This is a genomic window from Microlunatus ginsengisoli, from assembly GCF_039537205.1.
Classification (GTDB): Bacteria; Actinomycetota; Actinomycetes; order Propionibacteriales; family Propionibacteriaceae; genus Microlunatus; species Microlunatus ginsengisoli.
In genome coordinates this window covers 1-57,671 of sequence record NZ_BAABAB010000050.1, presented here as the reverse complement: position 1 = coordinate 57,671, position 57,671 = coordinate 1, and the positions used below count along the sequence as shown (strand labels likewise).

The following is a 57,671-nucleotide window of genomic DNA, read 5'->3' as shown; positions in this document are numbered from 1 at the left end:
TCGGCGTGCTGCTGCGCTGCCTGCAGGTGTTCGTGGTCGAGCTGCCGGCCGAGCGGCCGGTGGTCGCCTGGTCGGCCGGTGCGATGGCGCTGACCGATCGCGTGGTGCTCTACAACGATCGCGGTCCCAGCGGCATGGTCGGTTCGGAGGTCTGGGACCGAGGTCTCGGCCGGGCGCCGCGGATCGTCGCCCTGCCGCACGCTCGGCGCCGGCTGCGGATGGACGACCCCAGCGTGCTCCAGGTGCTGGTCCGCCGCTTCGCCGACGCCAGCTGTCTGCTGCTGGACGACGGTGCCCGGGTCGATCTGGGCCCGGACGGCTCGCTGCCGTCGGACGTACGCGTGATCGGACGCGACGGCCGGGTGTCCGGGCTGGCGGAGGCGGAACAGGCGGAAGCGGGATGACCGCGGCCGTGCACGGACCGACGTACAAGCGGCGGCGCAAGCTCGCGATCAACCGGCTGATGGATCGCCGGCCGTTGGACTCCGCCGCGATCGACCGGTTCATCGAACGCCATGGCGCGCCGATCGTCGAGGGTGACCGCGCGACCTTCCTGTGGCGCGGCGAGGCCGACGAGGTGATGGTCCGGCACCGGGTGGTCGGCCTGCGCGATCCGCTGCCGCTGCGCCGGATCCGCGACACCGACCTGTGGTACGTGACGATCGAGATGCCCGAAAAATCCCGGGTGGAATACCAGTTCGAGCTGGTCTGGGGCGATCACCACGAGGGCTATGTCAACGACCCGCTGAACCCGAAGGTCGCCCACGGGCCGTTCGGCGCCAGCTCGGCGCTGGCGGCGACGGGCTACCAGGTGCCGGAGTGGTGCCGGCCCGACCCGGAGACGCGCCCCGGCGAGCTGAGCGAGCAGGTGATCAAGAGCAAGGCGCTGCGCCGCGACGTCGGTTTCGGGCTGTATCTGCCGGCCCGGTTCCGCAGCGTCGTGCGCTATCCGTTGCTGATCGTGCACGACGGCCGCGACTACCTCGACTTCGCCGCGTTCAAGACCGTGCTGGACAACCTGATCCACCGGGGTGAGATCGCCGAGATGGTGGTCGCCTTCGTACCGCCGGGCGGCAACCGGCTGAAGGAGTACGCCAACCACGCGCCGCACGCCCGGTTCATCGCCCGCGAGCTGATGCCGTACCTCACCGACAACCTGCCGCTGGTGCCGACCCCGGACGGCCGGACCCTGATGGGGTCGAGCTTCGGCGGTGTCGCGGCGGTGTCCACCGCGGCCCGCTATCCGGGTGCCTTCGGTTCGTTGTTCCTGGAGTCGGCGTCGCTCGTCTTCACCGACATCGGCGACAATCACGGGGGCGGTGCGGTGTTCGACCCGGTGGTGAAGTTCGTCAACGCCTACCGCGCCCGGCCGCGCCGGATCGTCGAGCGGATGTTCATCACCTGCGGGATGTACGAGCCGTTGATCGCGCCGAACCGGTCGATGGTCACCACGTTCCGCGAGGCCGGGATCGAGGTGCGCTACGTCGAGGCGCGGGACGGGCACAACTGGGAGAACTGGCGGGACCGGCTGCGCGACGGGCTGACCTGGCTGCATCCGGGCGAGGCGAAGTTCGTGTACGAGTGAGCCGGCTCGGGTCGGAGTCGGAATCGGAGTCGGCGGGATCTGCGGGAGGCCGGGATGAGTGACTGGAAAGCGGTGGAGCGCTGGGAGTCCGATCGGATGCACCAGCCGATCAGCCTGGCCCGGTGGGGCCACTACGGGGTGCCGGTGCTGGTCTTCCCGACCGCCGGCGGCGACGCGGAGGAGATCGAGCGGCACAAGCTGGTCGAACACGTTTGGCCGTTCGTCGAGCAGGGCCGGGTCAAGATCTATTCCTGTGACAGCATCGCCGGAAAGGCCATGACGGCGAACGACGGCTCGCTGGACTACCGCTGCTGGTTGTTCAACGCGTTCCAGCAGGCGATCGCGTACGAAGTCGTGCCGGCCATCCACGCCGACTCCGCCGGACCGCAGGACGTGATCGTCGCCGGTGCCTCCATCGGTGCCTTCAACTCGCTGGCGCTGATCTGCCGCTGGCCGCAGCTGTTCCGGTCGGCGATCTGTATGAGCGGCACGTTCGACATCGAGAAGTTCATCGGTGGCTTCACCGACGAGTTGTACTTCGCCTCCCCGCTACGGTTCCTGCCCGGGCTGGACGGGCCCGACCTCGACCGGCTCCGGCAGCGGTTCGTCTTCATCCCGTCCGGCTCCGGTCGCTGGGAGGACATCGGCGAGTCCTGGCGGGCCGGGAACGCGCTCGGCGCCAAGGGCGTGCCGAACCGGGTGGACGACTGGGGCCCCGACTACGACCACGACTGGCCGACCTGGTGGCAGATGCTGCCGACGTACCTGGACCAGGCGCTGTAACCGGGCTCCGGCGGGATCAGCGGCTGCGTCGTCCCGGATAGACGATGGACTTCAGGCTGTCGGGATGGGTATCGGACTCCAGCGCCTCGTCGGCATGGTCGAGATCGAACTGCCCGGTGACCAGGGAGTCGAGGTCCACCTGTCCGCTAGCGACCAGGTGGATGGCGGCCGGCCAGGTGTCGGTGTAGCGGAAGATGCCGGTGACCGTGATCTCCAGGTTCTGGATGTGTTCCACCGGCAGCGTCATCTCCGGCGACCCGAGCCCGACCAAGACCGCCGTGCCCGCGGGACGGACGGCCTTGATCCCGTCGCTCACCGCGCGCGGCGAGCCGCTCGCGTCGACGAAGGCGTTGACGTCGAGACCTGCCTCCGCGACGTTCACCTGGGTCGGGTCGATGACCCTGGTGGCGCCGAAGCGCAGCGCACGCTCGCGCCGCTCGGCGACCAGGTCGGTGACGATGATCTCGGCCGCACCGAATGCGCGGGCGGTCTGGGCACAGATGATCCCGATCGGGCCGGCCCCGGCGATCAGGATGGACGAACCGGGTGCCACACCCGCCTTCCGCATGGTGGTGATCGCCACCGAGAGCGGTTCCAGCAGGGCGGCGGCCTCGTCGGTGAGCGAGTCCGGCACGTGGTGGGCGAACTCGGTGCGGATCACGGCGTAGCGGGCGAAGGCGCCGTCGATCGGCGGGGTGGCGTAGAACTCCATGTTCGGACACAGGTTGTAACGGCCGGCTCGGCACTCGCGGCAGCGGCGGCAGTTCTTCTGCGGCTCGATCGCGACTCGCTCGCCGATCCGCGACGGCGGCACGTCCGAGCCGACGGCGACGATCGTGCCGGAGCACTCGTGGCCGAGGATCAGCGGGCCGTCGACGACGAAGTCGCCGATCCGGCCGTGCCGGTAGTAGTGGGTGTCGGAGCCGCACACGCCGACGGCGGCGATCTCGACGAGGACCTCGTCGGCGTCGACCGGCGGGACCGGGACTTCTTCGATCGCGAGGGCCTTCACGCCGCTCAGCACGCTGGCGGTCATGGTCTCGGGCAGGGAGTTCTCGGGCACGGTGGTCGTCATCTGACTGCCTTTCAGCTGCGTCGTCCGTCTCGATCATGGTCGGCGGCGCGGTCGGCCCGCGGTCGTCGCAAGCACGATCTTGACACTTCCCGATGACAGCGACCCGAGCGGGCGGCACGACCTACTGGCCGCCGAGTGCCCCGACGGCGCGGGCGACCACGATCAGGCTGACGAACAGCGCGGCCGAGGCCTCCAGGCCCATCAACAGCTTGGCGCGGCTGCTGAGCGGCATCGTGTCGGTCGGGCTGAACGCGCTGGAGTTGGTCAGCGACAGGTAGAGGTAGTCGACGAAGACCGGGATCCAGCCACTGCGCTCGCTCGCGGTCGTCGCGACCTCGACGACGGTGTCGGCGTTCTCGTCGTGGGAGAAGCGGAAGTCGGCTGGCGGCAGGTCGGTGCGCCGCTTCACCCGTCGCGCCACCGGGCCGCCGCGATCGAGCTCCCAGAACAGCAGGGCGAACCCGATCACGTTGGTCAGCCAGACTTGGATCGCGGCGACGAGGAGCGATCCGCCGGACGGATTGCCCACGCTCAGCTGGAAGACCAGCATGCCGAGGGCGACCAGATTGGCGACGATCACCACGGCGGCCAGCAGTGCGGACGCGGCGCGGGACCAACGGGTTTGGCGCGCCATCCGGCGCGGATTGGCGACCACGACCGCGACCAGCAGGGCGAGCTCGATCGCCGGGATCACGACCCGAGGTGCGAACAGCAGCGACTCGGGCAACAGTGCGTAGGCCGTCGCCGCGACCAGCACGGCGATCGCCGGGGGCAGCCGGTTCTCCCCGCGCGCGCTGCGCCGGTGCCCGAGTTCGGTGTCCAGGTCGGAGTCCGGCATCGCTCAGCGCCAGCGTGACCAGGCGGCCTGTTTGGTGGTCCCGGTGATCTCGGCGACCTGGCTCCACGAGCCCTGCTCGGCGACCCGACGGGCGGCCTCGCCGAGCGCCGCGCCGACCTCACCGCTGAGGGCGACCAGGGCCCCGAACGACGCGGTGGTGCCGCGTCCGGACAGCTCGGCGATCGCCGCCCGGACGAGATCGGCCAGGGCCTGGTCGTCGAGAGTCGTCAGGTCATCAAAAGCAGCCGCCACGGTGCACCATTCTCAGTCCTCCCGCAGGACCACGTCCACGGTGTCGTCGGCGGAGTCGAAAGTTCGGACCCAGGTCGTTCCGGGCCAGCGGTAGGTCAGCGTCGCGTCGTCGACCCGGTAGTCCGCGGTGTAGAGCGTTCCGAAGCCGGCCGCGTACTCGGTGTTGTGCAGGGGCGAACGCAGCAGGCCGTCGGCCAACCCGTCCGCCTCGGCACCGCCGTCGAGCAGCCGATCGAGCCGATCCAGCCGCTCGACGCTGCGGAACCGGGCCGCGTGCCGCGGATCCCCGGGGCGGCGCCAGCGGTGGTTCGTGGCCGCCGGCTGGGGACGTCCCTCCGGGTCCTGCTCCGGCCCGACCCGCACCGTCCGGACCGCGCCGGTGCGGTCGATCATCGTCAGGTTGTACGCCATGGCGATCGGCAGCCGTTGCAACGCCCGTTCCGCCTCGCCGACCCGTCCGCAGGTCTCCAGCAGGTAGCGCAGCACCAGCGGAATCCCGAAGCCCGGGCCGACCGCCTGATCGCCGCCGAAGGTGAGCGACACGGCGAGCCCGGACCCGTTCATCCCGTCCAGCAGGCCCCAGAGGCAGTCTCCGGTGCCGATCACGGGCTGCAGGTAGTCGGTGGAGATCGAGACGCACTCGAACAGCTCCGGTGCGTAGTCGTAGTTGCGCAGCAGGGCCGGTCCCGGCGATCGGGTCGCGACCTGGCTGCAACCCGCCGGCAGGAAGGCCGGCAGGTTCCAGTGGGTCAGCATCGCCGCCGCGTCGAGGTCGTACGTCGTCTGCTCGGCCAGCCGGGCCCAGGTCGGCAGCAGCTCGGGCATGTACCGGGCCAGCGCGCGACCCGCGTCCGGCGGCGTCGGCCGGGCCGCCCGGCCTTCGGAGAAGTACCAGCGCCGGTACGCGGGCCAGGTCGCCTCGAACAGCCCGCGCCAGCGGGGACCGGGCTGCGGCTCGCGGATCCCGTAGATGGTCATCGGATATTGCGTCATGCGTCAAGGTTTACTTGACGAAGTGGCGATCGTCAAGTCAAGCTTGACGCATGGAGTGGGACCGGTGGCGATCGGTTCCGCCGCGGGGGCGCTCCAGCGGGAACGCATCTGGCCGGCTTCCCCGACGCCAGGTCGGCGCCGGCCGGTCGTCGCGCCGTACGCCTCGCGACGTCGCGCGTCCAAGGGCGACTTCGCGCGCCTCCGACGGTGCGCGAGGTCGCGGTTGAGTGCGCGAAGTGGGGCGGTGCGGCTGGGCGGGGTGCGGAGTCGGGCCCCGAGTGGGCGGCGGGTTCGGCGTCGGCCGGCCACAGCCGGCGTACGGGAGTCGTCGAGCCGTCTCGCCTCGCGACTTCGCGCGTCCAAGGGCGACTTCGCGCGCCTCCGACGGTGCGCGAGGTCGCGGTTGAGTGCGCGAAGTGGGGCGGTGCGGCTGGGTGGGGTGCGGAGTCGGGTCGGGCGCGCCAGGGGGCGGTGGCGCCGGGTCGGGTGCGGAGTCGGGTCGGGCGGCGCCAGAGGGCGGTGCGGCTGGGTGGGGAAGGGGCGGCTGGGGCGGGTACGGCGACGGGCACGGCATCATGGCGGCGTGACCGGGATCCTCGACGGGTTGCTCGTCGCCGACTTCAGCCGGGTGCTGGCCGGCCCGTACGCAACGATGACGCTGGCCGACCTCGGCGCGACCGTGGTCAAGATCGAGCGGCCGGGGTCGGGCGACGACACCCGGCACTGGGGCCCGCCGTGGACCGAGCGGACCAGCTCCTACTTCGAGTCGGTCAACCGGAACAAACTCAGCGTGGCGCTCGACCTGAGCGATGCCGGCGATCGTGCGGCCGCGATCGAGCTCGCGTCCCGCGCCGACGTGCTGGTGGAGAACTTCCGCAGCGGCTCGCTGGCCGCTCGGGGGCTGGGCTACGACCAGCTGGTGGCGGTCAATCCTCGCCTCGTCTATTGCTCGATCACCGGCTTCGGGTCCGACGGTGGCGCCGACCTGCCGGGCTACGACTTCCTGGTCCAGGCCGTCGGCGGGCTGATGAGCATCACCGGCGACCCGGCCGGTGAGCCGACCAAGGCAGGGGTCGCCCTGGTGGACGTGCTGACCGGCAAGGACGCGACCATCGCGATCCTCACCGCGCTGACCGAGCGGGAGCGGTCCGGGCGCGGCCAGCTGGTGGAGGTGAACCTGCTGTCCTCGCTGCTCGGTTCGCTGGTCAACCAGGCGCAGTCCTACCTCACCACCGGCCAACCACCCCGACGGCTGGGCAACGCTCACCCCTCGATCGCCCCGTACGAGACGCTGCACTGCGCCGACGGCGCGGTCGCCGTCGCCTGCGGCAACGACGGCCAGTTCGCCCGGCTGGCGACCGTGCTGGGCCGGCCGGCGCTGGCCACGGACGCCCGCTTCGCCCGCAACGCGGACCGGGTGGCGAACCGGCCCGCGCTGGTCGCCGAGCTCGAGCACCTGCTCCGCGACGGCACGACCATGGAGTGGGTCGATCGGCTCACCGGCGCCGGCGTCCCGGCCGGGGCGGTAGGCGACATCGGCTCCGCGTTCGAGCTCGCGTCGCGGATCGGTCTCCGGCCGAGGGTGCCGACCGGCGAGGGCGAGGTGGACCAGGTCCGCAACCCGGTCCGGTACTCCCGAACGCCGGTCGAGCGCTATCACCGGCCACCCGGCCTGGGCGAGCACACCGAGATGCTGGCCGAGCTGCTCGCCGGTCGCCCGCTCGGCGGCCGCCCGGTGGCCGACCCGGACTGATCAGGCGGTGGCCGCCAGCGAGTGCGCCTCCACATGCGTCACCGGAATGCCGAGCCCGCGGGCCCGGTCCACCACATCGAACCGCTGCCAGACCGACTCCGACGCCGGGAGCGTGACGATCACGATCTGGTCGGGTTTGAACTGCTCGGACGCGGTCTGCAGCGCGCGGAGCGGGCGGTAGTCACCCAGCTCGCCGGTCGCGTCGAGACCGCAGTCTGCGAGCGAGCGGAGCGTCGCGTCCAATCTGGCCTGCGCGGCCTCCCGGGTCGCGTCGGCGACCGACACGGCACCGTGCGTTGCGGCGACCCCGGTCTCGACCGCGCTGGCCGGGACGCAGACCAGGTAGCTGGCCTTGCCGTCGGCGTCGATCCGGCGCAGCTCCGCGATCAACTCGTCGGAGTGCAGGGTCTCGTTGGCCAGCACCAGCACCCGCTTGGCGTCACCGGTCGGCGCCGGGCCGGCCGGAGCCGCGGGCAGCCGGGCGAGCCGGGCCCGGTTGACGAAGAACAAGATCAGGCAGACCGCCCAGGACAGCAGGCTCAGCACCAGCTGGATCCGGACCTCGGGGTTGAACCACATCTGGGCGAGCACACCGAGGATGGCCAGTGCGGTGATCGCCGACAGCACCGGGAACAGCCACATCTTGACCTTGAGCTGGGAGGAGTCGCCTCGATAGCGCAGGACCATCTGGGAGATCGCGATCAGGAGGTAGACGAACAAGATGATCGCGCCGGAGGAGTTGAGCAGGAAGGAGAAGACGCCGTCGGGGGAGATCGCGGCGGCGATCACGCAGAGGAAGCCGACGATGGACGACGTCAGGATCGCGACCATCGGCACGCCTCGGCCGTTCACCGAGACCATCGCCGCCGGCGCCTCGCGCCGGGCGGCCAGCACGAACAGCATCCGGGACGCGGTGTAGAGCCCGGAGTTGAGGCAGGACAGCACGGCGGTCAGCACCACGGCGTTCATCACGTCGGCCGCGAACGGGATCCCCATGGCGGTGAACGCCGAGACGTACGGCGAGGCGGCCAGGTCCTCGGAGTTCCAGGGCAGGATCACCGCGAGCAGGAAGATCGATCCGACGAAGAAGATCGAGATCCGCACGATGACCGAGTTGGCTGCCTTGGCGACGGCCCGTTCGGGGTCTTGTGACTCGGCGGCCGCGATCGTGGCGATCTCCGCGCCGACCATCGAGAAGATCACGGTGACCACGCCGGCGGTGATGGCCGAGCCGCCCAGCGGGAGGAACCCGCCGTTCGACCACAGGTTGCTGAAGTCCATCTGCTTGTTCGGCCAGATGCCCAGCACGAACAGGCCGCCGGTGACCAGGAAGATGATGATCGCGGCGACCTTGATCCCGGCGAACCAGAACTCGAACTCGCCGAAGGAGGACACCGAGATCAGGTTCGTCCCGGTCATCAGCAGCATCAAGATCAGGCTGAGCAGCCAGGTCGGCACCCCGTGCAGCCAGTAGTTCAGCACCTTGGCACCGGCCACCGCCTCGAAGCCGACGACGATCACCCAGAAGTACCAGTAGAGCCAGCCGACCGAGAATCCCGCCCAGTTGCCGAGCGCCTTGCGGGCGTAGTCGGCGAACGAGCCGGTGGACGGGTTTGCCACGGCCATCTCGGCGAGCATCCGCATCACCATGATGATCAAGACCCCGCAGAGCGCGTACGTGATGAACGCGCCCGGTCCGGTGGCCTTGATCACCTGTCCCGATCCGACGAACAGGCCGGCGCCGATCACGCCGCCCATCGCGATCATGGACAGCTGCCGCTGGCTGAGGTTCTTCTTCAGATCGCCGCCGCCGGACATGTCAGGCCCTCCGGGCCGGTCGAGCGGAAAGCGGGATGGTGGCGCAACCGTGCATGTCGGCTCCCTTCGCGAGCGAGCCCATCGGGGTGGGCGTCGCCGTCGATGTTTCGGAGCGTAGCCATCGGCCGCGGAGCCGTCCAGAGTCACGGGCGCTGGGTGTGGCCCGAGTGCCACCCGGCATGGGCACGGGCGCGCCTCGCCGCCGGTCGCGACCACTAGGATTCCTGGCATGCCCAAGCCGCCCCCGGATCGCGTGCCCGGGACCAGCGGCAGCACCTGGCTGGACGCGCCGCACAGCGAGTGGGCGGTCTGGCACCTGGACGAGCTCGCCCCGACCGTGCCGGTGTCGCGAGCCGAGGTTCCGCGTGCGCTTCCGGCGGGATCGCGGCCGTCCGGATCGATGCCGGTGGACGAGATCCGGCTGACCCGTTATGACGGATCGGAGGGTTCGGCCCGCGACGTGCTGGACGACACCGACACCGACGCGTTCCTGGTCGTGCACGACGGCGCGCTCGTGCACGAGGAGTACGGCCACATCGGCGCCGAGTCCGGCCGGCACGCGGTGCTGTCCATCACCAAGTCCGTGGTCAGCTGCGTCGCCGCGATCCTGGCCGAGCGGGGCGAGCTGGATCTGTCGGCGCCGGTGCGGACGTACGTGCCGGAGCTGGCGGAGTCCGGTTACGCCGACGCCACGGCTCGCAACCTGCTGGACATGCGCAGCGGGGTCCGGTTCGTCGAGCACTACACCGATCCGGACTCCGACATCAACGAGCTCGACCGCCGGCTGGTCGACGTCGGCCTGCGCGGCTATCTGCCGACCCTGGTCCAGGACCGCCCGCACGGCGGCGACTTCTGGTATCGCTCGAGCGAGACCGACGTGCTCGGCTGGGTGTGCGAGACCGCAGCCGGGACGCCGATGCAGCGACTGATGTCGGACCTGGTCTGGCAGCCGATCGGGGCGGAGTACGACGCGTACCTCTCCTGCGACGCGACCGGGATGGCGATCCACGACGGCGGTCTCGCTGCCAGCCCGCGCGACCTGGCCCGGTTCGGACTGATGCTGCTCGACGGCGGCACCGTCCCCGACCCGGCCGCGGGCCCGGATGCGACCCGCACGGTCGTGCCGCCACGGTGGCTCCGGGACAGCTGGGGCGTGGACTCCGACATCCGCTCGGCCTTCGCCGCCTCGGGCACCGAGCTGGCCTATCCCGGCGGCTGGTATCGCAACCAGTTCTGGTTCCGGCCCAGTCCGAACGGCGACGTGCTGCTCTGCCGCGGGATCCACGGTCAGCTGATCTATGTCGGTCGCCGGACCCGGACGGTGTGCGTGAAGGTGTCGCACTGGCCGATGCCGGTCGCGAACGAGCGGACCCAGGACACGCTGCGGATGTGCGACGCGGTTGCCGGCATGCTGGCGTCCGGGGGGCGGCACGGCACCGATCGCGCCGAGCACGGTCCCCCCGGCGTTGCGGCCGGGACCGGTCGGGGTGGACCATCGACCCGACACCACACGTCGAGAATGTTCTGATCACGTACGTGTTCCGATCACCGAAGTTCCCGACCGAGAGAGGACCTCACGCATGAACTTCGCACGGCAACTGAACGGGATCCCGGAGATCCGGACCTATTTCCGGACGAACACTCAGCCCATCTACTTCTTCGGGCCGACCGCGTTCAACCTGCTGGGCATAGATCGATGGGTGCGGAACTTCCGCTACGTGGTCTACTACGACTCCTGGGACGGGCACCACCCGCGGGTCTTCACCCCGAAGAACAAGCCGTACGTCGAGTTCGAGTCCAGCGAGCACATCAACAACTACCTGCTCCGCGACCCCGAGGTGCAGGCCTATCTCAAGGCGCGCGGCGGCCGTCCCAAGATCGCGATGGTCTTCTTCGACGAGGAGACCGAGGAGTTGTGCTCCGAGCTCGGCTACGACCTCATCCTGCCGCCGGACTCGCTGCGCCGGCGCCTCGACTCCAAGATCGTCACCACCCAGCTGGGCAACGAGGCCGGCGCCCCGTCGGTGCCGAACGTGCTCGGCCGGGCCGACAACTGGGCCGCGCTGAGCGAGCTGGCCGAGAGCAACGGGCTGGGCCTCGACCTGGTCGTCCAGACCCCGTACGGCGACTCCGGCAAGACCACGTTCTTCATCGCCTCCGAGGCCGACTGGGACGCCAACGCCGAGGACATGGTCGGCCAAGAGCTCAAGGTGATGAAGCGGATCGACAACAAGGCCGCCGCCGTCGAGGCCTGCATCACCCGGCACGGCACCATCGTCGGCCCGTTCATGACCGACCTGACCGGCTATCCGGAGCTGACGCCGTACAAGGGCGGCTGGTGCGGCAACGACCTGTTCCCGGAGGCGTTGTCGCCGAAGCAGCGGGCGACCGCGATCCAGCACGTCCGCGCGCTCGGCGACCGGCTGGCGCAGGAGGGCTACAAGGGCTTCCTCGAGATCGACGTGCTGATCGACCTGGCCACCGACGAGGTCTATCTCGGCGAGCTGAATCCCCGGATCTCCGGTGCGTCGTCGATGACGAACGTGACGGCGGGTGCCTACGCGGACGTACCGCTGTTCTTGTTCCACCTGCTGGAGTTCTCCGACGTGGAATACACCGTCGACGTCGAGGAGATCAACGACCGCTGGCGCGAGCTCGCCGCAGTCGACGTCTGGTCGCAGCTGATCATGAAGGAACCGCACGAGGGCGTGGAGATCATCGACGCGGCGCCGCGCACCGGCACCTGGCGGCTGCACGAGGACGGCAGCTTCGTCTTCGCCAACGCCAGCTACGACTGGCACGACATCACCACCGAGGACGAGGCATTCTTCCTCCGGGTGTACGCGGCCGGCGACTATCGCTTCAAGGGCGCCGATCTCGGCATCTTGGTGACCAAGGGCCGGATGCAGACCAGCGACGGCCTGACGGCCAAGTGCCGGACGTTCATCGAAGCGATCCGGGCACAGTACGCGACGTCGCCCATTCCGGACCCGCCGGCGACGATGCCGATCGCGTACGTGAAGTAGCGACTCGCCGCCGGCGGCGGGGGAGCGCGGGGTACCCGCGCCAGCTATCGGTGCGGGTGAGCGGGAGCGACGCTCACCTGGTAGCTGAAGTGACCGCGGAGGAAGCGGATGCCGTACGCCGGGAACAACAGATCGCCGTACAGGCCGCCGTCGATGGTGACCGTGTGCTTGCCGGGTGGCAGTGGGCCGACGAAGGCGCCGAGGGTGATCATGTGGCGGCCGCCACCGTCGAGCAGCGGCGGAGTGCGCACCGGACCGGCCACGTACCGAGGTCCGATCGGGGTGGCCACACCGTCGACATCGATCCGGTAGCCCTTGGCGCCCAGTTGCGCCGGGTCGAAGAAGTACGACGCTGCCTCGGCCTGGCTGCGCGGGAGCGTGCCGAGCACCGGCGGCGAGTCGTCCGCGTTCTGCAACGGCACGAAGAACTGCGTTCCGGCCGGGACGGAGAAGGTGTTGGTGCCGCTGAACGCCCAACCGTCGCCGCTGGTGTCGACCTGCGCGGTGGCCGGGTCGAAGTACAAGATCTGGAACGGGGTGCGCGGGTAGTAGGCCTGGTCGTTGCCGCTCGTCGTGAACAGGGCCAGCCGGCGCGTCATCTCGCTCAGTGAGTAGCCGCACGGCCGCGCGTCCGGCGGCAGCACTGTCGCGCCGCGCTGGTGCGCGGACGCCGGTCCGGGCGCGACCAGCATCGCCATCAGCGCGACGATCGACGCGGCCCGGACCGCGATCCTGACCAGGAATGCACGAGACATCGCAGCTCACCTTTCGTTGCACGGTACGGCCGGTCTCCGATGCTGCGCCGGTCGCGAAGGGTTCGGGCGTGGTCAGTGAATCACCGGCGATCGGCCGGGCACACCGGAAGAACCTCCAGGTTCGGTGATCGTGGGCCCGAACCCGGACATCCGACGGAGGCGGCGGCCGGTCGCGGGCCCCTAGCGTCGGTGGCGACGGCGGGAACCGTCGCGAACGCGGAAGGGGTCCAGATGAAAAGGCTTCGCCGGATCGTTCTCGCGCTCGCTGCCGCGGGTGGCATCGTCGCCACCACTGCCCTGCCCGCAGCCGCCGGACTCAGCTTCACCAACCACTGCGAACCGAGGGGACACGCGTGATGAAACCGAACAAGACCGCCCTGATCGGCGCGCGAGCGCGCCGGATCCTCCTCATCCTGCTGACCAGCACCGGGATCGTGGCCGCCACCGCATGGACCGCCGAGGCCGGCCGGGAGCTCAACCACTGCGAGCAGCAGCTACCGCGCTAGCCCACGGCGGAGCCAGATCGTGCAACCCGACGCTTCCGTTCCGGCCATCGTCTCCCCGCTCAGCCGAACGGCGCGCCTGCGCCGCCGGCTTGGCCGCGGTCGCGCCGCCCTGCGTGCCGGCGACCTGGCGGGCGCGCAACGACGGGCGGAGCAGGTCCGGTGTGCCCTGCCAGCTCCCGGCGAGCGCTCGCCGGTGGCCGGAGACGTCGCCGTCTCCTGCCTGCAGCTCCTCGGCGACATCCGGCGGGACCGCGACGATCTCGACGGTGCCGTGCGGTTGCACCGGCAGAGCCTGCGGATCGCGCCCGACGACGATCGGCGCGCGCGCTGCCTGGCGCAGCTGCGCGTCGGCGACTGTCTGCGGCTGCAGGCGCAGTACGCGGATTCGGAGCGGGAGCTCCGGGCGGCGGTCGACCTCGCCCGCCGGTGCGAGCCACCCGACCCGATGCTGACGGCGGCCACTCTCAACGCACTTGGCATTCTCTGCAAGGACATCCGCCGCTTTCACGACGCGGCTCGGCACTATGGCGAGGCGCTCGCTCTCCTGCGCAGTGCGCTCGGCGCCGATCACCCGCGGCTCGCGTTCGTGTTCCACAACCTCGCCGGGCTCGAGCACGCCCAGGGTCGCTACGCCGCGGCCGAGCCGCTCGCGCGACATGCGATCGCGCTGCGAGAGCGTGGCGACGGCCCGACGTCGCCGGGGGCGGCCGGTGACCTCGCGGTGCTCGGTGCGGTGTTGCTGGGGCTGGGGCGACTGTCGGAGGCCGAGGTCGCGCTGAACCGCTCCCGTCGTCTCTGGACGTCGCTGCGCGGGGTCGATCACTACGAGATGGCCGTGGTGCTGTCGAATCTCGGATCGGTCCTCGACGCCCGGGGAGACCACGACGCCGCCCGATCGCACTGGCGGCAGGCGCGGCGGATCAAGCAGCGGGTGCTCGGTGATCGGCACCCCGAGGTGGTGGCTCTGCGCCACACGGTGCGCAGCGACCGCACGGACGGCTCGACCTCGGCCGGCGCAGTCGCTGTGGGGCGAGCGACGTGATCGGCGCGGCGCTAGGACGTGAACGGCCGGCTTGCGGCGAGCTCTGCCCGCGAGCGGATCCCGAGCTTCGCGTAGACGTGGCTGAGGTGGTAGGCGACCGTCTTGGGGCTCAAGACCAGCAGCTCCGCGATCTCTCGATTGCTCCGGCCCGCCGCCACGAGCCGCGCCACGGCGTTCTCCTGCGGCGTCAGGGCCGACAGCCGACCGGTGTCGTCGGCGCGGGTCCCGGCCTCGACGCCGCAGGCCGCGAGCTCGGACCGCAGGTTCTCCAGGAACGGTGCGGCGCCGAGCGATCTGAACCTCTGCTCCGCCTCGCAGAGATCGGAGATCGCCGCCCGCCGCTCGCCTCGCCGGCGCAGGAACCGGCCGCGGCTGGCGAACACCATGGCGCGCTGGAGCACCTCGCAATCGTCGTCCCCCAGCTCGAGCGCCACGTCATAGGCGGCGCGCGCCGCTGAGAGGTCTCGGCGCTGCACTGCGAGATCGCCGCGCACGCGCGACAGCGCGGCCAGCCGGGATCGACGGCCCAGAGCCTGAGCCGTCGCTGACCACTCGTCGATGACGGCCTCCGCCTCGGCGTCGCGGTGCAGCGCCAGCAACGCATCCGCGAAGTGCACCGGCCAGCAGTACATGCCCGGCTCCTTGCGGAACGGGGTGCCCGCGCTGCGCAGCCGATCGGCCGCGGCCACGACCCGATCCGGCTGCCCGCGGCACGCCGCGAGGTGCGCGGCGGCGTTGGCGGCATAGACACAGTTGAACTCGCCGCCCAGGCGCGCCGCGCCCAGCTCGGCGGCCGCCAACAACGCCTCGGCCTCGGACCACTGGCCACGGCTCGCCGGCACGAGGGCGGCTTGGGCGTGCGCCCACGGCATGATCCAGGACTGATCGGTGTCCTCGGCCAGCGCCAGCACCTGGTCGGCGATCGCTGCGGAGACATCCCAGCGGCCGCGCCGGAACTCCGCGTCGGCCAGGAACAACAAGACCATCATCTTGTTCGGCTCGATGCCGTCCGGTCCGGTCGCCGACAACACTTCGGCGGGAGCCTTCTCCCGCCGGTGGTCCGCGAGATTCGGCCGTAGCCGGATCCGCAGTCTGTCGGCGGCGCCGGCCGGCTCGTCGCCGAGCAGCTCGAGGATGCCGCGCATGCCGACGAGTTCCCGGTAGCCCGCGTCCGCCAGATCGCCGTCGGTCGGCAGCAGCCGCATCGCCTCCGGCGCCCGGCCCTCGAGGGCCATCGCGCCCACCAGGGTGGCAAGCGTCATGGCCTGCCCGCGGCTGTCGAGCAGGCCGCTGTGCAGCGAAGCCTCCGACCACTCGATGGCCTCGACGTTGCGCCCCTGCCAGATGCACATCTGGGCGATCAGCCCGGCCATCCGGTCGCGCTCGAGCGGCTCGAGCTCGCTCGCAGCCGACCACCCGCGGACCGCGACGGCCTCGGCCTCGGCGAAGTCACCGGACTGCCACGCCATCAGGGCCTCGACCTGCGCTCGCCGCGGCGTCGGCGGTAGCCCGGCGATGAGCTCACGGTAGCTGCGGGCGACCGCCAGGTCGCCGGCCACCAGCAGGGCATAGACCCCGCGGATCAGGGCCGAGTCGCGGCGGTCCGCGTCGCTTTCCAGCCGCGCCGCCGCGAGCAACGCGTTGGCCGCCGTTCGCCAGCTGCCGCGGGCGACGTCGGCCCGGGCCAGGTCGAGCAGATCGGCCGCCAGCCGCGGATCCGGGGCAGCCGTGGCCTGGGCGCGGTGGAACAGCGCGTCCGCGCCGGAGGTCGCCTCCGCCGCGGCCAGGTGCAGCGCGGCCAGCTCCGCCGGTCCGCAGTCCTCGAGCAGCGCCGACCGGATCAGCATGTGCTCGAACACGAGCTCGGTCCGCTCCGGCGTGCGGACGAGGCGGAGGAATCCCGACCGGTGGAGCTCGTCCACCGCGCTCAGCGGATCCTCCAGGCGCGCGACGGTTGCCGCCACGCGCAGGTCGGATCGGAAGCCCAGAACCGACGCGGCCAGCGCCAGACCTCTGGCGGCCGCCGACAGCTGCGCCGCCTGCACCGCGATCAGGCGCGCGTATCGCTGCGGCGCCGGCAGCGGTGCTGCCAGCCAGTCCGGGGCATCCATCCGACCGTCCGAGAGCAGCGCCCGGACGTGCAGGGGACTCCCGGCCGTGTGCTCCTGCAGCCGGCGAGCTACCCGATCGCTGATCCGACCACGCCCGAACCGCGCGGCCAGCTCGCGGATCTCCGAGACGCCGAGGCCGCCGAGCTCCAGCCGCGCCCCGCCGGCGTCGACCAGCTTGACCAGTCCGGCCGGAAGCCCTGCAACGCCGTCGGGCCGCACCGCCAAGACGGTGAGCACAGGCTCGTTCTGCAGCCGCCGAACGGCGAAGCTCAGCGCCGCCAGGGACGGTCGATCGGCGAGGTGTGCGTCGTCCACCATCAGCACCACCGGTGGGTGCCGGGTCGTGGCCTGCAGCAGCTCCCCCAGGAGATGCTCGCCGGTCGTCTGCAGATCGCCCGACCGAACGAGCGTTCCGTCTTGGCGCGGCGAGCGGTGACCCGTGCCGGGCCCGGAGCCGTCGAGTGCGGCGAGCAGCTGGTCGAGCACCCCGTACGCGATGCCGGTCTCCTCGGCGTCCCCGGAAACCCGCAGCAGTGCCACCGAGCCGGCTGCCGCCGCGCACTGGTCGAGCAGAGCCGACTTGCCGGCGCCGCCGATGCCTTCGACCAACGCCACCGTCGGCACACCCGATGCCGCGCGGGCGAGCTGCCCGTGCAGGCTCGCCAACTCGTCTCGACGACCAACGAACACCGTGCTCATCCCGACCCACCCCGACGACTCGGCCCGAACGGACGGGGCTGGCCCGAGCGCTCACGCGCGCTCGAACCGGGCACCGGCCCGATGACTCCTCCCACCGGATAATTACCACTCCGGTCCGATTCGGCGGAAGTGGAAGCGCGGATGGCGGCCGCAGTGGCGGGTCGGCGGGCTGGCGGTGGGTGCCGCTCGCTCTCCGGTCCGCCCACCGGCGCCGTCGATCCGCGGCGGGCGCCGCGGCGGTGGTCGTACGCATGGAAGACTTGCCGACTGTCCGAGGTCCAGGGGAGTGATGTCCAGCAGTTCGGTTCGACCCGAGAGAGGGCGATGAACGACCAGCATCCGCGGGTGGTGACGCGCGCGGACGTGGCGCGGCTCGCCGGGGTCAGCACCGCGGTCGTGAGCTATGTCGTCAACGACGGTCCGCGCCCGGTCGCCGCCGATACGGCGGCTCGGGTGCGCGAGGCGATCGAGATGCTGGGCTACCGGCCGAACGCGAGCGCTCGGGCGCTCAAGCTCGGCACCACCGGTGTGCTGGGGCTGGTCGTGCCCGACTCGAGCAACCCGTTCTACGCCGAGCTCGCGCTCGAGGTGGAGCGGTCGGCGACCCGCCGCGGGCTGGCGCTGCTGGTGGCCAGCTCGAACTCCGACCTCGAGCTGGAGTCGCGGCTGATCCAGGACCTGGCCAGCCGCCAGGTCGACGGACTGCTGGTGTCCGCGATCTCGGGTCCGCCACGGATCACGGCCGGTGCCTCCCGGATCCCGGTGCCCTTGACCTATCTGGACGCACAACTGCCGGTCGAGGGCGTCTCCACGGTCAGCTCCGACGGCGAGGCCGGCGCGCGGATGCTGGTCCAGCACCTGCTCCGGGTGCACGGACACAGCACGGTGGCGCTGCTGATGGGCACCGCCAGCACCGGCTGGGTCGACGGCCGGGAACTGGGCTGGCAGCGGACGCTCCGCGAGCACGGGGCGCCGGATGCGCCGCTGGAACGGGCCCCGTTCAGCCGGAAGGGCGGCTACGAGGGTGGGCTGCGGCTGCTGCGCGGTCGCGGCCGGCCGGCCGCGGTGTTCGCGAGCTCGGACCTGCAGGCGATCGGGCTGCTCAGGGCCGCTCACGAGCTGGGCATCGCCGTGCCCGGCGAGCTGGCCGTGGTGGCGTACGACGGGACCGAGGAGTCGGAGTACTGCTGGCCGCCGCTCACCTGCGCGCGGCAGCGGATCGCGGACATCGCCGAGGCGGCGGTGAACGCGGTCCTCGACGGCCGTGCCCCCACTCACCGGGTTTTCGACGTCGACCTGCTGATCCGGCGATCCTGCGGCTGCACCGGCGAGGAGCCGGGCGAGCTCCGGACCCGGCGGGCGCGGCCACGCGACCGGATCGGGCCGCCCCCGACCTGAACGAGTGCTGCGCGGACCGGGTGATCAGGCCGGCGGGATCAGCGCGGTCGAGTCCCCGGCCAACAGGAGCTGCGGGACCTGCACGCACCGAAAGGAACCCGGCGTCGCGGCATCGCGGACGAGGGCGACGACCAGGTCGAACCGGTCCCCGGGCCAGGGCCCGGGCACGTCGCCGCCGGAGATCACCGCGGCGAGCGCGGTGGTCAGGTCCTGGATGTGGTCGTGCTCCCAGCAGACCAGGACGGTCTGGTCGTCCTGGGCCAGCAGCCAGTCGGCGAGATCGGCCTCCTTGCCGACGTCGACGGTGACGGTGATCTGCAGCCCGGACTTCTGGGCAAGCGGAAAGACGGTCTGGTACGTCCGGTGCTCGGGCGGGTTGCCGTGGTTCGGCGCGGCGATCATGGTCGGGTTCCACAGCGGTCCGGTCACCGACGGGGTCGACGGATCGAACAGCTGGGCGAGGCCGCCCGCCCGCTGCCATCCCTGCGGGATCAGCGAGTCCGGATTCTGGTTCCCGTCCAGGTCCACGCCGTACGTCGGCGTGCCGTGCGCACCGCCGGCCGCGTCGCCGGAGTCGGACGGCTTCTCGGCGTGCCGGATGACGAAGATCGCCTCGGGGCCGGTGCCCCATGACGCACCGGCCGCCGGGTGGGAGTGCTCGGTCATCGGGGTGTCCTTCCGCGTGCGGACCGGCGGTGATCATCGGGGGAGCCGGCGGTGATCATCCTGCCGCTCCCGGGCGGCGTCTGGCCAGCAACTGGATCTGCAGCAGCAACCGCGAGTCGGGGTCGTCCAGGCTCATCCCCAGTAGCTGCTCGGCCCGCCGGATCCGATAGCGCAGCGTGTTCGGATGGATGTGCAGATCGGCGGCGGCGCCGCGGACATCGCCGAAGTGCAGCAGATAGTGCTCGACCGTGTCCACCAGGGCTGCGTCGCGGTCGGCGTCGTAGGCGATCAGCGTGGTCAGCCGGGGATCGTCCAGCTCGGCTCGTGATCCGACGAGCTCAGCGATCTCGCCGAGCAGCACCGGCGTCCGCGACTCGGTCAGGGTGGTCACCCGCTCCGGCCCGGCCGGTCGGTCGAGCACCCGATCGACCTCCGCGCGCGCCGCCGGCACCTCGGCCAGGTCCGCCACCGGCGCGGCGACGGCGGCCCGCAGCGGGGCGCCGAAGCGGCTCGTCAGCCGATCCAGCACGGTGCCGACCCAGCGGCCGACATCGCCGGGCCGTGCCCGGGGGAGGAGGACGTACAGCCGCTGGCCGGTGCCGCTGACGAGGGAGTCGCGGGCGTACGCCCCGGCGAGCAGGCGCAGGGCCGCGGTCAGGTCGGCGACCGGTGGCAGGTGCGTGCCGGTCGGTGCGATGCCGACGACGACCGCCGGACCCGCCGTCGGTAGCGCCAGCGCCGACGCCAGCGACGGGACGTCCACGCCGCCGCCACGGATGCCGAGCAGCCGCTGGACCTGGAGCGCCTCCTGGGTCGGTGCGGTCCGGATCCGGTGGATCAGCCGGGCCGCGATCGCCGCCGCGCCCTCCAGCACCGAGGCCACGTCCGGATCGAGCGGTTGGAAGCCCTCCTGCAGCCAGATCGTGCCGAGCGACGCCCGGGCGGTGCGTCCCCGGTGCCGGCCCGGCGCGTTCGCGTCCGGGTCGAGCGGGGAGATGCTCACCACCAGCCGCCGGCGCCAGCCCAGCTCGGGGTCGGCCGGCACCTCGATCACGGCCGAGCCACGCCGCAGCCGGTCGAAGACGCCGAGCTCGCGCAACCGCCGAAGGTGCTCGGCGGGGCCCTCTCGGCCGAGGATGGACAGCATCCGGAGCTCGTCGGCCGCGCCGTCCGTGGCGGAGTACGCCAGCAGCCGCGACTGGTCGTCCTCGATGCTGACCAGTCCCCGGGTCAGAGCGGCGACCCGCTGGGCCAGGCCGTAGAGATCGGACTCCTCGGCGAACGGCTCGCCGGCCGCCGGCTCGAGCTGCCGGCTCGCGGCGCCCTCGATCAGCGAGCGGACGGTGGACAGCACCAGCTCCGCCCGTGCCTGGGCATGCATCGCGCCGACGGCGATGCCGGCCTCGCCGGCCGCCCGGCACAGGTCCTCCGGCGCCTCCTTGGTCACCAGCGCCGCCGGCCGCCGGGACGGGTCGCTGGCCGCCAGCCGGTCCACCCAGCGCAGCGCGACGTCCGCCGGGACACCGGCCAGCACGCAGAGATCGGCCGCCGCATCGCCGGGCTCGGCCACGGCCAGGTCGTCGGCGTCCAGCAGCGCCACCGACCGGATCACGATCTCCGACCCGGCGGGCGCCACCCGGAGCCGGACGACGGTCGAGCCGAGCGAGCCGAGCAGATAGCCGAGCGTGGTTGCGTTCTCCGTGGTCCCGCTCCTTCCGAACGTTGTCCAAACGTACAGCCGGAGTGGTCGAAGTTCAGCGGATCAGACAACGACTCGGGGGTGCCTCCCAGGGTTCACTAGATGACATCCCACCCCGTCGGCCACTCCCAGAAGGATCAGCGTTGGACGCCATCAGCCTCGTACCGCAGCCCGTCAATGAGCCCGTGCACGACTACGCGCCCGGTTCGCCCGAGCGGGCCCGGCTGATCGCCGAGCTGGACCGGCTGGCGAGCACGCCGCTGGACATCCGCCAGGTCATCGGCGGCGAGCATCGGACCGCGGCCGGACCCGTCTACGAGGTCGTCCAGCCGCACAACCACGCGAGCGTGATCGGCCGCTACCACGAGGCCACCACGGCCGACGTGGCCGATGCGATCGAGGCGTCCCAGCTGGCAGCTCCGGCCTGGCGCGAGCTGTCCTACGAGCATCGCGCCAGCGTCTTCCTGAAGGCCGCGGACCTGCTGTCCGGACCGTGGCGTGAGCGGCTCGCCGCCGCCACCATGCTCGGCCAGTCGAAGACCGCCTACCAGGCCGAGATCGACACCCCGTGCGAGCTGATCGACTTCTGGCGGTTCAACGTCGCGTTCGGCCGGCAGATCATGGCCGACCAGCCGATCTCGGCGCCGGGCGTGTGGAACCGGGTCGAGTACCGCCCGCTGGAGGGCTTCGTCTACGCGATCACCCCGTTCAACTTCACCGCGATCGCCGGCAACCTGCCGACCGCGCCCGCCCTGATGGGCAACACGGTGGTCTGGAAGGCCGCCCCGACCCAGGCCGCGGCGGCCTACCTCACCATGCAGCTGCTGGAGGAGGCCGGCCTGCCCGCCGGCGTGATCAACCTGATCTTCGGCGACGGCCCGCTCGTCTCCGACGTCGCGCTGAACGACCCGCGGCTGGCCGGCATCCACTTCACCGGCTCGACCGCGACCTTCCAGCACCTGTGGCGCCAGGTCGGGGAGAACCTGACCAACTACAGGACCTACCCGCGGCTGGTCGGCGAGACCGGCGGCAAGGACTTCGTGGTCGCGCACAGCTCCGCCGACCCGGACGTACTGACCACCGCGCTGATCCGCGGCGCCTTCGACTTCCAGGGCCAGAAGTGCTCGGCCGCGTCCCGGGCGTTCATCCCGGCGTCGGTCTGGGTGCGGATGGGCGAGGACCTGCTGACCAAGGTGTCTGCGCTGACCTACGGCGACGTGACCGATCTGACCAACTTCGGCGGTGCGGTGATCGACCGGAAGTCCTTCGACCGCAACGTCGCCGCGATCGAGCGGGCCAAGGCCACGCCGGGCCTGACCATCGCCGCCGGTGGGACCTACGACGACAGCGCGGGCTACTTCGTCGCGCCGACCGTGCTGATCGGCGACGATCCGGCCGACGAGGCGTTCAGCACCGAGTACTTCGGGCCGATCCTGGCGATCCACGTCTACGACGACGCCGAGCCCGACGCCTGGGCGTCGATCCTCGCCACGGTCGACCAGGGATCGGCGTACGGCCTGACCGGCGCCGTCATCGCCGACGACCGGCTGGCGATCGCCGAGGCCGACGCGGCGCTCCGCTTCGCGGCCGGCAACTTCTACGTCAACGACAAGCCCACCGGCGCGGTCGTCGGGCAGCAGCCGTTCGGCGGCGCCCGGGCCTCCGGCACGAACGACAAGGCCGGCTCCGCCCAGAACCTGCTGCGCTGGACCTCGGCCCGGACGATCAAGGAGACGTTCGTCCCGCCGCGCAACCACCGCTACCCGCACCAGGGCTGACCGACCACCCGCGACGAGCTGTTACCAGGAGAGATCGATGACGACGTTCACACTCAGCAACCCGCTCCGGCCGGCGATCCTGGCCGCAGCGCGCTCGGATCGGATGGAGCGGACCATCAGCCGCTCCAAGCTCACCCGCAAGCTGGTCGACCGGTTCGTGCCGGGTGCCGCCGAGGCCGACGCGATGGCCGCGGTCAGGGCACTGGTGGAGTCCGGCCGGTTCATCTCGGTGGACTATCTCGGCGAGGACATCAGCCACGCCGGTGAGGCGGAGGAGACGGTGCGGGCCTACCTCTCGCTACTGTCGGCCTATCGCTCGCTCGACCTGCCCGCCACCGACGGTCCGGCCCCGCTGGAGGTGTCGATCAAGCTGTCGGCGCTGGGTCAGTCGCTGCCCGGTGGCGAGGAGCTGGCGCTGGTCAACGCGCGGACCATCTGCGCCGCGGCCGAGCAGGCCGGTGCCTGGGTGAACGTCGACGCCGAGGACCACACCACCACCGACTCCACCCTGCGGATCGTGCGCGAGCTGCGCCGGGAGTTCCCGACGGTGGCCACCGTGCTCCAGGCGTATCTGCACCGGACCGAGGCCGACTGCCGCGAGCTGGCCGGACCGGGCTCGCGGATCCGGCTCTGCAAGGGGGCCTACAAGGAGCCGGCCGAGGTCGCGTTCCAGTCCAAGGAGGAGGTGGACGCGTCCTACCAGCGCTGCCTCCGGGTCCTGATGGAGGGCCAGGGCTATCCGATGGTGGCCTCGCACGACCCGGCCCTGATCGCCGCCGCCCAGGAGCTCGCCGCCGAGACCGGCCGGGGCAGCGACGACTACGAGATCCAGATGCTGTTCGGCATCCGCGACGGCGAGCAGCGCCGGCTGGTCGCCGAGGGCGGGCACGTGCGGACGTACGTTCCGTTCGGGAACGACTGGTACGGCTATTTCATGCGCCGGATCGCCGAGCGCCCCGCCAACCTGACCTTCTTCCTGCGCTCCCTGGTCAGCAACAACTGAGGGCTGCCCACCTCCGCACCGACTCGCGCCGCAACGCACTTTGCGCACCGAACCGCGACTTCGCGCACCGTCGCAGGGGCGCGAAGTCGCGTTAGCGCACGCGAAGTGGCCGTAGGCGGCGTCGAACCTCGCAAGCAGTCGACCGGCAGGACATCTGACGATGTTGCCGCGTCGACGCGGCAAGATCGACGGGTATCCGTGGACATCCCGGCTGCGCGGGGCGCGTGAGCGCACCACCCTAGGGCTCCGCAACCACTTCGCACATCGAACCGCGACTTCGCGTACCGTCGAGGGGGCGCGAAGTCGCGCTAGCGTGCGCGAAGTGGTGGTTGGGGCGCGGCTGGGTCCATGATCGTGGTCATGACCAACGCTGCCCGGCCCGTCCTGCGGGTGGGGGTGGTCGGGGCGGGTGTGATGGCACGGATCCACGCCGAGAACCTGGTCCGGCTGGGCCACCGGGTGCTGATCCACGCGCAGGCCGGCGCCGAGACGCTGGCCGGGCTGGCCGAGATGCGCGCGAGCTACGACGAACTGCTGGCGGAATCGGACTGGATCCTGATCGCCACCCCCACCGATACCCACCACGAGCTCGCGATGCAAGCCATCGCCGCCGGACGCGACCTGATCGTGGAGAAGCCGCTGGCCCGGACGTACGCCCAGGCGGTCGAGCTGGTCGCCGCCGCAGCATCGGCCGGGCGAAGGCTCTATCCGGCCCACGTCGTCCGCTTCTTCCCCGAGTACGCCGCTCTGCACGGTGCCGTGACCGAGGGCGCCATCGGCACGCCGGCCGTGCTGCGGTTCACCCGGTCGGGCAGCTTCCCTATTCGTGCGCCCTGGTTCGGCGACCCGGTGCGCTCCGGTGGGATCGTGTTCGATCAGCTGATCCACGACCTCGACATCGCCCGCTGGCTGGCCGGCGAGGTGGACCAGGTGACGGCGATCGTCCGGCATGACGACAGCGGACCGGCGCCGGTCCAGGCGGCGCACGTCACCCTGCGGCACCGGTCCGGGGCGATCAGCCTCGCATCCGGGGTGTGGGGAGCGCAGCACGTCGGCTTCACCACGTCGTTCAGCGTGGCCGGGACCGGCGGGCTGCTCGAGCACGAGTCGGCCCGGGAGCAGCCGATGATCATGCAACTCGATCATGATCAGCCCGCCGACGGGTTGCTGCCGAGCCGGAGCGCCGCCGCCGACCCGTATCTGGACGAGCTGGCAGCGTTTCTCCAGCCCGACCGCGACTCCCCACCGGCCCGGATCGTGACGGCCGCGGACGGCGCCGAGGCCGTCCGGCTGGCGGAGGCGGCGCTGGCGTCCCTGCGCTCCGGCCAGCCGGTGGAGCCGGCCCGATGAGCAGGAGCGCCGATTCGCTGCTGGTGGCCGTGCTGTCCCGCGCCCACGTCCACGCCGACGGTTACATCGAGCTGCTCGCGGAAACCGCGGGAGTAGACCTGATGGTCTGCGACCCCGACGGACCACCGGCGGCCGACCGCGGCCCGCGCGGGCTGCCCGCGGGGGCGCGCTACGTCGACGGCTACCGGGAGGTGTTCGCCCTGCGTCCGGACGCGGTGGTGATCATGTCCGAGACCAGCCGGCACCGGGAGCTGATCGAGCCGGCGGCGGAGAGCGGTGCCGCGATCTTGTGCGAGAAGCCGCTGGCGACCACGGCCGCCGACGCCCGGGCGATCGCCGCCGTGGTCGGCGGCCGAGGTGTGCCGTTCATGATCGCGCACCCGGTCCGCTTCATGGCGGCCTGCAGCGAGCTGATCGGGCGCGCTCGTGCCGGCCAGCTCGGCGAGCTGGTCGCCGTTCGCGGCACCAACAACGGCAAGCTGCCCGCCGAGCGGAGCTGGTTCGTCGAGCCGGAGTGGTCGGGCGGCGGCGCCCTGTTCGATCACGTCGTCCACGTCGCCGACCTGATCGACGCGCTCACCGACGCCCGCGCCGCGAGCGTGTCCGCGATCACCAACCGGATGCTCTACGCCGACCGGGTCGGTGCGACCGTGGCCGACGTGCTCGGGACCGGCGGACCCGAGACCGGGGGCCTGGTCTTGATCAACTACGCCAGCGGCCTGGTCGCCGCGATCGACTGCTCCTGGAGCCTGTCGGCGAGCGCGCCGAGCTGGGGCGGGCTGACGATCAACGTGACCGGTACGGCGGGTGAGGTGTTCGTCGACGCGTTCCGGCCCCGGGTCCGCGGGATCGAGGCCGGCAGCGGCCGCGCGCTGGAGTTGCCGTACGGCCTCGGCGGTGACGCGAGCTTGATCGACGCCTTCCTCGATGTGGTCCGCGGCGGCCGGCCGGCGCGGCCGGATCTCGGCACCGCGCTGCGCACCCTGGCCGTCGTGCTCGCCGCCGCGGAGTCGGCGGCCCGCGGACGTAGCGTCGACGTTCCGGAGCTGGGCTGGTGACGGGTGCGCAACTTTATGCTCCAGACCTGAGATCGCTATTGACGTAGGGATTCCGGCGGGTCTAGCGTCACGCGCGTCTGGATCGGGGCCAGCGGAACGTCGACACGTCCCTGCAACGGCGAGGCCCCCGTGAATCGTCACCGCTTGTCTGCCCGTCTCGCCCCGTCTGCCCGGGTCTGCGCGTCTGGGTGGTCCGGTCATCAGCACTGACCTCACCGCCCTCGAGACCTACCTGACCGGGCTGGGAAACCCGCTGCGGCTGGCCGGGACGGACGCCCGCCTCGGCCCGCTCGCGGCCGTCGTCGCCAGCATGCCCGGCGGCACCGTCAGCCTCGACGTCAGCGCAACGCCGGTCCGGATCGACGGCGACACCCTGACCGTGCAGGGCACCAGTTCGGCGACCTGGCCGATCCAGGGGCTGGGCCGGGCGGCCCTCACGCTCAGCTCGATCACGCTCACGGTGACCACCGCCGACGCCACCACCGCCTCCGTCGCCGCGACCCTGCCGATCACCCAGACCGTCGCGCCCGCGGTCGTCGTCACCCCGGTCGCGAACCAGCCCGGCGCGTGGGGCGTCGTGCTGGCCGGACCCGCGACCGGCGTCAGCCCGACCGAGCTGATCGCACTCGGCCTGGGCAGCGGTCAGCTGCCGTTCGACGTTCCCCCGACGCTGGACGTGTTCGGTCAGATCGCGACCCTCCAGCCCGCGTCGTTCGCGATCCGGTTCGCGCCGAACGACGCCGCCTCCAGCGCCTACTTCGCGTTCGCCGTCAGCGTGACCACCGGCAGCTGGCACCTGATCGCCGACGTGGTCGACTTCACCGGCCTCGACCTGGCCGTGGTGATCACCACCGGAGCCTGGTCGGTGACCGTGATCGGCCACCTGAGCGTCGGCGGGGTCGCGATGACGCTCGGCATCGGCGTCGGTACGTCCCCGGTCTGGACCGCGTCCCTGCTGCCCGACGGCACCAAGACGTTCCCGGGGATTGTCGAGCTCGCCGACTGGTTCAGCTCGGGCACCGCGCTCGGCCCGCAGACCCAGACCGGGTTCACCGACCTGAAGCTCGACCCGAACGCGTTCGACCTGGCCCTGTCCGGCGTCCGGCTCAGTTTCGACACCTCCGCCGCGAAGGTGGTCGCGCTGGAGATCGACAGCGTGCTCACCGTGATCGGGCTGCAGCTCGATCTGGTGCTGACGCTGCCCGCGATCGTGCTCACCGGGTCGCTGGCCCAGCCGGGTACCAAGGTCGTCGACATGCTGACCTCGTGCGGCCTGTCCACCGCCGCCGTTCCGACGACGCTGGCCATCGACGAGGCGTCCTTCAGCGCCGACGCGCCGAACAGCAGCTACAACGCGTCGGTCGTGGTGGAGGGCGTCTGGCCGAGCGGGCCGCTGCAGCTGCAGGAGATCGGGCTGAGCATCGGTTACGCCACCGGAACCTGGACCGGCACCTTCGACGCCCAGCTGGGCATCGCCGGGATCGTGCTGGACCTGTCGGCGACGTACGACAACGGCTGGGTGTTCGCCGGCCGGACCGCGCCCGGGACGAAGGCCACCATCGACGCGCTGGTCGGCGACCTCGGCACTCAGTTCGGGATCGGCACCGTGCCGACCGCGCTGAAGAGCCTCACCCTGACCGAGCTCGCCGTCGGCTACACCACGGCGACCAGCGCGTTCTCCTTCAGCTGCACCTGCACCCTGGACGTGGAAGGCACCCCGGTCACGCTGACCGCCACCATCGATGTCGCCTCGACCACCGAGAAGGACAAGGCCGACCCCGCCGTATCGGTCGGCACGAAGGGCTATAGCGCCCGCTTCGGCGGCTCGGTCAGCTTCGACGACCTCCGGTTCGATCTGGTCTTCGACCTCACCGACGACGCCGATATCTTCGTCGCCGACTACCTCGGCAAGGACTCCTCCACCGAGCTGAAGGCGCTGGTCGCGGCGCTGTCGGAGACGTTGGCCGACGGCGTACCGGACGGGATCACGATCGACCTGGCCGAGGTCAAGTTCTGCTTCTACAAAGACACCGCGACGCTGTGGGCGTTCGGCCTGCGGTTGGGCACCTCGATCGATCTGAGCAAGCTGCCGGTGGTCGGCTCCAAGCTGCCGGCGGATCTCAGCCTGGGCCTGGAGAACCTGCAGGCGCTGTATGCCAGCGCCGCGTTCACCGCGCCGCAGGTGGACAAGATCAACAAGGTGCTGCCGGACGGGATCAGCAAGCTGCCCGCCACCCTGGCCGGCGGCATCGCCCTGCAGGGCAAGCTCACCCTCGGCGACGCCTCGCTGGACATCGGCACCGGGGTGAAGCCAGGTGGCGCGGCCGCCCTTCGACAAGCTCAGGGCACGTCGGTGGAGACGGCCGCACCGGTCGATGGACCGGGCACCGAGCTGGCGGTGCGCGCCGCCGCCTCGCCGCCGGCAACGTCGACCAGCCCGATCACCTGGGTCGACGTGAACAAGCAGTTCGGCATCTTCGACTTCCGCCGCGTCGGCATCGGCTATGCGAACAACGTCTTGCTGTTCTCCCTCGACGCGGCCGTCGCGGTCGGTCCGCTCGCCTTCTCGCTGACCGGGCTGACCGTCGGCTCGCCGCTGACCACGTTCTCGCCGACCTTCGGCCTGGACGGGCTCGCGCTCAGCTTCGACCGGCCGCCGATCCTGCTCGGCGGCGCGTTCCTCCGGGTCACTCAGCAGGGCAAGGACGGCAAGACCTACGACGCCTTCTACGGCGAGGTCATGGTCCAGGTGCCGCAGTTCAGCCTGAGCGCGGTCGGCGGCTGGGCGCCGGACGCGGACCCGGCAATGTTCTTCATCTACCTGGCCGTGGATGCGCCGATCGGCGGTCCGCCGTTCCTCCAGATCACCGGCCTGTCCGGTGGCTTCGGGATCAACTCGCGGCTGGTGCTGCCCGAGATCGACAAGGTCGGGACGTACGCACTGCTGCCCGGGCCGAAGACGCCGGCGCAACCGAGCGATCCGGCGAAGGTGATCAGCGACGTGCTGCCGGCGCTGCAGTCGACATTCGAGGTGCAGGCCGGCCAGTACTGGGTCGCGGCCGGGATCGCGGCCAGCTCGTTCGAGATGATCACCGTCCAGGCTGTGGTGTCGGTCGGCTTCGGAGTCGACGTCCAGATCGGCGTGGTCGGCACCGGCTCGATCACGCTGCCGAGCGGCGAGCCGGAACCGGTCGCCTACATCGAGATCGACGTGGTCGCCTCCTACACCCCGTCGACCGGGGTGCTGTCGATCATCGGCAAGCTGTCGCCCGCGTCCTACCTGTACGGCGGATTCGTCAAGCTCACCGGTGGATTCGCGCTCTGCGCCTGGTTCAAGGACACCACCGACGGGGGGCACGCGGGCGACTTCGTGGTCACCGTCGGCGGCTATCACCCGGCGTTCGACAAGCCGAAGAGCTATCCGGTGGTGCCGAGGCTGGGGATCGCGTTCTCGCTCGGCCCGATCAAGGTCACCGGCCAGGCGTACGTCGCGCTCACCCCGGGCGCGTTCATGGCCGGCATCGCGCTGGTCGCGACGTTCGAGGCCGGCCCGGTGTCGGCCTGGTTCACCGCCGGGCTGGACTTCCTGATCGCCTGGGCGCCCTTCAGCTACACCGCCCACGCGTGGGTGGCGATCGGCTGCAAGGTGGATCTCGGGCTGTTCAGCATCCGGCTGCAGATCGGCGCCGACCTGCAGATCTGGGGTCCGCCGTTCGGCGGCCGGGCGATCGTCGACCTGGACGTGGTGTCGTTCACCATCGCCTTCGGCGCGCCAGCCACGCCGCCCGCGCCGGTCGGCTGGGAGTCGCTGGCCGCCGGGTTCCTGCCGCCGCCGGTGCCTGCGCCGCCGCGGCTGGCGGCCCGGGCCACCCTGGCTGCCGACGAGGCGGCGGCCGATCCCGCAACCGTGACCGGCGTCGTCTCGGCCGCGGTCACGGTGGGCCTGATCTCGACCACGACTCCCGGGATGGACTGGATCGTGGACGGCAACAAGTTCCGGATTGCGGTCCGGACGACGGTGCCGGCCAACCATCCGCGGCTCGGCACCGGGGAGACGAAAGCCGGCGAGACGATCACGGCCGAGCTGCCGAATATCGTCGCCGACTACACCCGCGAGGTGGTCGCCGCGCTGCGGGCCGCGGCAGGGGACGGCGACGGGGGAGACCTGCCGCTGACCGACCTGTTGCCGACGGACCTGCGGCTCGCGCTCGATGCGACCACCGAGACGCTGTCGGCCGACAAGGTCTGGCAGCCAACGCTGAGCGTGGCCCCGATGGGCCAGCACGGCGTCCTCTCCTATCTGACGGTCACCCTCTGCCGGCGCGATACGGACGGGGACGGCTGGTCGACCTACGTCACGGACCTGACCGTACTGCCGCAGCTGACCGGCGCCAACGCCGCGTTGTGGGGCGACGGCACGGCGAGCAGCGACGTGAACGGCCAGCGGATCGTGCCCTACGCCCTGGTCGGCCTGGACCTGGCCCCCGTTCCCGACAACCCGGACAAGATCAACGCGGTGGCGCTGCTCGAGCTGATCTTCGCCGAGGGGATCAGCACCGGGTTCGTCTTCCAGCCGGCGGCCCTGCCGTCGGCGTACACCGCGAGCGGCACGGTCAGCCCGGACGGCACCTCCCTGGGCATCACCGTCGGCGGCGCCCACGTGGCCGACCTACCGAACACCGGCGACGTGCTGTCCTCGCTCACCGACAGCTGGGTCGGCCAGCAGCGGGTCGCTGTGCTCGACGAGCTCCAGGCGCTCGGCTTCACCACACCGCCCAGCAGCGCGGTCCAGCTGACCGAGCTGGCCCAGACCCCGCTGTCGGCGTGGCCCGGCGTCGCCCTGATCGGCCAGCCCTCGTGATCGGACGGACCTGATGAGCACCCCGACCCCGCCCAATCCGGCCGACGAACGGGTCACGTTCGTCCAGCACCAGCTGCCGGGCCTGGACTCCGCGGTCTACCGGTTGAGCGTCGAGCAGCACGTGCTGCAGTCCGACGACACGACGTCGGTCAACACCGCACCGGTCAGCCGAGACTGGGAGTTCGCGGTCGGCGGACCCCGGTTCTCACTAGCCGATCCGGCCGGGACGATCTCCTCGCTGTTCCCGGCCCTGAATGCGACCGGCGACTTCCACACCGTGCTGCCGCACGTCGTGCTGTCCACCGCCGTGCTGCCCTGGATCCGCTCACCGCAGCGCCCCCAGAGCAAGAGCGAGAGCGATGCTGCGGTCGCCGTCGACGCCGACGTGCCGAGCTGGCTGGCGGTGCTCACGCTCGATTCCGACGACCTGGCCGCGAACCCGGACCTGACGGGTCTCGAACCCGTCCAGGTCACCCTCGGTGACCTGTTTCCGGCCGCCGCGAACCCGGACAGCAAGCTCCCGGCCGGAACGCACAGCTACTTCGACGGGGCCACCGACACCGACGGGCTGCAGCCGGGCGAGGCTCTCGGCGACGCCGTCCAGGTGATCGATCTGCCGCTCGCGCTGTTCGCCGAGATCGCGCCGACCATCGCCGACCTCGGCCTCAACTCCCACGTCCGCCAGCTGTCGCTGCAGGCGACGCCGGCGCTGCTCGGGGCCGAGCCGCCGACCGACCCGCTCGGGACGTACGCCATCGTGATCGGAAACCGGCTGCCGCAGAACGTGCAGACCAGCCACGCCTACCTGGTCAGCCTCGAGGCGCTCGCCCCCTTCCTGCCGCCGAGCGGGCCAACCACGGGCATCCTGCGGCTCGCCGTGCTGGCCAGCTGGACGTTCATCAGCCAGGGCGACCCGCTCGACTTCACCGCGACGGTGGCCGATCTCAACCAGCGGCCCGCTCCCAAGGGACCCGACGCGGCGGTCACCACGCTCCGGATCGTTCGCAACGACCTGCCGGCCACGCCAGCCGGAGCGGCGATCGGGGCCGCGCTGACCCGCGGCTACGCCCCGCTGACCCACACGGTCCGGACCGGGGAGACCACCGCGTCGTGGTTCCGCGGCCCGCTGTCCCCGGACGACTCACCCCCGCCCGCCGACCTGCCGGTGCCCTACAGCTGCTCCGACGCGGCGCTCGTCTTCGACCCGACCACCGGGCTGTTCGATGCCAGCCTGGCCGCGGCCTGGACGGTCGGCCGGCTGATCGCGCTGCAGGACAAGGCGTTCTCGACCGCGCTGTATGCCTGGAAGCGAGGGCTCGGCCAGACCGTGGTGGACACCGCCGAGCGACAGATCCTGGCCGAGGTGCTGGGCGATCCGCAGCTCACCAACACCACGACGAGCAAGCCGTTGCTGCACGCGACGATGCGGCTGCTCGCCCAAGGGAGGACCCCATGACCGCCCTGTACGCTCGTGCCGCCCGCGCGGAGCGGGTCCGGGCCGCGCTCACCGAGCCGGCCCGGATCGCCGCCGCGCTCGACCAGGTGCCCGTACCGGCCGCGATCGTGGACTGGCTCGGCCGGCTGCACACCCTGCTCGGCGTCCCGTTCGGATACCTGCTGCCGGACGAGGAGATGCTGCCGCCGGAGTCGATCCGGTTCTTCCGGCTGGACGAGGCCTGGATCGAGGCGTTGATCGACGGCGCGTTCAGCCTCGGTCGCGACCTGACCGCGGCCGCCGGCGCCGGTTCCGGTGCCCGGCCGGAAGCGCTCGGCAGTGGCCCACTCGGCGGTAACGAGGCGCTTCATCCCAGCGTCGCGATCGACAGCGTGCTGATCGGCCCGATCACCGCGCTGGCCCGGGCCGCCGCTCCGGTGCACCGGTTGCCGGCCCACCACCGGGCCGCGCGACTGCGGGCCGCCGGACCGCCGGTGCTTCGGCTGGTCGCTCCGGCCGGCGAGAGCGACGGTGACGGGCAGGCTCGCGAGGACGCACTGGTCGACCCGCCGCCCGGCTGGAACGGCTTCCTGCTGCGTTCCGCGGTGGTCCAGGCCTGTCCGGGGCTCGGCGTGAACGTCTACCCGCCCGGCCACACTCCCGACGACCCGGATCCGGCGCCGCTGGAGGTGAAGCGGCTGGACCGGCTCGGCCCCGGCTCGGACACGTTGTTCTGCCTGTTCGTCGGCGACGGCTACCGGGTCGACGTACACGAGCCGCCGGAGGTGCTGCACTACGGCCTGGACGACTACGACCCCGCGGCCACCCCGCCGACCGCGTCGAAGAACGTGCACGCGTTCGACCGGGCCGCCGACGGCACCATCACCTTCCGCACGTCGAACGGGCAGCCGGTGATCCTAGACGTCGAACTCTCCGGGTCGCTCCGGCCGGGAGGAAGCCGCGTCCTCGATCTCGCCTCCGCCGCGCTGGCCATCGGCACGGCTGACAACCCGCAACAGCCGGCCGCCCTGGACTCGGCCCAGCTCGGCTTCGCCATGACGGCCGGGGTCGGCATGGTCAGCTTCCTCCGCCGCCCGACGCCGGAGCCGGGATCGTGAGGGCGGTCGTCCCGCTGAACATCGCGGGCCTGCGGGTGTCCAATGCCGACGACAGCGGTCTGACCAGCAACTTCGCCGGCCGAACCGCGATGTTCGACAAGCTGCCGTATCAGGTGGGCACCCCGCTGCCCAGCACCGGCGACCAGATCTGGCGCTCCCTCGACCAGCCGGCCGCGGAATCGCTCAAGCCCGGCATCCACCTGCACTGGGAGCTACCGGAGTATTTCAAGCGGGGCGTCCAGGACCCCGCCACGGGCCAGATCCGGTTCCCGGCTGCGCCGAACCGCTGGCTGGTCAGCCGGACGCTGCGGATCCAGGACCCGGCGAGCAAGGCGTACGGACCGCCGCAGGCCACCGCCTGGATCGTGGAGAGCGACTACCTGACCGGACAGCCGCCCACCCCGGACCGCAACGGCATCACCCGGCTGCCGGTGGCGGTCCCGCTGCAGGCGCCGAGCAGCAAGCTGCCCTACCTCTACATGGGGCGGGTGGTCGGCGCATCGGACTGGAACCCGTCGGCCACGCCGACCACCGACTATCTGCCGAGCTACAAGGGCGCCGACAAGAAGGCGCTCTATCTCACCTCGATCGGCTTCGCCGGGGCCTCGTTCTCCGGCTACTACCCGGACTGCCGCACGGTCTTCGGCTACTGGGACACCTTCGAAGACGTCGCTTCGGTGTTCGCCGCCATCTCGGCGGGCAATGCGATCACGTTCGCGGCCTCGTACGCAGTCACCGGGTGGCTGGCCGACGAGACCACCGACCCGCTGACCGGCTTCGCCGCCACCGTGACGACCGCGTACGACACCTACGTCGCCCAGTGCACGAAGGAGAGGGTGCCGGTCGCCCAGAACCCGGCCCAGGTGTTCTGCTCGCAGGCCGAGCACGAGTTCGGCTGGCTGTTCGACACCGACGCGGTGAGCTTCACGCTGAACGCCGACTCGACCCTGGACACGCTGACGGCGCCGACCGGGACGCTGTGCGCCGGCACCCTGGCCGACATCGTCTGGAACGGTCCCGGCGGGTTCCTGGCCCCCTCGGACAAGTCCGGCCGGTGGACGGGCCAGGTGCAGATCGCCGCGGGCAACACGACGGCCGAGGCCGTCGCCGCGCTGGTGGCCAGCCAGCTGCCGGCGCCGTCCGGAACCGGCGAGCCGGTCGTGCTGGAAACGTACGAGACCCTGCTGGAGGCGCTGCAGCTGGGCCTGCTGCGCGACCTGGAGAGCGACGGCAACGCGCTGGTCGGGCTCGGCCGCGCCCGCCACGACAAGGGCTTCTCCAGTGTCGACGGCGGTCACCTGTGGACGGTGCAGACCACGTCGGCCCCCGGTCAGCCGAGCTCCGGCGAGGTGACGCTGCCGCTGACCCTTGCCGAGCAGCTGGCCGTGCTGAACCAGGCCCAGGCAGCCTACGACCGAGCGCGGACGGCGCTGGTCACGTTGCGCCAGCAACTGTTCATGGACTGGGTGGTCTACGTCCAGCTGCTGGTCGCCAAAGATCCGCAGGCCAATGCGGTCGGCGGCTTCCTGACCGCGAACCAGACCGGCGAACTGAAAGCCGTCCAGGCCGCCGGCGCTGCCGCGGGCCTGATCACCTACCAGACCGACCCGGTGACCGGCGCGATCACCGGCGTGACCACCACGTCGGCCGCGCAAACGACGGCCGGCGCGCTCGTCGCCGCCCACCAGCAGGTCGTCGACGCGCTGGCTGCGCTGGCCGAACCGGGTCATCCGTCGCCCTGGGAACTGGACGCCGTGCCGGCCCCCGCGTACTGGATGCCGACCGATCCGGTGCTGGTGATCGAGGGCGACCGGATCGAGCCGGCCCGGCGCAACGGCCCGGACAACACGATCGCGGTCCGTACCGACGCCGAGCTGGTCGACCGGCTCACCGTCGCCGGTCAGGCCGGCAGCTGGACCCTCGAGGCCGCCGCCCTGACCGACCTGGCCGCCATCTCGGCATCGGTCCCGGCGGAGGTGCTGGCGACCCTGCGCGAGGCGGCCCTGATCGATCCCCAGCGCAGCGCCGAACTGGCCGCGCTCGCCGGCTCGGGTGCGCCGTCCGGGCTGACCGGAGACGTGTCGACGGCCGTCGGCGGCCAGAGCCCGCTGGACCCGCCGGTCAGCCCCGGCCTGTTCGGCGCGGTCCGGACCGGGGTCAAGCCCAATCCCGCCCGAGGGAAGAACCCGTCCCAGACCGTCGGCACCGGTGCCGGCGCGCTGACCCTGACGTTCACCAATGCCGGCCAGCACGCGTACGCCCCGGACCCGGTCGGCTGGAACACCCAGCAGGCGCTGCCGGAGTTCTCCTCCTCGCGGTTCGACCCGTACCTGCCGGTCTGGATGCGGTGGTCCGGAAAGCTGGATCCGCTGGCCCCGAAGGGCAGCCAGCAGGGGACGTACGATCCGGCGACGGTGACGAACACGTTCGACCTGGACGCCACCTCGCTGGACTTCGGCTATCAGGTGCCGGCGCGGTTCACCACCGGCACCCGGGTCGACTACGGCGGCGAGGTCGTGCTGTCGAAGACACCGATGCAGAGCCTGATCCAGCAGATCGACGGTTATCAGACCGAGTTCGCCACCGATCCGGCCGACCCGGAGCTGACCAGCGCCCGCAACGACCTCGCCGGCAAGCGGGTGATGTCGCAGGCGCTGGACACCTTCGGGCTGGCCCAGACGCTGCGCCAAACCATCCCGCAGCTGCCGGTGATGGACCTGACGGTCAGTCCCGACATCCCCACCGCCAACATCGCGAAGGCCGCCAACGCGACGCCGGGCGACAGCTGGTACGACGGCGGGTTCAACGCGCTGCAGGCCATCCCGACCGGGCCGCAGGCGCTGGGGAACTTCGGACCGCTGCGGGCCGGCTTCTTCGAGCTCGAGTCGCTGTTTTTGGTGGACGTGTTCGGCCAGCCGATGAGCCTGAACACCGCGACGCACACCGTCTCGGGCGCGCTGAGCGTTACCCCGGCCGGCACCCTGGCCCCCGAGCCGGGCGACACCGCGAACGCGCAGAAGCTCTATCTGCCGCCGCGGCTGCTCACCCCGGCACGGGTCGAGGCGCACTGGCTGTCGGCCGACTTCGACGACGCCGTGCCGGGAATCGACGGCGACTTCCTCGAGTCCGGCGACCAGCCGGCCAGCTCTCCGGTCTGCGGCTGGCTGGTGCCGAACCATCTTGACACCTCGCTGATGTGCTACAACGCCGACGGACGCCCGGTCGGATCCTTTGTCCGGATCGGCGCGGCGGTTCGCTATCAGACCGTGGCCGGCAACACCAAGAACCCGCGCAGTGACCTGACGCTGGACGTCGGGCCGGCCCCGCAGCCGGGGCCGCCGCCGAAGCGGCCGGTCAACGAGCACCTGGCCGAGCTGATGTGGTTCCTGTCCGCTCGGACGGGCGACTTCCTGACCGATCTGCTGGCCACCATCGACGCGTCCGGAACCTTCATCGCCCCCACCCACGCCGCCCAGGACGTGGCGCTGTCGGTGCTGATCGGCCGGCCGCTGGCGATCGTCCGGTTTGCCCTGGGGCTGAGTCCGGCGGGGGGCACGTTGCCGGTCAACCAGTCGCAGGCCGCGATGACCGACGCGATCAAACACACCTGGACGACGTACGCGGACCGGCAGGCCGGGGCCAGCGCCGCCCTCGGCGGCGTGCAGTTCGCCATCACCGTCGGGGACCACAGCGACCTGGACGACGGGCTGGTCGCGCTGCTGCCCGAGTCCTCCGACCCGGATCCGTACACGGTCGTGCTGTCCTCGGCGGCGGTCGGCAGCGATCCGGCGCTGAAACCGTTGGGGCCGGTCGACTCGAGTCTCGGCGCGACCCAGCAGCTCTTCACCGCCCTGATCGACCCCCGGGCACCGATCCACCTGACCAGCGGCGTGCTCCCGACGCAGAGCCTGCAGATCCCGCCCGGCCAGTACGTCGGCGCGTTGCGGAGTCTCGGCGTCACCTTCACCACCAGGCCGGTGCTGAGCGACCAGCTGGGACTGCGGCTGCCGCTGCCGGCCGAGCCCGGCTATCTCTGGTCCTGGGTGGCGCCCGGCGAGCCGCCCCTGTCGCTGCCGCCCACCACCCAGCCCGAGTCGCCGGTCTACGGCCACGGCCCGCAGACCCTGACCGACGGCTGGCTGCTGCTGCAGCCCGACCCCGAGGCAGCCTCGTGAGCGAATTCCTGGCGCCGGGCGCGAGCGAACGGGCGAGTGGGTGAGCGAGCGTCGGGTAGGCGCTCCGGTCGTCCGTGGTCGCGGAACGGAAGGCGAGACCGTGGCGCCCCTCGCTCTGGAGGAGGCGAGCGGGCCTTCCGGGCCGTGGCCGCGGATGACCGGATTCCTGGCGCCGGGCGCGAGCGAACGGGGAGAGAAATGAGCGATGACGACCTGATCGGCTTCACCCTGATCAACACCGACACCAAGACCGCTGTGCTCTACACCGGGGTCTCGACGACCGTGAACGTCGTGCTGGTGAACAACACCGGGGGCACCGTCGGGCTGACCGCGGACGCCGACGCGCCGTCGACGCTCACCTTCTATCTGCCCGGCGACCTGTTCACCAGCAGCCAGCTGAGCGGGCTCGGGGTGAACGTGACCGGGTGGTCGAAGCCGGACGTCGACACCGACGCGAACACGCTGACCCTGACCTGCACGGCGGACGCGTCGTGGGCGGCCGACGCCTCGCTCACGCTGCCGATCACCGGCGTGCTGACCACCGCCTCGCCGGCGCCGAACTTCAGCTGGGCCCTCGCGCCGGACAACATGACGGGCAACACCCCCTCGCAGGTGAACGCCAAAGTCGCGGTGACCCTGCCGCCCGCGCCGGGCAACCTGAAGCTCGGCGACGTACTCCAGGTGTCGTTGGACAACCAGGGCCTGGTCTATTGCCGGGACAAGTCGAACGTGCTGGTCAACCAGCTGGTGCTGACGCTGAAGAACGTCGGCGAGACGCCGCTGGCGACCGGGTCGACACTGTCCGGCACACCCCAGGTCGTGGTGTCGTTCGTCTACGGCAACACCAGTGGGTCGTTGGCGCCGGACGACAAGAGCGCCTACTCGGCCTGGTCGATCAACGCCAACATGCAGGCCCAGCCACCGAAGGCGCCGTGGACGCCGCCGGGGCCGCCGACGAAGGGCAAGACGCATCCGGAGTGGCTGTTCGCCCCGTCGGAGGGCAACGTCAAGCTGCTGGACGGGGTGCGGACCGACTCGGCCAACGTGACGTTCGTCTTCAATCAGGTCATCACCAACACCGTGGTGGGGCACACCCAGATGCTCGTGCTGTGCACCGGCTTCGCGAAGGACTCGACAAAGGCCTACGACGACCAGCTGTACGTGCTCGACATCAACAAGCAGCCGGCGCCCCCCACCCTGGGCGTGCTCGCCTTCTCGGCGACCAATCCGGTGGTGGCCGTGACCGACCCGGATGCCACGGTGGAGATCCCGGTCAGCTGGACCACGTTCGGCGCCGCCTCGGTGAGCGTGCTCACCTCCTCGGCCGCCTCCGGGCTGAAGAACGTGACGAACACTCCCGGTCCCGGCCCGCTGACCTACGGCGGCGCGACCGTGACACTGCCGGCGCCGCAGCTGAGCGAGGCGTTCTTCATGACGCTGCAGGCGCTGGACAGCAAGGGCGGCTATCTGGGCTCGGGGCAGTACACGTCCTATCTGCAGCTGTCCTACGTCCGTGATCCGAACGGGAACACCACCTACCCGACCGCGCGGTTCGGCAGCTACTACTGGATGCTGGCCGACTACGTGTATGACTGTGCCGGGTCGTACGTGTACGACAACGCACAGAGTCCGCTGCCCGGATACGGCCGGCTCTACACCCAGGACGCGGCGACCGACCATGGTCCGCCGGGCTGGGAGCTGCCGAGCGTCGCGGTCTGGCAGGAGCTGATCGCGATCTACGGCGCGGGCGCGTACGCCGCGCTGATCTCGGGTGGGGTCGCGACGTTCGGCGCGAATCTGACCGGGCAGCGTGCCATCGGTAGCTACAACTACCGTGGTCAGGGCGGCTACTACTGGACCGCGGCCACGAATCAGTACACCCAGTTCAGCAGCACCAGCCAGACGGTCCAGCCGGGCGTCCCGTGGTCGGCCGGTGCCGATGTCGCGTTCGCGGTGCGGTATGTCCGCCCCGCCTGAGGCGCCGCTCCGGGCGAGCGGCCTCGGCGAGCCGCTGCCACCGGGGCTGCAGGCCGGCTTCCTCGACCAGGCGGCACGGCTCGGCCACTCCGCCGCCGCGCTGCTGGCCGGCCGGACCGAGGTCGGCTACCCGGTGATCGACTCGGTCGCGGCAGCGCGCGATCTGGTGCCGGTCACACCGGAGCAACGGCGCCGCCGCCAGTCGGTGTTCTTCGCGCCCGAGATCGCCCTGCGGCGCAGCATCGGCCAGGGCGTGCACGACCGGCTGGAGGCGGCCGTCTTCGCCGACGGGTGGATCGACCCGACCGACGAGACCGGCGCGGGCCGCCACTTCCCGTTTCCGGCCAAGGCCACCAGCGTGCTGCGCCGAACGGTGGCGGCGGGTGAGTGCTGGGACGTCAGCGTCCGCGGCGCCGAGTTCGGCCTGGACGACCTGGACGACCTGCTCGTCTTCGTGAACGTCGGCGAGCTCGTGCTCGAGCCGGGGGCGCAGCTCGCCGTGCAGGGCAACCTGCTGGTGCTGGTGGTGCAGCGGCTCGTCGTCACGGCGGCCGCCGGTGATGGTCCGGACGACTTCCATCTCGGCATCTTGCCGACCCCGTTCTCGGTCGATCCGCGACGCAACCGGGAGCGCGCACCCGACGGGCTCCGAGGCATCGACGGAGTGGCGGGCACGCACGGGCGGACGGCCCGAACGACCCCGACCTTCGTCGGGCTCCGGTTGCTGGAGACCCCGGTCGCGGGCGCGGCGGACGGCCTGCCCGGAACCGACGGCACGGCGGGCACCGACGGCAGGCCCGGCGCCAGCGGTGGTCCGAGCAAGCTCGCCGACATCTACCTCGGCGACATCTCAATGGCAGCCGGTGTCCGCGCGGTGGTCGTACGGGCTGGCGCAGGAAGGGGACTGGCCGGCGGGGCCGGCGGCGACGGTGGCGCCGGCGGCCGCGGTGGTGACGGGGCAGCGGAAGTGTCCGCGGTCGCCCAGCACGTTCCGGCGGGACGCGGTGGCGACGGCGGGGTGGGTGGCGACGGTGGCCGCGGTGGTCCGGGCGGGACGGGCGGCATCTCGTCCAACGTGTTCCTGACGGTCCGGCCGGATCAGGCCGACCGGGTCGAGGTCCGCGCGCTCTCCTCGGCCGGCGGATGGGGCGGCCGGGGCGGTCGGGGTGGCGCGGGGGGTGCCGGCGGCGCCGGGGGCGAGGCCGCGGCCGTGAACGGCCCCAAGGCACTGGATGGCCCCGAGGCACTGAATGGCCCCGAGGCACTGAAGGGCCCCGAGGCACTGAATGGCACCGACGGGGCGGATGGCAAGGACGGCAACGACGGCAAGGACGGGCGGTCGCGACCGGCGCCGCCGACGTACATCAACGAGGTCTCGGCAGAGACCTGAGGAGGAACGGGTGACCAGCTTCGACAAGCTCCGCCAGCTGGGTGTCGACTTCGGTCCGAACGGCGACCAGGCCGTCGAGACCACCGTCACGATCAAGGACGTCGACCAGCTGAAGTGGCTGCTGGACATCGGCCTGGACGACAAGGGCCGGGCGGAACACTTCGCCGCGTTGTTCGGCTCGACCGGCAAGGGGGAGGGGCTCGCCGACGAGCTGGTCCGCAACGTGGCCGCGTACGCCGTCGGGGACGAAGCCCTGACCGACGAGGCGCGCGAGGCGGTCGCCCCGGCCTTCCCGCTGAAGGTGGCGGTGACCGCCGATCCGCAGCCGATCACGGTGGACGGCAAGAAGGATCTCAGCCACACCGACGGCACCTCCAACGTCGTGGTCTATACCGACGTCACGATGAAGCCCGGTGGCTACTTCTACTGCGCGGCGACGAACCTGACGTTCACCTGCGACACGTTCACCCGAGCCGACCCGATCGGCAACGTCTCGGACTTCCAGATCGTCGGGCTCACCCCGGCCACACCCGGCAAGCCGGACAAGCCCGCTCAGGCCGGGCGGGCCGGCAGCGGCGGCCCGGGCGAGTGTTCCTCGGCGGGCATCGCCGGCCACGGTGGCGGCGACGGGACGACTGGGGACCGCGGCACCAAGGGCACCGACGGCACCAACGGCGACAACGGCACCGGTAGCCAGGGAGCCACGATCTGGATCAAGAAGACCCTGAGCGCACCGCAGCTGGCGTTCTACACCCAGTCCGGTCCGGGCGCCAAGGGCGGCGACGGCGGGGACGGTGGCCTCGGTCAGCCCGGCGGCAACGGCGGCAACGGCGTCAGCTGCGGCTGCACCGGCAACGCCGGCGGGAGCGGCAAGGCGGGCGGCCCCGGCGGCAAGGGCGGCCGGGCCGGAGACGGCGGGAACGGCACGGACGCGCTGGGCAACATCACGGTGTACGTCCCGACGGTGGCCGATCTCGCCAAGGTCCAGAAGGTCCAGGTCGGCGCACCGCCCGGCGAGGCCGGCACCCCGGGCAACGGCGGCGACGGTGGCGACGGCGGTACCGGCGGTTCGGGCGGCAAGCACAACGACGGCGGCTCCGGCGCCGGCAAGGGCGGCCAGGGCGACCCCGGGGATCGCGGGAGCCGTGGGACGTACACCGGCAAGGCCGCCGAGGTCGTCCCCAACCTCCACCCCTGACCCACGGATCAAGGATCTCAACTGACGATCGGGGTCTTGACGACGATCGCGGCCGAGCCATGCGGCTCGGAGCGTTCTCGACTCGGATGTGACGTGCCGGAGGAACTGGGTCTCCTCCGGCACAGCGCCGACATCAGCTAGACCAGCGTGCCGTCTTCCTCGACCGGCACCTCTGCTCGTCACCCTCCGGTAGCGCCGCTCGCGCACACGCGCCGCTCGCGCACCGGGCGGGCCGGTCGCACTGGCGCCGCTCGGTCACGCGCCCTGACGACGCGACACCGATGGCGCGTCCGGGATAGCGACCTTCGCCACGGCCACCCGGTCGACACCGACCCACGCCCGCCGCGGCGATCTCGATCGCTATAGTTCGGCAGACGCCATCGTCGCACCGGACCGCCCCGGCAGCCGTACGCCCAGCGGCCGCGCCCCGCTGACTGACCGGCGTCACTCTGGGCGATGCCTGCAGGCTCTTAGCCGGGGGCACAGCGACCGGCCGGGCAAGTTTCATTAATTCTTGAGGTCATCCGAATCTTAACCGATTCACGGTGACCCACGGGCTTGTCCTGACCCCTCCTTGAGCCAGCCTTCGGACTTATCTGAGGTTGTGCTGCGGTATTAGTGCGCTTCGAATTTGGGCGGAAATCGCCACACGTGCATCTCGATGATTTGTTGAGCCTTTGATGGTTGAACCTTGAGTAGTGAAGAATTCAGCTAATTGGCAGGATGCGAAAACCGCTGTAACTTCCTTGCCATACCGCGGCTCCAATCCGGATCGTGGGGGGAATCTGCTTCGGGGAGCCGAAGCCAATCACCAAAGGAGTCATTCGCTATGTCGAATGCAATCAAGCAGTTCATCAGCGACGACGAGGGCGCCACTGCGGTGGAGTACGGCCTGATGGTCGGCCTCATCGCCGCTGTGATCGTGGGCACGGTGGCCGCTCTCGGTACCCGGCTCGACACCCTGTTCGGGGAGGTCAACACCGCAATCGGCGGCACCAATCCGTGATCTGATCACGGAACCACCTTGTGACCGGCGGAGCTCTGCTTCTGCAGTTCTCCGCCGGCCAAACACATTAACCGTCTGAAAGGAACTCCCGACCATGCAGCCTCGACAATCAGAGCGCGGTGCTGCTGCGCTGGAGTTCGCTCTGGTGGTTCCTGTGCTGCTGGTGCTGGTGCTCGGCATCGCCGAGTTCGGGCGCGCCTTCTACACGCAGATCACGCTGTCCGCCGCCGCCCGCGAGGGTGTACGCGTGATGGCTCTCAGCACCACCCCAGCCACTGCGGTGGCGAACGCCAAGAGCGCGACCATCAACGCCGCCACCGGCCTCGGTCTGACTGGCGGCCAGATCGTCGTCACCCCGGGCGCGGGGTGCCCGAACCCGAACACGGCCGGCGCCCAGGCCACGGTCACGATCAACTACAGCATGCCCTTCATCACCGACATGTTCGGTCCGTCGATATCGCTTCACGGGAAGGGAGTCATGCGATGCAACGGCTGACATCCGCCGACCGCGAGCGAGGCGCGGTCGCCGTCGTCGTCGCGATCCTGATGGTCGCGCTGCTCGGCATGGCGGCACTTGCCGTCGACGTCGGTGGACTGTGGGCCAAGCGCCGGCAGCTGCAGAACGGTGCGGACGCCGGCGCGCTGGCGATCGCCCAGGCTTGCGCCAAAGGCGCGTGCGGCAGCACGTCGGCCACCGCGAACAGCTACGCCTCGTCCAACGTGAACGACGGAGCCGCGACCGGTACCGTGCTTGAGTTGACCGCCGGCAAGGTCACCGTGCGGACCGCCGACACCCAGCAGCACTGGTTCGCCCGGATCTGGGGGTCGAACGACTCCAACGTCCATGCGCAGGCCACCGCCGTATGGGGCGGCCCCAACGCCGGGGCAACTTTCCCGCTCGCCTTCTCCGTCTGCGAGTGGAACTGGCAGAACGGTGGTCCCGGCGGCCTGGACAGCACGGTCCAGCGCAAGATCGTCCTCACCAAGACATCGACCAGCAATTGCGTCGGTCCATCCGGAAACGTTGTGCCGGGTGGTTTCGGATGGGTCGATCCGACCTCCGGAACGTGCACCATTGCCAGCCTCGTCAACGGCTGGATCACCTCCTCGACTGGGAACACGCCACCGAACGGATGTAACCCGTCGAATTTCGACGCCCTTGTCGGGAAGACGGTCCTGATCCCGGTCTTCGACAACTACACCGGTACCGGCAACAACGCCAGTTATCACGTCTATGGATATGCCGCATTCAGATTCACCGGCTACTACTTCTCAGGTCAGTACAAGAATTGGCCGACGTCCGGAGTCGCCGGTTGCAGTGGCAGTGAACGCTGTATCGCCGGCTATTTCACCCGATATGTCGACCTCAACGAGGTCCTGACCACCGACGGCGGCGGACCCTCGCTCGGGCTCTCCATCATCAGCCTCATCAAGTAAAAGAGACCACCTATGAAACGTCGCATCCTCGCCGCCGTCGCGGCACTCGTGCTGGCCGCGGTCGGGGCCACCACGCTCTACCTCTACGTCCACCGAGCTGACCAGCGGGCGATGGCCGGGCTGCAGACCGCTCAGGTGCTCGTCGTCGAGAAACCGATCGCCAAGGGCACGCCGGCCGACCAGCTCACCAGACAGGTCGCCAGTAAGGAACTGCCGGCAACCGCGATCGCTCCGGGCTCGGTGACCAGCCTCGACCAGGTCAAGGGCCTGGTCGCCACCGCCGATCTGCAGCCGGGCGAGCAGGTGCTTGCCTCCCGGTTCGCCAACGCGGCGACCATGACCGACGGGCAGTCGGCGCCGGTGCCGAAGGGCCTGCAGGAGGTGTCGGTGCAGCTCGACCAACAGCGGGCGCTGGGCGGCAACATCGTGCCCGGCGACACGGTCGGGGTGTTCTTCTCGATCGAGGTCGAGTACCCGAACAACAAAGCGAACCCGAAGGACGACCTGACGCACCTGACCTTTCACCGGGTGCTGGTGACCCGGGTCCAGGGCGGCCTCGCACCGGTGGCCCACAGCACTGATGCCGGATCTGCTCCGGCACCGATGCCGGAAGGCCAGAGCGTCATGGTCACGTTGGCGGTGACCGCCCCGCAGGCAGAGAAGATCGTCTTCACCGCCGAGAAAGGCAGCATCTGGCTGTCGAAGGAGAACGCCGACGCCGATCCGAGCGGTGCTCAGATCGTCAGGGAAGAAGGGCTGTACCAATGACCCGCGTTTCGCTGATCAGCTCCTCCGCCGAGCTACGCGACCGTCTCCAGCCGCTCACCGGCAGCACCGCGTTCTCGCCGGCCGGCGGGACCGGAGACCCGGCCTCTCTGCTGGCCCAGTTCACCGGCCTCCCGCCGGAAGTGCTGATCATGGACTGCCGGGCCGATGCCAATGGCAAGCTGGCACTGGCCGCGGTCCTGATCGAGACCTACCCGGCCACCGGTGTGCTTCTGGTCAGCGACCGACCCGGTGACCTGGCGTTGCCGGCGATGCGGGTGGGGGTCCAGGACATCCTCCCCCCGTACGCCACGCTGGCCGAGTTTGGCGACGCGGTCGAGGCCGTCGCCTCCGCGACCCGGAATCGGGTGGCGCAGCTCACCGAGGTCCCGGCCGAGGTCACCCGTGTCGTGCCTGCCGGTCAGGTCGTCAGTGTCATGTCGCCGAAGGGCGGCGTCGGCAAGACCACCGTGGCGACCAACATCGCCGTGGGCCTGGCTCAGAGGGCGCCCGGCTCGACGGTGATCGTCGACCTCGACGTCCAGTTCGGAGACGTCGCCAGCGGGCTCGACCTGGAACCGCACCACTTCCTTGCCGACGTCGTCCACGGTGCGGCCCGCTACGACGCGGTCGTGATGAAGACCTTCCTCACCCAGCACAAGTCCGGGCTGTATGCCATCTGCGCACCGAACGTGCCCAGTGACGCGGACAAGATCACCGCCGACGACATCAGCCACCTGCTGCATGGACTGGCCGCGGAGTTCCGCTACGTCGTGATCGACACCGCTCCCGGCATGTCGGAGACCACCTTGGCGGCGCTCGATGCGACCACCGACCTGATCCTGCTGTCCAGCATGGACGTCCCAGGGATCCGGGGTCTGCGCAAGGAACTCGACACCATCCGGGAGCTGGAGCTGACCCTCGACTCCCGGCGGGTGGTGCTCAACTTCGCCGACCACAAGGGTCTGCTCTCGGTTGCCGACGTGGAGGCCACCATCGGCACCAGGGTCGACCTGGCTCTGCCCCGGTCGAAGGCCGCGCTCACCTCGGTCAACCAGGGCATCCCGCTGCTCCAGTCCGGTGTTCGGGACCCGCTCACCAAACACCTGCGGAACCTGGTCGACCGCATCGCCACTCCCACCCGGCCCGGCCGGACCGTCGAGTCACCCGTTGCCGGGGCGAAGCCCTCGCCCCAACCGGCGTCTCGCTGGCAGCTGTTCAAGAAGAAGGGGACGGTCGCGGCATGAACCTCTCCGAACGCCTCGAGGCCGCTCGCACGGGGGGAGCCGGGCCCGGTGGAGACACCGGGCCCCGGCCCGTTGCGCGCGCTGTTCCGCGCCCGCATGCGCCGTCTCCCGGGCCGCGCACCGGCATCAGTGAGACCCTGGTGGCGCTGATGGACCGGGCCACGAACGCCATGTACGAGCGGCTCGGCGCCCGGCTCAACGACCCGACTCTCACCGAGGAGCAGCTCCACGCGCTGGTGCGGACCGAACTCGCCGCGGTGGTCGCTGAGGAAGGCGTCCCACTGACCACCGCGCAGCAGCAGCGGCTGATCCAGGATGTCAGCGACGACGTGCTCGGCCTCGGTCCGCTGCAACGGCTGCTCGACGACACCGACGTCACCGAGATCATGGTCAACGGACCGGACACCGTCTACATCGAACGCCGCGGCAAGCTCTCGCTGTCCGACGTCCACTTCACCTCGGAGGAGCATCTGCGCCGGATCATCGAGCGCATCGTGTCCAAGGTAGGCCGTCGGATCGACGAGTCCTCCCCGCTGGTCGACGCCCGGCTGGCCGACGGCTCCCGGGTGAACGCGATCATTCCGCCACTGTCCTTCAGCGGCCCGGCACTGACCATCCGCAAGTTCGCCCGCGACCCGTTCACCGTGAACGACCTGATCAGCATGGACACCATCACCGAGGAGATGGCCGAGCTACTCCGCGCCTGTGTCGAAGCCCGGCTCAACATCATCGTCTCCGGCGGCACCGGCTCCGGCAAGACCACCCTCTTGAATGTGCTGTCCTCCTTCATCCCCGAGTCCGAACGCATCATCACCATCGAGGACGCGATCGAGCTCCAGCTCCACCAGGAGCACCTGGTCCGGCTCGAGTCCCGCCCGGCCAACATGGAGGGCAAGGGCGAGATCACCATCCGCGACCTGGTCCGCAACTCGCTGCGCATGCGACCGGACCGGATCGTCGTCGGCGAGGTCCGCGGCGGGGAGTCCCTGGACATGTTGCAGGCCATGAACACCGGCCACGACGGATCGCTGTCCACCGTCCATGCCAACTCTCCCCGCGACGCCATCGCCCGGCTGGAGACCCTGGTGCTGATGGCCGGACTGGACCTGCCGCTCCGCGCCATCCGGGAACAGGTCGCCTCCGCGGTCGATGTCATCGTCCAGCTCGCGCGGCTCCGCGACGGCAGCCGGCGGGTCGTCTCGCTGACCGAGGTCCAAGGCATGGAGGGCCAGACCGTCACCCTGCAGGACGCATTCGTCTTCGACTACGCCGCCGGCATGAACGAGAACGGCAAGTTCATCGGGAATTCTGTCGCCACCGGTGTCCGCCCCCGGTTCACCGAGCGGTTCGAGGAGCTGGGCATCACCGTGCCCGCCCGGATCTTCGCCCCGCCCGCCGTCAAGCCCGTGCGGAGCGTGCGATGACCTCGCTGTTCGGGATGCCGGTCGCCGTCATCGTTGCCCTGGTGGTCTGCGCCCTGGCGGTCGGGGTCGTCGTCTACCTCCTGGCCGGGCCACGCCCCAAGCAGCTGGAGTTCTCCCGGCGCCGGCCCGGTGTGGCCCCGCCGGACTCGACCCTGACCCGGGCGACAGCGGCTGTCACCACGGTGCTCGACCGGTTCCTCCGCAGCCGCGGGAGCCGGTCGTCTACCGAGGCCGTCCTCGAACTGGCCGGGATCAGGATGCGGCCGCAGGACTTCCTGCTGATCCTGATCGCAGGAGTGCTGTCCGGGGCGGCACTGGGCGCGGTACTCGGTGGGCTGCTGCCTGCACTGCTGCTCGCCTTGCTGGTGCCGGTCGCCGCCAAGGTGTTCCTCGGCCTGAAGACCAGCAAGCGGCAGCGGGCCTTCGAGGCCCAGTTGGACGATGCGATGCAGATGCTCGCCGGCAACCTGCGGGCCGGCCACAGCCTGCTCCAGGCCCTCGACGCCATGGCCCGTGAGGCGCCGGCACCGCTGTCGGAGGAGTTCACCCGCGTGATCAACGAGACGCGAGTCGGCCGCGACGCCGGCCATGCCCTCGAAGAGGTCGCAACCCGGATGAACAGCAAGGACATGACCTGGATTGCCCATGCCATCACGATCAACCGCAACGTCGGCGGCAACCTGGCCGAAGTCCTTGACCAGGTCGGCGCCACCATTCGCGAACGCGGCCAGATCAAACGCCAGGTCCAGACCCTGAGCGCCGAAGGCCGACTGTCCGCCATCGTGCTGATGGTGCTGCCGATCGGGGTAGCCGGCTTCTTGCTTGTGGTCAATCCCGGCTACCTGGCGAAGTTCAGCCAGAGCCTGCTCGGCTACGGCCTGCTCGTCATCGCCGCGGCGCTGATGGTTGCCGGTGGGGTGTGGCTGCGCAAGGTCACCATCCTCAAGTTCTGACTACGCACCGAAAGTCTTTGACATGTCGACTCAGACCTGGCTCGCCATCGGCGCGCTCAGCATCGCCCTGCCGCTGCTGGCCTGGGCATTGTTCAGCCGCCCCAGCCGAGCGCACCAGTACGCTGTCGCGAACCTGCAGCGTGGCCTGCGCACAGGGCCGCGGGCGGGCGGGATGACCGCGCAGGCGCCCGCGCTTGACGGGGTACAGCGGGCCGGCAAGCGTCCGTTGGTGCTGCGGCTGATCCCGGGCGGCGCGGTCCGCCGGGTGGACCGGCTGGCATCCCGCGCAGGACGCCCGGCCGGGTGGCCACTCGAACGGCTGCTCCGCGCCAAACTGCTGCTCGTCGTCGTCGGTGCTGTCCTCGGACTGATCTACGTTGCGGCCACCGGCAAAGCGGCGGCGGTCGTGATCGTCGCGCTGCTCACTGTCGGGTGCTACTACCTGCCCGAGTTGCTCCTCTACAACAGGGCCATCAAGCGTAACGAGCAGATCGGACTGCAGCTCGCCGACACCCTGGACCAGATGACCATCGCTGTCGAGGCCGGGCTCGGCTTCGAGTCCGCGATGGCTCAGGCCGGACGCAACGGCACCGGACCGCTCGCGGAAGAACTGGTCCGAACCCTGCAGGACATCGAGATGGGCCAGACCCGCCGCCAGGCCTACCAGGCGCTGGGTGAGCGGACCAACGTCGAGGATCTGCGCCGGTTCACCCGCGCAGTGGTCCAAGCCGACAAGAACGGCATCCCAGTTGCCGACGTGCTTCGCACACAAGCCGGCGAAATGCGCATCAAGCGCCGGCAGCGGGCCGAGGAGAAGGCCATGAAGATCCCCGTCAAGGTGATCTTCCCGCTGCTGTTCTGCATCATGCCGGTGCTGTTCATCGTCGTGATGGGACCGGCAGCAATGGACATCGCCAAAGTCTTCCAAGGAATGTGAGAATGTCGACCACCGTCATCATCTGCACGGCTCTGATCTCGGGGATCGCGGCCCTGCTGCTGACCCGCTGGATGCGCAAGCTGGCCAAGGCCGAGTCCTTCTGGCTCTCCGGCCATCTGCACGTCGCGGTGGCGGCTCTGGCCGGGGCCGGTGCCGCCACCCTGGCGAGCAATTGGGCCGAACTGATCGGCTATGCGCTGCTGGGTGTTGGCTGCGCGCTGTTGTTCGTCATCGACCTCGCCGTCTTCCGGTTGCCGAACAAGATCGTCGGACCGTTGTACCTGATCATGCTCGGCGCCCTGGCGTCGGCGGCCGTCGTTGAGCATGACCCGATGAGGCTGCTCCGGGCGCTCGGGTTGGGGACACTCGCCTTCGCCGTCTACGTCCTGCTTGCCGTGATCAGGCCGGGACAGCTCGGGCGCGGCGACGTGAAGCTCGCCGGCGTCCTCGGCCTCTTCCTCGGCTGGCTCGGCTGGTCCCAAGCTCTGCTCGGACTCCTCGGTGCCTTCCTGCTCAGCGCGGTGGTGGGGATCGCGATCGTCAAGGTCATGCGGCTGGACCTGCGCACGCTGATCCCGTTCGGCCCGTTCATGGTGGCGGGGGCGGCTCTCGGCGCGGCCCTGGGCCCGGGCGTTTTGACCATCGGCTGACTCTCGCGGCTCGTGATAGCCAGCCGGTGCACATGCAGGACAACAGACCGTCGCCGATCCCAGGTGTACCGGAACCACGCCGCTGGCAGCCGATGCGACGCACGGCGAGCTGGAGGTGACGATCGTTCCCCCCCGCCTTCACCAATGGCGGGTGAGGGCGCTGGGTGGGCTGGATGGGCCAACCCACCCCCGGCTACGACCAAGCAGGCAACCGCGAAAGGACGAGCTGTGGACGTACTGTTCACGATCACAACTGACAACATGGGTACGGTGTACCTTCGCGACCACCTGGACGAGGTGATCGCGCGGGGCCGCCTCAAGGGCAACTTTGGTAGGGATGATGAGGCCCGCGCCGTCGCGGAATGGGCGGCAACCGAAGTGCGACGGGCGCTGCAGCGGACCTGGTGACGGCCGGAGCCCGGGTGAGGTGCCCACCCTGCCGAGCCTCGGCGGGCGTGGCCGGGCCGCCGGCAATCCGCACTCGGGATCGGACGGACGGGATCTCTTGCAGGTTGTCGCGCTGATGGGAGGCGATCGCGGATCGGTCCGCCGGCCGGCACGGCCAGACGGGCACGGTCAAGACGGGCAGGGTCAGAACGGGCGGGGTCAGAAGGGGTGCGTCTCGACCCGCAGTCCGATCTGGCGGCCGCCACCGTTCGGCAGATCGTCGGCCTCCCAGTACATGACGTGGAACTGCTGGGTGGCATTCGTCCCGGTCGACTCGGCCTCGGTCAGGGTGAGCATCGCGTTGCCGCGGGCGCGGTCGGCCTGCAGGTTCACGTCGGCGTTGTCACCGCACACTCGGGAGCGGTTGCCGACCAGCACCAGCTGATCCTCGCCGTCGCTGGCCGGGATGTGTTGGGTCGTGTACTTGCAGTTGGTCAGATAGAAGCGCGGTACGGCAACGTCGAGCCGGTCGACGACAGCCTGGGTCGGGTGCGGATCGCTGTCCTTGCCGAACTTGTTCTTGCCGCAGGAGATGAAGGCGGTCTGCGCGTTGATGGCTTGCAGGTAGGCGGCCGGGGTCGAACTGGCCGCGCCGTGATGGCTGACCTTGAACGCCGCGATCCTGGTCGCCGGCGCGAACGCCGCCCCGCCCTGGGGGTTCGGGAACCCGGTGCCGAGCAGCCGCGGGGCGACGAGCAACTCGCCCTGCCCGGGGAGATCTCCGGCGGTGAAGAAGAAGAAGTTGCCGAACCGGATCGCCAGGCCGATCGCCACGTCGTTCTGACGCTGCCCGCTGTTGATCGGCGGCGCTCCCGTCTGGCGCCCCCAGACGTAGCCGAGACCGGTGACCAGGAAGGCAGCCGGCGAGCCGGCCGGCGCGGCCACGGAGCGTGGCCCGCTGCGCCAGAGCACCTCGTTGCCGAGCGACATCGGGGTGATGCTGGTCCGGGTGCGATTCACCCCGGGCGCGAGCGGGATGTCGTTCGACCACAGGGGCACGGCTCCACCGACGAAATAGGCCCAGTTGTCCGGGATGCCCGGGCTCGCTCCGGTGTCGATCACCTCGGTAGCGCGATACAGGCCGCCGGTGTGGAAGCAGCCGTTCAGGGCACCACGGATCCGCTCCAGGATGCGGTTCTCGGCGAACAGTTGGCGGCGGGCAGGCAGGATGTTGTCCTTGCCGTGGTAGGTGCTCACGCCGGCGACGATCGCGGCGCCGCCGCACGACTGCGGCGTTCTGATCAACTTCGGGTTCGCGTACGACCCGCCCGCCAGGGCGAGGCCGACCTGCGCGCCGGCGGCGGCGTTGTCCTCCAGCGTGTTGCTGCCCGGCAGCTTCAGCGCGGCTGCCTCGGCACCTGCTTTGACGGCGAGGTAGGCAAAGTCGTGACCGGCGGTGTAGCAACCCCAGCCGGCCGCCGCGGCAGCGGCCGCGGCCGCCGCGGTTCGCTGGGCGTCGCTGCTGGCCGCGGCGGCATCCCAGGCGCTGATGGCCGCGGTCGCCAGGCAGCGGCAGATCGCGGTCAGGTTGTCGCTGAGCAGGATCGCCAGCACGCCCCCGACGTGGTCGGCGTCGTAGTGGGTGACCACGATGTGGTCGAGGCCGTCGCTTCCGGCGCGGGCCAACCGGTCGGCGACGTAGCCGTGGACCGTCGGACCGTAGCCGCTCAGGCCGCCGTCGATCAGCATCGACCGGACCTGTCCGTTGCCGTCGTCGGCGATGATCAGGGAACTGTCGCCCTGACCGACGTCGAGGGTCGAGATCTCCAGCCGAAAGGGCATTCCGCGGGCCTCCCGCCGTGCCGTCCCCGAGCCCGATCACAGCGTAGTGGTGCGCTTCAGGATTGACCAGGCAGGCTGCGGACCTCGGGGGTGAGGACTAGCCTGCGATCATGAAAGCGCGCTCGGCCGTGGCCGGCGGAACGATCGCGGCGACTGCCGCGGTGCTCGGGAATGCCCTTGTCGGCAAGGAATCGCTGGCCTGGTTTCGAGCTCTGAAGGCGCCGCGTGGGCAGTTGCCGATGTCGGGCTTCGTCGCCGTCGCGGCGCTCTACTACATGATCATGGGGATGGTTCTGGCGCGCGGCATCGACCAACGACGGGCGAGCACGATCGCCTGGGCGATCGCGGTGCTGATCGGGAACGAAGCGTGGAACGGTCTGCTGTTCGGCCGTCGGAACCCCGGTGCCGCGTTCGCCGGGCTGCTTGCGTTCCTGCTGCCGCTGGGCGGGCTGCAGTGGTCGGTCCGGCGCGATCGTCGCTCCTCGGTGGTGTTGCTGCCCTACACCGTGTACGTGCTCGGTTACGACCTCGGGTGGAGCTATCGGCTCTGGCGGCTGAACCCCCGGTCCGGGTGCTGATCGGGCCAGCCGCGCGCCGGATCGGCGCCGGTAGGGTCGTGTCATGCCTGTCACCCCCGCATCGTCGGTCCGGACCGCACCGCTTGCCGCCCTCGGATTGGTCGGCGGCTACCTGGTGGCGCGGGAGTCCGGGATCAGGCCGCTCGGCGGGGTGTTGCTCGGAGCCTGTGGGCTGTATGCCGGGCGGACCTGGCTGGCCAAGACCGGGCCCGCGGTGACCGCCCTGCTCAGCGTCCTGTACGTCGGTGGCTTCGGCGCGTCGCACCCGCTGGCGAAGAAGATCGGCGCGTGGCCCGCGGTGCTCGCCGTCAGCGCGGCGTCTGCGGGCGCGTCCTGGGCGCTGTGCGATCGCGCACCGCAGAGCGACGTCTGACGCGTCAGTCTCGGTTCAGGGCTCGCGTCGGCGGCCGATGTCGAGGAACTCGACCTCGCCCGGCTGTGCGGAGAACCCGGCCGGGGTCGCCGCGCTCCACCCGGTGGTGAAGGTGCTCTCGTCCCAGCCGTCGTCGCGCACGGTCCGGATCCGCCGGGTGCGCGCCCGCTCACTGAGTGGCTGCGCCCAGTAGTCGACAGCCGGCGAGTCGAGGCCGGCGGGAAACACGTCCGGGGTGTGCCGGAGCTCGTCGAGCAACTGCTCGTAGGCCAGCCGGTTGCCGAGCTGGCGGGTGGCAGACATCCAGTCGTCGGTGGCGATCAGCTGCTCGATCCGGTCGATCGCCGCGCACAGCCGCCGGCGCTTGGTCCACAGCCAGAGCTTCTCCTGCTCCGGGTCCATCCGGTCCTTGACCGCCGCCCGTGCCTTCGACCACTCGTCGGTCCGCTCTGCCAGGGCGACCGCCACCCGCTGCACCGCCGGGCGGGTCGCCAGCGGCAGCACGAGGAACGCGAACGCGACGATCAGCCACGACCCGACGTCCATCGCCTCCATCACCGCCTCGTGAAAGCCTTCCCTCAAGACTGAGCCGCCGGCGCCCGATTGACAAGGGATCCGGTTGTCTGAAACCGCGGCCATCGCCGGGAACCTCGCATACCCCGTGCAACCTCGCACACCCAATATCGTGCGCAAGGTTGGCCAAGACATGCGAACTCCGCAGGATCGCGCCCGCCTGAGCGGCCGGTGAGCGTCAGCGGAGGACGTACGGCGGCAGCAGGGCTGCCTGGATCCGGTGCCGCAGCACCGCGGCCATGTCGATGCTGTCCGGTGCAAGCACCCACTGGACCTGGAGGCCGTCCATCAGCGCGATGATCTCGATCGCCAGCGCGCGCGGGTCGGTGCCCGCGACCAGGGCCCCGCGCGCGGCCAGCCGGGTCAGGGCGGCCGCCAGCTCGGCCCGCGCGGCGGCGTACCGCTCGAGGAAGTACGCGTGCGCAGGATGCTCGGGATCGCCGGCCTCGGCCGAGAGCACCGAGAACAGATTCACGATCTCGGGCGAGGAGGCGTTGTGCCGGGCCAGCGCGATCAGCCGTTCGATCGCCGCCAGATCAGGGTCGGCGACGTCGCTCGGCAGCGGAACGACCAGCGCGCTGGTGCGGTCGCGCTGGGCGAGCACGGCCTCGAGCAGGCTCTCCTTGGTGGGGAAGTGGTGCAGCAGACCGGTTCGGGAGATGCCGCACGCCGCGGCGATCTGGAGCATCGTCGCCGACCGGAAGCCGAGGGTCCCGAAGACCTCGGTGGCGACCTCCACGATCGCCTCTCGCCGGGCGTCGCCCTTCGCGTAACCGCCGCGCTGCTGGCTGGTCATCCGCTCTCCCATTCCGTCCCGGATCAGAAACCGACACAAGTGTCGGTTTTCATGCTACGCTGGGTGCACCCCGTTCTTCCAGCCGTCGAAAGGCACGCCCAGCGATGACCCAGCCGCAGCTCTCGATCCAGCTCTACACAGTCAACGACCAGCTCGTCGCCGACCCGGACGGCACCCTCGCCCGGCTCGCCGAGATGGGGCTGACCCAGGTCGAGGCGTACGCCTTCGTCGATCGGGCCGAGTCTCTCGCCGAGGCGTTCGAGCGGCACGCTCTGCATGCCCGGACCGGGCACGCGCACCTGCTGTCCGACGAGCTGCGGTTCGGCGATCGGGTCATCCCGGTGTTCGCTCACGACGAGATCTTCGCCGCGGCGAAGACGCTCGGGATGGAGTACGTGATCGACCCGATGGTGGGCCTCGACCGCTGGCTGGACGCCGATCAGATCTCCGCGACCGCGGCCCGGCTGAACGCCGCCGCCGAGACGGCAGCCGGCCACGGCCTGCGGGTCGGCTACCACAACCACGCGCAGGAGTTCGCGGCGACGATCGACGGCCGCTCGGGCTACGAGTTCTTCGTCGACCAGCTGCGCGACGACGTCGTGCTCGAGCTGGACGTGTTCTGGGCCGCGACCGCGAAGGTGGATGTGACCGCGCTGCTCGGCCGGCTCGGCGACCGGGTCAAGGCACTGCACGTCAAGGACGGGTACGTCGGGGTCAACCCGTTCACCCCGGATGCCGCACCGTTCGACAAGGCCGAGCTGGACCAGCGGTCCGCAGGCCAGGGCGAGCTGCCGATGCTGGACTACCTGGCCGCCGCGCCGGGCTGCGAGTTCGCGGTGATCGAGTTCGACCACTTCGCCGGCGACATGTTCGACGGCGTGCAGGGCAGCGTCGACTTCTTCCACGCGAATGGAATCAAGTGATGAGCCGTTCCGGACCGGTCGGCGTCGGCTTCATCGGCACCGGCATGATCAGCAACACCTACCTGGAGAACCTCACCAAGTTCCCCGACATCGACGTCGTGATCCTGGGCGACCTGAACACCGAGCTCGCCAAGTCCCAGGCGGAGAAGCACGGCATCCGCGAGTGGGGGAGCGCTGACGACGTGATCGCTCACCCCGACGTCGAGCTGGTGGTGAACCTGACCATCCCGGCCGTACACGCGCAGGTGTCCGGTCGGGCGATCGACGCCGGCAAGCACGTCTGGTCGGAGAAGCCGATCAGCGTGGACCGGGAGAGCGGTCGCGCCCTGCTGGCGAAGGCCGAGGCTGCCGCCCTGCTGGTCGGGATCGCTCCCGACACGGTGCTCGGGCCGGGGGTGCAGACCGCCCGCCGGGCGATCGCGCACGGCGACATCGGCGAGCCGCTGTCCGCGCAGACCGTGATGCAGTACATCGGGCCGGACATCTTCCATCCGAGCCCGGAGTTCCTGTTCGCCAAGGGCGCCGGCCCGCTGTTCGACATGGGTCCGTACTACCTGACCACGCTGGTGCACGTCTTCGGCTCGGTGGAGAGCGTCGCGGCGGTCGGCTCGAAGAGCCGGGCCACTCGGACGATCCAGGCCGGCGACCGGGTCGGCACGACGTTCGAGGTGGACGTGCCGACCCACGTCAGTGCCCTGGCGAAGTTCGTCGACGGCGGCGTCAGCCAGAGTGTGTTCAGTTTCGACTCCCCGATGGTGAAGATGGGCGTGGTCGAGATCACCGGCACCGAGGGCACGCTGGTCATCCCCGACCCCAACCGGTTCACCGGCGAGGTCAAGATCACCCGGGCGCCCGCGCCGGCGGCGATCATGGATCCCGCGGTCTGGGAGGACGTCCCGATCACCGGCGTGTACGCCGAGCGCGGGCTGGGCGTGCTCGACCTGGCCCGGGCCGCCCGGAACGGCGGTCGCCCGCTGGCTTCGGGTGAACTCGGCTACCACGTGCTCGACACGATGGTGGCGATCGACGAGGCGGTGACCGAGAACCGCGTCGTCGCGGTGGACAGCCGGGTCGCCGCCGTGCCGCCGGTCGCCGAGGACTTCGACCCCTTCGCCGCCACGCTCGTCTGATTGCTCCGCTCGGGCGAGCCCTCGCTCCGCGCTGTACTGTCCGGCTCGCGCTCGCTCCGGCGCCTCCATGACTTTAACTTCCTTCATCGCGCACGGCCGGGGCTTCCTGCCGCTGCCGCGGGACTGCGCTCGGCCCCTGCGCTCAGGCGGAAGTGAAAGCCAGGCGCTCCGCTTTCCGACGCTCGCCGGGCTTCGGGCCGGCTCGTTCGTCGGTTCTGGTGAAACGAAAAGACATCCCACGTTGCTACGGGTCAAGCCGCGGCGTGATGTTCGCGTGGCCAGGCAACGGTTTCGTCGTAGGGCAGGTG

At 70.7% G+C, this 57,671-nt stretch carries 46 protein-coding genes (1 of these 46 running past the window's edge); 34 read left to right on the top strand and 12 right to left on the bottom strand.

Annotation, left to right across the window (positions count from 1 at the left end; all coding sequences use genetic code 11):
- The 3 genes in view from ABD747_RS23605 to ABD747_RS23595 are tightly spaced (at most 54 nt apart) and all read left to right on the top strand, a layout consistent with a single transcriptional unit that may run on beyond the window.
- Window positions 1-404: the 3' portion of a hypothetical protein gene (locus ABD747_RS23605; RefSeq protein WP_344809309.1), read on the top strand. 541 nt of this gene lie to the left of the window's left edge; 404 of the gene's 945 nt are visible here — the last part of the coding sequence; its start codon lies off the left edge, out of view; the stop codon is at window positions 402-404.
- On the top strand, window positions 401-1,585 hold the full coding sequence (locus ABD747_RS23600) for an alpha/beta hydrolase-fold protein (RefSeq protein WP_344809307.1): 1,185 nt from the start codon (window positions 401-403) through the stop codon (window positions 1,583-1,585). The genes ABD747_RS23605 and ABD747_RS23600 overlap by 4 nt, the downstream gene beginning before the upstream one ends.
- Before the next feature lie 54 nt (window positions 1,586-1,639).
- The gene (locus ABD747_RS23595; protein ID WP_344809305.1) at window positions 1,640-2,368 is read left to right on the top strand and encodes an esterase family protein; all 729 of its coding nucleotides are present in this window, start codon (window positions 1,640-1,642) and stop codon (window positions 2,366-2,368) included.
- Window positions 2,369-2,384: 16 nt separating this feature from the next.
- Here the strand turns inward: ABD747_RS23595 and ABD747_RS23590 are convergent, their stop codons facing one another.
- The 4 genes from ABD747_RS23590 to ABD747_RS23575 all read right to left on the bottom strand — a co-directional run bounded on the left by ABD747_RS23590 (window position 2,385) and on the right by ABD747_RS23575 (window position 5,526).
- Complete coding sequence (locus ABD747_RS23590; RefSeq protein WP_344809303.1) at window positions 2,385-3,443, bottom strand: NAD(P)-dependent alcohol dehydrogenase; 1,059 nt, start codon at window positions 3,441-3,443, stop codon at window positions 2,385-2,387.
- Between the two features lie 121 nt (window positions 3,444-3,564).
- Window positions 3,565-4,281, bottom strand: coding sequence for a hypothetical protein (locus tag ABD747_RS23585; RefSeq protein ID WP_344809301.1), 717 nt, complete (start codon window positions 4,279-4,281; stop codon window positions 3,565-3,567).
- A 3-nt stretch (window positions 4,282-4,284) separates the two neighbouring features.
- Window positions 4,285-4,533 (bottom strand): hypothetical protein, encoded by a 249-nt coding sequence (locus tag ABD747_RS23580; protein ID WP_344809299.1) that lies wholly within the window; start codon window positions 4,531-4,533, stop codon window positions 4,285-4,287.
- 12 nt (window positions 4,534-4,545) lie between these two features.
- Window positions 4,546-5,526: a C45 family peptidase gene (locus ABD747_RS23575; RefSeq protein WP_344809297.1), complete on the bottom strand. Its 981-nt coding sequence runs from the start codon at window positions 5,524-5,526 to the stop codon at window positions 4,546-4,548.
- A 583-nt stretch (window positions 5,527-6,109) separates the two neighbouring features.
- Here ABD747_RS23575 and ABD747_RS23570 point away from each other — a divergent pair.
- Window positions 6,110-7,279 carry a CaiB/BaiF CoA transferase family protein gene (locus ABD747_RS23570; RefSeq protein WP_344809295.1) on the top strand — a complete coding sequence of 390 codons (1,170 nt, stop codon included), beginning with the start codon at window positions 6,110-6,112 and terminating at the stop codon, window positions 7,277-7,279.
- Here ABD747_RS23570 and ABD747_RS23565 read toward each other — a convergent pair whose 3' ends face one another.
- The gene (locus ABD747_RS23565) at window positions 7,280-9,097 is read right to left on the bottom strand and encodes an amino acid permease (protein WP_344809293.1); all 1,818 of its coding nucleotides are present in this window, start codon (window positions 9,095-9,097) and stop codon (window positions 7,280-7,282) included.
- Between the two features lie 229 nt (window positions 9,098-9,326).
- On the opposite strand from ABD747_RS23565, the gene ABD747_RS23560 reads away from it, so the two are divergent.
- Window positions 9,327-10,625 carry a serine hydrolase domain-containing protein gene (locus tag ABD747_RS23560; RefSeq protein WP_344809291.1) on the top strand — a complete coding sequence of 433 codons (1,299 nt, stop codon included), beginning with the start codon at window positions 9,327-9,329 and terminating at the stop codon, window positions 10,623-10,625.
- A gap of 52 nt (window positions 10,626-10,677) precedes the next feature.
- Window positions 10,678-12,123 carry a biotin carboxylase gene (locus ABD747_RS23555; protein WP_344809289.1) on the top strand — a complete coding sequence of 482 codons (1,446 nt, stop codon included), beginning with the start codon at window positions 10,678-10,680 and terminating at the stop codon, window positions 12,121-12,123.
- 44 nt (window positions 12,124-12,167) lie between these two features.
- On the opposite strand, the gene ABD747_RS23550 is transcribed toward ABD747_RS23555, so the two are convergent.
- On the bottom strand, window positions 12,168-12,878 hold the full coding sequence (locus ABD747_RS23550; RefSeq protein ID WP_344809287.1) for a hypothetical protein: 711 nt from the start codon (window positions 12,876-12,878) through the stop codon (window positions 12,168-12,170).
- A 353-nt stretch (window positions 12,879-13,231) separates the two neighbouring features.
- Here ABD747_RS23550 and ABD747_RS23545 point away from each other — a divergent pair, with 353 nt between their 5' ends.
- Together ABD747_RS23545 and ABD747_RS23540 are read left to right on the top strand one after the other, a co-directional pair.
- Entirely contained in the window at window positions 13,232-13,384 is a 153-nt protein-coding gene (locus ABD747_RS23545) for a hypothetical protein (protein WP_344809285.1), read from the top strand.
- Between the two features lie 19 nt (window positions 13,385-13,403).
- Complete coding sequence (locus ABD747_RS23540; RefSeq protein ID WP_344809283.1) at window positions 13,404-14,426, top strand: tetratricopeptide repeat protein; 1,023 nt, start codon at window positions 13,404-13,406, stop codon at window positions 14,424-14,426.
- 11 nt (window positions 14,427-14,437) lie between these two features.
- On the opposite strand, the gene ABD747_RS23535 is transcribed toward ABD747_RS23540, so the two are convergent.
- Window positions 14,438-17,236 (bottom strand): helix-turn-helix transcriptional regulator, encoded by a 2,799-nt coding sequence (locus ABD747_RS23535; protein WP_344809281.1) that lies wholly within the window; start codon window positions 17,234-17,236, stop codon window positions 14,438-14,440.
- A gap of 345 nt (window positions 17,237-17,581) precedes the next feature.
- On the opposite strand from ABD747_RS23535, the gene ABD747_RS23530 reads away from it, so the two are divergent.
- Entirely contained in the window at window positions 17,582-18,634 is a 1,053-nt protein-coding gene (locus tag ABD747_RS23530) for a LacI family DNA-binding transcriptional regulator (RefSeq protein WP_344809279.1), read from the top strand.
- A 24-nt stretch (window positions 18,635-18,658) separates the two neighbouring features.
- Here the strand turns inward: ABD747_RS23530 and ABD747_RS23525 are convergent, their stop codons facing one another.
- Both ABD747_RS23525 and ABD747_RS23520 read right to left on the bottom strand, forming a co-directional pair.
- Window positions 18,659-19,300, bottom strand: coding sequence for a hypothetical protein (locus ABD747_RS23525; RefSeq protein ID WP_344809277.1), 642 nt, complete (start codon window positions 19,298-19,300; stop codon window positions 18,659-18,661).
- Window positions 19,301-19,355: 55 nt separating this feature from the next.
- Window positions 19,356-20,936 (bottom strand): PucR family transcriptional regulator, encoded by a 1,581-nt coding sequence (locus ABD747_RS23520; protein ID WP_344809275.1) that lies wholly within the window; start codon window positions 20,934-20,936, stop codon window positions 19,356-19,358.
- A gap of 206 nt (window positions 20,937-21,142) precedes the next feature.
- On the opposite strand from ABD747_RS23520, the gene pruA reads away from it, so the two are divergent.
- From pruA to ABD747_RS23415, 21 genes are all read left to right on the top strand, one after another.
- Window positions 21,143-22,777 (top strand): L-glutamate gamma-semialdehyde dehydrogenase, encoded by a 1,635-nt coding sequence (gene pruA / locus ABD747_RS23515; protein ID WP_344809273.1) that lies wholly within the window; start codon window positions 21,143-21,145, stop codon window positions 22,775-22,777.
- Window positions 22,778-22,814: 37 nt separating this feature from the next.
- Window positions 22,815-23,780, top strand: coding sequence for a proline dehydrogenase family protein (locus tag ABD747_RS23510; protein WP_344809271.1), 966 nt, complete (start codon window positions 22,815-22,817; stop codon window positions 23,778-23,780).
- 360 nt (window positions 23,781-24,140) lie between these two features.
- Entirely contained in the window at window positions 24,141-25,130 is a 990-nt protein-coding gene (locus tag ABD747_RS23505) for a Gfo/Idh/MocA family protein (RefSeq protein ID WP_344809269.1), read from the top strand.
- Complete coding sequence (locus tag ABD747_RS23500) at window positions 25,127-26,188, top strand: Gfo/Idh/MocA family protein (RefSeq protein WP_344809267.1); 1,062 nt, start codon at window positions 25,127-25,129, stop codon at window positions 26,186-26,188. Before ABD747_RS23505 ends, ABD747_RS23500 begins: the two co-directional genes overlap by 4 nt.
- Window positions 26,189-26,498: 310 nt before the next feature.
- The gene (locus ABD747_RS23495) at window positions 26,499-31,049 is read left to right on the top strand and encodes a DUF6603 domain-containing protein (protein WP_344809265.1); all 4,551 of its coding nucleotides are present in this window, start codon (window positions 26,499-26,501) and stop codon (window positions 31,047-31,049) included.
- 13 nt (window positions 31,050-31,062) lie between these two features.
- A complete protein-coding gene (locus ABD747_RS23490) occupies window positions 31,063-32,505 on the top strand; it encodes a hypothetical protein (protein WP_344809263.1) in 1,443 nt (480 codons plus the stop codon).
- Entirely contained in the window at window positions 32,502-33,602 is a 1,101-nt protein-coding gene (locus ABD747_RS23485) for a hypothetical protein (RefSeq protein ID WP_344809261.1), read from the top strand. Before ABD747_RS23490 ends, ABD747_RS23485 begins: the two co-directional genes overlap by 4 nt.
- Window positions 33,599-37,777, top strand: a complete 4,179-nt coding sequence (locus ABD747_RS23480) for a hypothetical protein (protein WP_344809259.1) — start codon at window positions 33,599-33,601, stop codon at window positions 37,775-37,777. Before ABD747_RS23485 ends, ABD747_RS23480 begins: the two co-directional genes overlap by 4 nt.
- A gap of 198 nt (window positions 37,778-37,975) precedes the next feature.
- Window positions 37,976-39,754 (top strand): FISUMP domain-containing protein, encoded by a 1,779-nt coding sequence (locus tag ABD747_RS23475; protein ID WP_344809257.1) that lies wholly within the window; start codon window positions 37,976-37,978, stop codon window positions 39,752-39,754.
- Window positions 39,738-41,144: a hypothetical protein gene (locus ABD747_RS23470; protein WP_344809255.1), complete on the top strand. Its 1,407-nt coding sequence runs from the start codon at window positions 39,738-39,740 to the stop codon at window positions 41,142-41,144. The genes ABD747_RS23475 and ABD747_RS23470 overlap by 17 nt, the downstream gene beginning before the upstream one ends.
- Before the next feature lie 10 nt (window positions 41,145-41,154).
- On the top strand, window positions 41,155-42,342 hold the full coding sequence (locus tag ABD747_RS23465) for a hypothetical protein (protein WP_344809253.1): 1,188 nt from the start codon (window positions 41,155-41,157) through the stop codon (window positions 42,340-42,342).
- Between the two features lie 829 nt (window positions 42,343-43,171).
- Window positions 43,172-43,348 (top strand): Flp family type IVb pilin, encoded by a 177-nt coding sequence (locus ABD747_RS23460; RefSeq protein ID WP_344809251.1) that lies wholly within the window; start codon window positions 43,172-43,174, stop codon window positions 43,346-43,348.
- Between the two features lie 94 nt (window positions 43,349-43,442).
- Window positions 43,443-43,844: a TadE/TadG family type IV pilus assembly protein gene (locus ABD747_RS23455; RefSeq protein ID WP_344809249.1), complete on the top strand. Its 402-nt coding sequence runs from the start codon at window positions 43,443-43,445 to the stop codon at window positions 43,842-43,844.
- Window positions 43,832-44,785, top strand: coding sequence for a TadE/TadG family type IV pilus assembly protein (locus ABD747_RS23450; RefSeq protein ID WP_344809247.1), 954 nt, complete (start codon window positions 43,832-43,834; stop codon window positions 44,783-44,785). Before ABD747_RS23455 ends, ABD747_RS23450 begins: the two co-directional genes overlap by 13 nt.
- A gap of 12 nt (window positions 44,786-44,797) precedes the next feature.
- Complete coding sequence (gene cpaB / locus ABD747_RS23445; RefSeq protein ID WP_344809245.1) at window positions 44,798-45,553, top strand: Flp pilus assembly protein CpaB; 756 nt, start codon at window positions 44,798-44,800, stop codon at window positions 45,551-45,553.
- Window positions 45,550-46,797 (top strand): AAA family ATPase, encoded by a 1,248-nt coding sequence (locus ABD747_RS23440; RefSeq protein WP_344809243.1) that lies wholly within the window; start codon window positions 45,550-45,552, stop codon window positions 46,795-46,797. Before cpaB ends, ABD747_RS23440 begins: the two co-directional genes overlap by 4 nt.
- A 149-nt stretch (window positions 46,798-46,946) precedes the next feature.
- Window positions 46,947-48,221, top strand: a complete 1,275-nt coding sequence (locus tag ABD747_RS23435; RefSeq protein WP_344809685.1) for a CpaF family protein — start codon at window positions 46,947-46,949, stop codon at window positions 48,219-48,221.
- Entirely contained in the window at window positions 48,218-49,174 is a 957-nt protein-coding gene (locus ABD747_RS23430) for a type II secretion system F family protein (RefSeq protein ID WP_344809241.1), read from the top strand. The genes ABD747_RS23435 and ABD747_RS23430 overlap by 4 nt, the downstream gene beginning before the upstream one ends.
- Window positions 49,175-49,346: 172 nt before the next feature.
- Complete coding sequence (locus ABD747_RS23425) at window positions 49,347-50,111, top strand: type II secretion system F family protein (protein WP_344809240.1); 765 nt, start codon at window positions 49,347-49,349, stop codon at window positions 50,109-50,111.
- Between the two features lie 2 nt (window positions 50,112-50,113).
- Window positions 50,114-50,761: an A24 family peptidase gene (locus tag ABD747_RS23420; protein ID WP_344809239.1), complete on the top strand. Its 648-nt coding sequence runs from the start codon at window positions 50,114-50,116 to the stop codon at window positions 50,759-50,761.
- A gap of 228 nt (window positions 50,762-50,989) precedes the next feature.
- On the top strand, window positions 50,990-51,169 hold the full coding sequence (locus ABD747_RS23415; protein WP_344809237.1) for a hypothetical protein: 180 nt from the start codon (window positions 50,990-50,992) through the stop codon (window positions 51,167-51,169).
- A 198-nt stretch (window positions 51,170-51,367) separates the two neighbouring features.
- Here the strand turns inward: ABD747_RS23415 and ABD747_RS23410 are convergent, their stop codons facing one another.
- Window positions 51,368-52,990 carry an MBL fold metallo-hydrolase gene (locus tag ABD747_RS23410; RefSeq protein ID WP_344809235.1) on the bottom strand — a complete coding sequence of 541 codons (1,623 nt, stop codon included), beginning with the start codon at window positions 52,988-52,990 and terminating at the stop codon, window positions 51,368-51,370.
- Between the two features lie 110 nt (window positions 52,991-53,100).
- Here ABD747_RS23410 and ABD747_RS23405 point away from each other — a divergent pair, with 110 nt between their 5' ends.
- Entirely contained in the window at window positions 53,101-53,568 is a 468-nt protein-coding gene (locus ABD747_RS23405) for a tryptophan-rich sensory protein (RefSeq protein ID WP_344809231.1), read from the top strand.
- Between the two features lie 43 nt (window positions 53,569-53,611).
- Window positions 53,612-53,941: a hypothetical protein gene (locus ABD747_RS23400; RefSeq protein ID WP_344809229.1), complete on the top strand. Its 330-nt coding sequence runs from the start codon at window positions 53,612-53,614 to the stop codon at window positions 53,939-53,941.
- A 15-nt stretch (window positions 53,942-53,956) separates the two neighbouring features.
- Here the strand turns inward: ABD747_RS23400 and ABD747_RS23395 are convergent, their stop codons facing one another.
- Both ABD747_RS23395 and ABD747_RS23390 read right to left on the bottom strand, forming a co-directional pair.
- The gene (locus tag ABD747_RS23395) at window positions 53,957-54,496 is read right to left on the bottom strand and encodes a hypothetical protein (protein ID WP_344809227.1); all 540 of its coding nucleotides are present in this window, start codon (window positions 54,494-54,496) and stop codon (window positions 53,957-53,959) included.
- A 196-nt stretch (window positions 54,497-54,692) separates the two neighbouring features.
- Entirely contained in the window at window positions 54,693-55,310 is a 618-nt protein-coding gene (locus ABD747_RS23390) for a TetR/AcrR family transcriptional regulator (RefSeq protein WP_344809225.1), read from the bottom strand.
- Between the two features lie 104 nt (window positions 55,311-55,414).
- On the opposite strand from ABD747_RS23390, the gene ABD747_RS23385 reads away from it, so the two are divergent.
- Window positions 55,415-56,233 (top strand): sugar phosphate isomerase/epimerase family protein, encoded by an 819-nt coding sequence (locus ABD747_RS23385; RefSeq protein ID WP_344809222.1) that lies wholly within the window; start codon window positions 55,415-55,417, stop codon window positions 56,231-56,233.
- Complete coding sequence (locus ABD747_RS23380; protein WP_344809220.1) at window positions 56,233-57,363, top strand: Gfo/Idh/MocA family protein; 1,131 nt, start codon at window positions 56,233-56,235, stop codon at window positions 57,361-57,363. Before ABD747_RS23385 ends, ABD747_RS23380 begins: the two co-directional genes overlap by 1 nt.
- Window positions 57,364-57,671 lie beyond the last annotated feature (308 nt).

What these genes read in the sequence shown, in the direction of transcription:
- ABD747_RS23600 (WP_344809307.1), top strand. Translation starts at nt 401, where the DNA reads ATGACCGCGGCCGTGCACGGACCGACGTACAAGCGGCGGCGCAAGCTC.
- ABD747_RS23595 (WP_344809305.1), top strand. Translation starts at nt 1,640, where the DNA reads ATGAGTGACTGGAAAGCGGTGGAGCGCTGGGAGTCCGATCGGATGCAC.
- ABD747_RS23590 (WP_344809303.1), bottom strand. Translation starts at nt 3,443, where the DNA reads ATGACGACCACCGTGCCCGAGAACTCCCTGCCCGAGACCATGACCGCC.
- ABD747_RS23585 (WP_344809301.1), bottom strand. Translation starts at nt 4,281, where the DNA reads ATGCCGGACTCCGACCTGGACACCGAACTCGGGCACCGGCGCAGCGCG.
- ABD747_RS23575 (WP_344809297.1), bottom strand. Translation starts at nt 5,526, where the DNA reads ATGACGCAATATCCGATGACCATCTACGGGATCCGCGAGCCGCAGCCC.
- ABD747_RS23565 (WP_344809293.1), bottom strand. Translation starts at nt 9,097, where the DNA reads ATGTCCGGCGGCGGCGATCTGAAGAAGAACCTCAGCCAGCGGCAGCTG.
- ABD747_RS23560 (WP_344809291.1), top strand. Translation starts at nt 9,327, where the DNA reads ATGCCCAAGCCGCCCCCGGATCGCGTGCCCGGGACCAGCGGCAGCACC.
- ABD747_RS23555 (WP_344809289.1), top strand. Translation starts at nt 10,678, where the DNA reads ATGAACTTCGCACGGCAACTGAACGGGATCCCGGAGATCCGGACCTAT.
- ABD747_RS23550 (WP_344809287.1), bottom strand. Translation starts at nt 12,878, where the DNA reads ATGTCTCGTGCATTCCTGGTCAGGATCGCGGTCCGGGCCGCGTCGATC.
- ABD747_RS23535 (WP_344809281.1), bottom strand. Translation starts at nt 17,236, where the DNA reads ATGAGCACGGTGTTCGTTGGTCGTCGAGACGAGTTGGCGAGCCTGCAC.
- ABD747_RS23525 (WP_344809277.1), bottom strand. Translation starts at nt 19,300, where the DNA reads ATGACCGAGCACTCCCACCCGGCGGCCGGTGCGTCATGGGGCACCGGC.
- ABD747_RS23510 (WP_344809271.1), top strand. Translation starts at nt 22,815, where the DNA reads ATGACGACGTTCACACTCAGCAACCCGCTCCGGCCGGCGATCCTGGCC.
- ABD747_RS23505 (WP_344809269.1), top strand. Translation starts at nt 24,141, where the DNA reads ATGACCAACGCTGCCCGGCCCGTCCTGCGGGTGGGGGTGGTCGGGGCG.
- ABD747_RS23500 (WP_344809267.1), top strand. Translation starts at nt 25,127, where the DNA reads ATGAGCAGGAGCGCCGATTCGCTGCTGGTGGCCGTGCTGTCCCGCGCC.
- ABD747_RS23495 (WP_344809265.1), top strand. Translation starts at nt 26,499, where the DNA reads ATGCCCGGCGGCACCGTCAGCCTCGACGTCAGCGCAACGCCGGTCCGG.
- ABD747_RS23490 (WP_344809263.1), top strand. Translation starts at nt 31,063, where the DNA reads ATGAGCACCCCGACCCCGCCCAATCCGGCCGACGAACGGGTCACGTTC.
- ABD747_RS23485 (WP_344809261.1), top strand. Translation starts at nt 32,502, where the DNA reads ATGACCGCCCTGTACGCTCGTGCCGCCCGCGCGGAGCGGGTCCGGGCC.
- ABD747_RS23475 (WP_344809257.1), top strand. Translation starts at nt 37,976, where the DNA reads ATGAGCGATGACGACCTGATCGGCTTCACCCTGATCAACACCGACACC.
- ABD747_RS23470 (WP_344809255.1), top strand. Translation starts at nt 39,738, where the DNA reads ATGTCCGCCCCGCCTGAGGCGCCGCTCCGGGCGAGCGGCCTCGGCGAG.
- ABD747_RS23460 (WP_344809251.1), top strand. Translation starts at nt 43,172, where the DNA reads ATGTCGAATGCAATCAAGCAGTTCATCAGCGACGACGAGGGCGCCACT.
- ABD747_RS23455 (WP_344809249.1), top strand. Translation starts at nt 43,443, where the DNA reads ATGCAGCCTCGACAATCAGAGCGCGGTGCTGCTGCGCTGGAGTTCGCT.
- ABD747_RS23450 (WP_344809247.1), top strand. Translation starts at nt 43,832, where the DNA reads ATGCAACGGCTGACATCCGCCGACCGCGAGCGAGGCGCGGTCGCCGTC.
- cpaB (WP_344809245.1), top strand. Translation starts at nt 44,798, where the DNA reads ATGAAACGTCGCATCCTCGCCGCCGTCGCGGCACTCGTGCTGGCCGCG.
- ABD747_RS23440 (WP_344809243.1), top strand. Translation starts at nt 45,550, where the DNA reads ATGACCCGCGTTTCGCTGATCAGCTCCTCCGCCGAGCTACGCGACCGT.
- ABD747_RS23435 (WP_344809685.1), top strand. Translation starts at nt 46,947, where the DNA reads ATGGACCGGGCCACGAACGCCATGTACGAGCGGCTCGGCGCCCGGCTC.
- ABD747_RS23430 (WP_344809241.1), top strand. Translation starts at nt 48,218, where the DNA reads ATGACCTCGCTGTTCGGGATGCCGGTCGCCGTCATCGTTGCCCTGGTG.
- ABD747_RS23425 (WP_344809240.1), top strand. Translation starts at nt 49,347, where the DNA reads ATGACCGCGCAGGCGCCCGCGCTTGACGGGGTACAGCGGGCCGGCAAG.
- ABD747_RS23420 (WP_344809239.1), top strand. Translation starts at nt 50,114, where the DNA reads ATGTCGACCACCGTCATCATCTGCACGGCTCTGATCTCGGGGATCGCG.
- ABD747_RS23410 (WP_344809235.1), bottom strand. Translation starts at nt 52,990, where the DNA reads ATGCCCTTTCGGCTGGAGATCTCGACCCTCGACGTCGGTCAGGGCGAC.
- ABD747_RS23405 (WP_344809231.1), top strand. Translation starts at nt 53,101, where the DNA reads ATGAAAGCGCGCTCGGCCGTGGCCGGCGGAACGATCGCGGCGACTGCC.
- ABD747_RS23400 (WP_344809229.1), top strand. Translation starts at nt 53,612, where the DNA reads ATGCCTGTCACCCCCGCATCGTCGGTCCGGACCGCACCGCTTGCCGCC.
- ABD747_RS23395 (WP_344809227.1), bottom strand. Translation starts at nt 54,496, where the DNA reads ATGGAGGCGATGGACGTCGGGTCGTGGCTGATCGTCGCGTTCGCGTTC.
- ABD747_RS23390 (WP_344809225.1), bottom strand. Translation starts at nt 55,310, where the DNA reads ATGACCAGCCAGCAGCGCGGCGGTTACGCGAAGGGCGACGCCCGGCGA.
- ABD747_RS23385 (WP_344809222.1), top strand. Translation starts at nt 55,415, where the DNA reads ATGACCCAGCCGCAGCTCTCGATCCAGCTCTACACAGTCAACGACCAG.
- ABD747_RS23380 (WP_344809220.1), top strand. Translation starts at nt 56,233, where the DNA reads ATGAGCCGTTCCGGACCGGTCGGCGTCGGCTTCATCGGCACCGGCATG.